This window comes from Arthrobacter sp. 05L44 (assembly GCF_056397605.1).
Genome location: NZ_JBFTNS010000002.1, coordinates 57,377 through 112,670 on the forward strand (window position 1 = coordinate 57,377; position 55,294 = coordinate 112,670).

Genomic DNA, 55,294 nt, shown 5'->3' on the forward strand with positions numbered 1-55,294 from the left:
AGGCGATCGACTCCGCCACATCCACGTGCCACTGCAGCGCCGAAGTCCGTGGATGGTCCGGCATCAGGCCGTGGACGGTGCGTCCGGTCAGCGTCTCGGCAACCTGGCCCACCATGTTGGCAAACATTTCATTGCCGGAACCGGTCAGCAGCAGCGAATGGAACTGGATGTCCAGATCCAGGAATTTTTGCACGTCCCCGGCCATGCCGGCCTCCCGCATGGCATAGGAGGTTTCCACCAGCTGGCTGCGGAGCTCGTCCGGGGCGTTGCCCGCGGCCAGTTCGGCGGCCACCGGCTCGACGGCGGTGCGCAGCTCGGCAAGGGAGCGCAGCTGTGCTCCGCGGCCCTCGCCGGCGAGGCGCCAGCGGATCACGAGCGGGTCGAAGGGGTTCCAGCGGCTGGCGGGCAGCACCCGGATACCCACGCGCTTGATGGTCTCGACCAGGCCGAGGGACTGCAGCACACGGACAGCCTCGCGGACCACCGAACGGGAGACCTTTAGCTCGTCCTCGAGGTGCTCGGCCAGCATTACGTGGCCGGCCGGGAGGTCGCCGGCGATGATACGGGTGCCCAGGTGCTCAATGGCGCGGTGATGGAGGCTGGTCGACATAGTCGTAAGCATAGTGGCGCTGGCCGCTGCTCCCGCGGCTACACCGCACCGGCCGACGTAAACATAGACTGTTTATGACGCGACGTATTCCGCCACGTGGGCGCTGCTTTCCAGCTGTCCGCGGAAATACATATGGTTTATCGACAGCCACCGTTTCCAAGAAGCGTGTTCCGCAGCAAGCGCGGGACGAACTGCACTCGATGCACAGAATGAATTGGAGTTTTGATGTCAGCACACATCGGTGTCACCGGCCTTGCGGTGATGGGGGCCAACCTGGCCCGGAACCTGGCTCGCAATGGCTTCACCGTTGCCCTGCACAACCGATCCGTGGAGAAGACCGACGCGCTCCTGGAGAAGCACGGCAAGGACGGTGATTTCGTCCGCACGGAAACCCTGCAGGAACTCGTCGACTCCCTGGAGAAACCGCGCCGGGTGCTGATCATGGTCAAGGCCGGCAAGCCCGTGGACTCCGTGATTGAGCAGCTCGAACCGCTGCTGGAGCCGGGCGACATCATCATCGACGCCGGCAACTCCCACTACGAGGACACCCGCCGCCGCGAGGCTGCACTGGCCAAGAAGGATCTGCACTTCGTCGGCATCGGTGTGTCCGGCGGCGAAGAGGGCGCCCTCAACGGCCCCTCGATCATGCCCGGCGGCTCCAAGGAGTCCTACGAGGCGCTCGGCCCGCTGCTGGAAAAGATCGCTGCCCACGTCGACGGCCAGCCCTGCTGCGCCTGGATCGGTACCGACGGCGCCGGCCACTTCGTCAAGATGGTCCACAACGGCATCGAATACGCCGACATGCAGGTCATCGGCGAGGCCTTCGACCTGTTGCGCTCCGGCGCGGGCCTCGAACCGGCCGAGCAGTCGAAGATCTTCGCCGAGTGGAACAAGGGCGAGCTCGCCTCGTTCCTGATCGAAATCTCCGCCGAGGTCCTCGGCCATGTGGACGCCAAGACCGGCAAGCCGTTCGTCGACGTCGTGGTGGACGCCGCCGGCCAGAAGGGCACCGGCCGCTGGACGGTCATCTCCGCCCTCGAACTGGGATCCCCGACGTCGGGCATCGCCGAATCTGTCTTCGCTCGCGCCCTGTCCTCCCAGTCGGAGCAGCGCAAGCTGGCCCAGGACCTGCTCGCCGGCGGGGAAGCCGCCGTCGAGGTCCCGGAGACCTTCGTCGAGGACGTCCGGCAGGCGCTGTACGCCTCCAAGCTGGTCTCCTACGCGCAGGGCCTGGACATGCTCACCTCCGCCGCCAAGGAGTACGGCTGGGACCTGAAGCTGGACGAGATCGCCTCGCTGTGGCGCGGCGGCTGCATCATCCGTGCTGAGCTGCTGAAGGAAATCACCAAGGCCTACGCGGCCGACGAGAAGCCCGCCAACCTGCTGTTCGCCCCGGCGTTCACGAAGGCCATTGGCGAGGTCCTGCCGGCGTGGCGCCGCGTGGTGGCCACCGCCGTGCAGCTCGGGATCCCGGTGCCGGTGTTCTCCTCCTCGCTGGCGTACTACGACGGCCTGCGCCGCAAGCGCCTCCCGGCCGCCGTGATCCAGGGACAGCGCGACCTGTTCGGCGCCCACACCTACGGGCGCATCGACACCGAGGGCACGTTCCACACCCTGTGGGGCGAGGACAAGTCCGAAATCGAGGCCGTGGACACGCACTAGACCACGCCGTCAGCGGTCCGGCGGCCGGCGCTTCCCGATACTGTGGGAGCGCCGGCCGTTCGCGTTTCCGGTCCAGGCACCCGCCAGGCGCCCCCACGCTGCCAACTTTCAAGGAGTCCGCTCATGACCCAGCCCGTCGCTTTTGTCACCGGGGCGTCCACCGGCATCGGCTACGAGGCCGCCCGGAAACTCGCCGCCCGCGGGTTCACCGTCTACGCCGGCGCCCGGCGGGTGGAGAAGATGGAGCCGTTGAAAGCCGACGGCGTCCGGACCCTGCCGCTTGACGTGACTGATGAGGCGTCAATGAGTGCCGCCGTCGGCCACGTCCTGGCAGCCCATGGCCGGATTGACGTCCTGGTCAACAACGCCGGCTACGGGTCCTACGGTTCGCTGGAGGAGGTTGCGCTGGAGGAGGGCAGGCGGCAGTTCGATGTCAACGTCTTCGGCCTGGCGCGTATGACGCAGCTGGTGTTGCCGGCGATGCGGGCCGCCGGCCGGGGCAGGATCATCAACATCTCCTCCATCGGCGGAAAGATGTACGAGCCGCTGGGTTCCTGGTATCACGCCACCAAGTTCGCCGTCGAGGGCCTCAGCGATTCCCTGCGGGTGGAGCTCAAACCGCATGGCATCGACGTGTCCATCATCGAACCGGGCGGAACCCAGTCGGAGTGGGGCGGTATCTCCGCCGAGGGGCTCCTGGCCAGCTCGGGGTCGGGACCCTACGCGGCGCAAGCCAGGGTAGTGGCTGCCGCGCTGGGTTCCACGGACGGGTCGGCGCTGTCCTCGCACCCGGCGGTCATCGCGGACGCGATCGTCCATGCCGCCACGTCCCCGCGACCCAGGACACGCTACCCGGTGGGTAAAGGGGCACGGGCGATCCTGCTGCTGCGCAGGCTGCTCCCGGACCGCGTCTTCGACGTCGTGCTCTGGAACATTTACAAGCGGTTCCCGGGGTAGGTGTAGACCTAGCGGGCGCGGGCGCCCGGCCCGGACCTCAAACCGGGCCCGGACCTCAACCCGGGCCCGGGGGAGCCGCCGGGCTCAGATCCGGTATTCGATCAGGTATTCCGCCGGGTCGACGGCGGGCTTGGTCTCGCGCTGGGCGTCCCGGTGCCGCCACGTGGCCGGCACCCCGGTGAGGATGGATTCGGCCGGCGCGTCCTTGACCACCACGGCGTTGGCGCCGATGGCGCTGTCCCGGCCGATTGTGATGGGGCCGAGGACCTTGGCGCCCGCGCCGATGACCACGCGGTCCTCGATGGTGGGGTGGCGTTTGATCTTGGCCAGCGAACGGCCGCCCAGGGTGACGCCGTGGTAGATCATCACGTCCTCGCCGATCTCGGCGGTCTCCCCGATCACCACACCCATGCCGTGATCAATGAAGAAGCGGCGGCCGATGGTGGCGCCGGGGTGGATCTCAATGCCGGTCAGGAAGCGGGCCAGCTGGGAGATCAGCCGCGCAGGGAAGCGCAGCGACGGGTTCTGCCAGAGCCGGTGCGTCACGCGGTGGGCCCAGATCGCGTGCAGGCCCGAGTAGGCAAAGAAGTTCTCAAAAGAACCTCGCGCCGCCGGGTCGTGGGACCGGGCGGCGTCGAGGTCTTCTTTCAGCCTTGCGAAGAAGCTCACAAAGACCTTTCTACGAAATCTGGAAGCGGCTGGACTTAGCCGCGGATGTCGTCGTACAGGACGGTGGAGATGTAGCGCTCCCCGAAGTCGCAGACAACGGCAACAATCAGTTTACCGGCGTTCTCGGGACGCTTGGCGACCTCCAGGGCAGCCCAGACGATCGCGCCGGAGGAGATGCCGCCCAGGATGCCTTCCCGGACGCCGAGGTCGCGGGCCACGCGGACGGAGTCCTCCAGGGCCGCGTCGATGACCTCGTCGTAGACGTTGGTGTCCAGGATGTCCGGGACGAAGTTGGCGCCCAGGCCCTGGATCTTGTGCGGACCGGGAGCGCCGCCGTTGAGGATGGCCGAATCCTTGGGCTCGACGGCGATGACCTGCACGTCCGGGTTGCGCTCCTTGAGCACCTGCCCGACGCCGGTGACCGTGCCGCCGGTGCCGACGCCGGCAACGAAGATGTCCACCTTGCCGTCGGTATCGGCCCAGATTTCCTCAGCGGTGGTCCGGCGGTGCACCTCGGGGTTGGCCTCGTTGGCGAACTGCTGCGCCCAGATGGAGTTCTCCGTGTTGGCGACGATGTCCTGGGCTTTCTCCACGGCTCCGCGCATGCCCTCGGACCCCGGGGTCAGCACAATCTCGGCACCGTAGGCGCGCAGCATAACGCGGCGTTCCGTGGACATGGTCTCCGGCATGGTGAGGATGACCTTGTAGCCGCGGGCTGCGCCCACCATCGCCAGGGCAATGCCGGTGTTGCCCGAGGTTCCCTCGACAATGGTGCCGCCGGGCTTGAGCGCACCGGACTTCTCCGCCGCATCGATGATGGCAACGCCGATCCGGTCCTTGACGCTGTTGGCCGGGTTGTAGAACTCGAGCTTGACCGCCACAGTGGCGTTCAGGCCTTCGCTCAACCGGTTGAGGCGGACCAGCGGAGTGCCGCCGACCAGCTGGGTAACATCGTCATAGATCCGTGCCATGGGTATGTGTGCCTGTCTGTGAGGGGGAAATCTAAGGTCAGCCTAACGAGGGCGCTCTGGCCCTAGCTAAGCATTAAGCCATGCAGAGTAATATTTCCTGGCCTTCGCCAGCTTCGGGTTGATGATCACCTGGCAGTACCCCTGGTCGGGGTATTTCGCGTAGTAGTCCTGGTGGAAATCCTCGGCCACGTGGAAGACCGGAAGCCGGCTCACTTCGGTGACAATCGGGTTCGACCACAGCTCCTGGTTCCGGTCGATCGCTTCCTCGAACAGGATCTTCTCTTCGGTGGTCTCATAGAACATGGAGGACCGGTACTGGGTGCCGACGTCGTAGCCCTGGCGGTTCAAGGTGGTCGGATCGTGCAGGGCGAAGAACATGTCGAGGATGACCTCGGCCGGGATGATGTCCTCGTCAAAGGTCACGGCCACCACCTCGGCGTGGCCGGTGGTGCCCGAGCAGACTGAGTAGTAATCGGGGTTGCGGTCATGGCCTCCGGTGTAGCCAGAAACCACCGAGCTCACACCCTTGGTCTTTTGGTAGACGGCGTCGAGGCACCAGAAGCAGCCCCCGCCGAGGACGAAAGTTCTCATGTCCTGTTCAATGGACGAACCCGCCGGATCATTCCCGAACCCGGCATTTCCCGCGTCCTCGTGACTCCGCGCTGGGACGTCCCGGCCGCCGGATAGGGTAAAAATGAGGTTATGGAACCTGAGAACACCGACGTTTCAGCGCAGCCTTCCGACGCCGAGAGTTCCGGTGCGGCCGCCACGCTGGGCATGATCCTGCTGGCCGTCGAGGAACTCTGGCCCGAATCACTCGCCGAGTCATGGGACGAGGTGGGCCTGGTGGCCGGGCACCCGTCGGCAGAGGTATCCAAGATCCTCTTCGCCGTGGACCCCAGCCTCGAGGTCATCGAGGAAGCCGTCGACTGGGGCGCGGACCTGCTGATCACCCACCACCCCCTGTTACTTAAAGGCGTCACGTCCGTGGCTGCCAACACCCCCAAGGGCAAGGCGGTGCACCGCCTGATCGAGACTGGTACAGCGCTGCTGACCGTCCACACGAACGGTGATTCCGCCGTCGGGGGAGTCTCCGATGTGCTCGCCGACACCCTCGGCCTGCAGGACGTAATGCCACTGACCCCTGCGGCGGACGGTCTTCCCGAGGAAGGGATCGGCCGGGTCGGGGACCTTGCCGACGTCCAGACGCTGGGGGACTTTGCCGCCCGGGTCTTCGGCATCCTGCCGTCCGTGGCCGGCGGGGTTCGGGTGTCCGGTGACCGGGACGGCCTGGTCCGCCGGGTTGCCCTGTGCGGGGGAGCCGGGGACTCGCTGTTCAACGAGGTCCGTGCGAGCAACGCCGATGTTTACCTGACCGCGGACCTGCGCCACCATCCGGCGTCCGAGGCCCGCGAAGCGGCCGTCAATGACCGGCCGTACCTGATCGATGTCTCGCACTTCGCCAGCGAGTGGCTGTGGCTGCCGGCGGCCGCGGATGCGCTCGGGAACGTCCTGGCTGACCAGGGGCACGACATCGAAATCCGGGTCAGCACCACCAACAGCGACCCGTGGGACTTCATCCTGACTCCCGGCTAGGCGATAGAGTCTAGGAAGCGCCAGTACGGTGCCCGGCTCCGGCCGGTAAGTGAACACGCGGAGGAAATAGTGGCCAAGGCAGCACCGGCGGAACAGATGAAGTTGCTCGAACTGCAGGGACTCGACGCCAAGCTCAAGTCTCTGTCGAACCGCCGCCGCAGCCTTGAAAGCGACTCCCGGATCACCGACCTTGAGGCGGCCCTCAGCATCGCCATGGGCGAGCTCGGTGCCGCGAAGGTAGCCGTCCACGACGCCGAACTGGAACTCAAGCGGGCCGAGGCCGACGTCGAACAGGTCGCCTCCCGCATTGAACGCGACGAGGCCCGGCTCAACAGCGGCACCGGGCTGTCCAAAGACCTGGTGGCCCTGCAGCGGGACATCGCCTCGCTGAACAAGCGCCGCTCGGACCTTGAGGACGTCGAGCTCGAAGTCCTGGAGCGGCTGGATGCACTGCGTCTCCGCCAGGCAGCGCAGCAGCAGATCGTCGACGACATCCAGGGCTCGTTCGGCAGCATCCGCGCCGAACTGGACGAGCAGCTGGCCGAGGTCGCGGCCGAAACCACCGTGGTGCGCGGCCAGCGTGCCGAGTTCGCGGACGGACTGGATGCGGCAATGCTCGCGGTCTACGACAAAACCCTCGCCAAGCGCGGAGTCGGCGCCGCCCGGCTCTTCCACGGCACCTCGGAGGGATCCGGCATGCAGCTGAGCCCCGGCGACCTCGCGGAGATCAAGGCCGCTGCCGAGGACGACATTGTTTTCTGCCCCGACTCCGGCTGCATCCTGGTCCGCTCCGCCGAGTGGGCCTAGCCGGCGCAGGTCAGGACTAGCCGGGCAGAATGAGGTTCAGGGTGTGCGGCTTGCGGGCCGTGCCCCCCACCAGCTCCGCGGACCACTTCTCGGCGGCTGCCTGCTGCAGTTGCGCCGGAGTCTGCGGCGCCTTGCCGCGCCGGGCCAGCAAGTGCCGGGCCAGTTCGCCACGGGTGTGCTTGGCGAAGTGGCTAACCACTTTGCGGACCCCGTCCACCTCCGTGAAGACGTTCACGGCCACGGTCTGCTCCGGCGGGGGTGCCCACGCCGCGGTGTAGGTGCTGGAGCGGCAGTCAACAATGAGCTCGTCCGCCGTTTCGGCGGCCAGCGCCGCCGTGAGCTGCGGCTTCCAGAACGAAGCGAGGCGTCCGACGTCGGGGAGGGCAGTGCCCATCGACAGCCGGTAGGCCGGGACCCGGTCCGCGAACCGGATGGCGCCCCAGAGCGCGGAAATCACCACCACCGACTCATCGGCTTTCTGGCGCTGCCGCGGAGTCAGAGAGCGGTAGCCCAGAGCGTCGTACAAAACTCCGGAGTACACCCGGTGCGCCGGGGCCGCCGGCTCGGCGTGCAGCCGGGTGTTGCGTTCGACGTCGGCCGTCAGCGAGGCGCCGACCCCCAGCAGCGCGAGGGCGTCGTGGTGGGCGCTGACCGTACCGAGCGCTTCGAGGACGCGCGCCCGGTGGGCATTCAGGGCGGGGAAGCTGAGCGAGTCCGGGTCGACGGGGGCGCCTCCGGTTGCGGGGGTCTTACCTTCGGACGGGGGCAGCAGAATCAGCACCGTACGATCCTACCGGCGGGCGGGTGCCGGTCAGGCGACCGTGGGCGCGGTCAGGCTACCTTGGGCGGCGCGGCCGGGATAGGGGTTGGTGCGTGCGCCGGGGCGACGGCGGGGGCCTGGAGCTGTGCGGCAGCCCCGGCCGCCCGGGTCTCCCGGGCCAGGAACGCGGAGAGTTCGCCGATGGTGCTCATCAGCGGGGCAGGGAAGACCACCGTGGAGTTCTTGTCGACGGCGATTTCCACGAGGGACTGTAGATTCCGCAGCTGCAGCGCCAGCGGGTGGGCCATCATCATGTCCGAGGCTTCCCCGAGGGCTGCCGCCGCGATTGCCTCGCCCTCGGCGGCGATGATTTTGGCCCGCTTCTCCCGCTCCGCCTCGGCCTGCCGGGCCATGGCGCGCTTCATACTCTCCGGCAGTTGGATGTCCTTGAGCTCCACGAGCGTCACTTCGACGCCCCACTCCAGCGTCAGGGCGTCCAGGATCTCGCGGATATCGCTGTTGATGTGCTCGGTCTCCGAGAGTGTCTGGTCGAGGCTGTGCCGGCCAACAACCTTCCGCAGCGTGGTCTGCGCGATCTGGTTGATGGCGGCGGCCACGTTCTCGATCGCCACGACCGACTTCACGGCATCGATCACGCGGTAATAGGCGACGGCGGAGATGTCCACGCTGACGTTGTCCTGCGTGATGATGCCCTGGGACTGGATCGGCATGGTCACAATCCGGAGGCTGACCAGCTGGAGGCGGTCGATCACCGGAATGATCAGCCGCAGGCCCGGCATACGGACCCCGATGACCCGGCCCAGCCGGAAAAGCACGCCTTGCTCGTACTGGCGGACAATCCGGATCGACATCCGGGCCGCGGCGACCAGCAGCACCGCGATAAGAAGCCATACGACGATTGCGGTCAGACCCATCCGGATCGCTTCCTTTATCTGACGGGATTGCTGCTTCAATTCTCCCACCGGCGGGGCGAAAAGGCGCCGGTCAGGCCGGCCGCCGGGGGACCCGTAGAATGTACTGCGGATGGGTTGACCAGGCGGCCGCGCGCCTTGCAAGTGGCTCGAGGAACGTCCGGGCTCCGCAGGGCAGGGTGGTGGGTAACGCCCACTCGGGGTAACCCGCAGGCCAGTGCCACAGAGAACAGACCGCCTGTACCGCGCCGTGTCCGCACGGCGGGGGAGCAGGTAAGGGTGAAACGGTGGTGTAAGAGACCACCAGCTTCCCGGGTGACCGGGAAGGCTAGGTAAACCCCACCCGGAGCAAGGCCAGACAGGACACGTTTGAGGGCTGCCCGCCCGAGTGTCCGGGTAGGCTGCTGGAGGGCGTCGGCAACGGCGTCCGTAGATGGATGGCCGCTACTCCCGCGCCGGTAACAGCGCGGGAACACAGAACCCGGCGTATCGGTCAACCCATCCCACCCAACGAAAAAGGGCTGGCACCATCTGGTGCCAGCCCTTCTCGTTTAAGGCGTTAGGAGTGGATTAGGCCTTCGCCTTCCGCTTCACCCAGCCCCACGCCGCCGTGGCGACGAACAGGACCAGGCCGATGATGGCCAGCCAGATCAGGCCCTTAACGACGAAGCCCAGGATCGAGAGGATAAGCCAGATGACAAGTAGTGCAACGATGAGTCCCATCTGGACATCCTATGTCATGCGCCGCGCGGTGGCGTGTGAGTGATTTCACGCTTCCCCCGGCCCGCATGGCCACCGTGCCAGCCTAGAATGGAGACTGAACGTAGATGTTCTGCCACCGGGTCTGCGTTCGCAGCCGGTGGCTTTTTCTTTGCGCTCCATAAAGGTGCGCGGGGTGGACCGAATCCCCGCAGCGCCAAGGGTTCCGGAGATCCACCGGCAGCCGACTTCCGCATACGAGGACGTATGTGGTGGATTTTAGGAAGGTAGTTCTGTGAGCCAGACGTCAGATTCTTGTCTTGATACGTGGATGGGCCGGGAGGCGCTCGCCGAGGCCATGATTCCGGTCATCGGCCGGCTGTACCGCGAGAACAACGTGGTGACCTCCATCCACGGTCGGAGCCTGATCAACAAGTCCACCATGAACATCCTGAAGGCGCACCGCTTCGCCCGCCGGATGAGCAAGGAGGAGCTGCGCCTCGAAGAGACGGCCCCGCTCCTTGACGCCCTCACCCAGCTGGACCTCGGCGCCGCAGCGATCGACATCGCCCGCCTGACCGAGAAGTACCGTGCCGAGGGCGACGGCGTCAGCCTCGACGAATTCCTCCGGGCCGAGCTCGCAGACGTCGTCGGTAAGCGCGGCGGCGATGACCGCACCAGCACCGACGTCGTCCTCTACGGCTTCGGCCGTATCGGCCGGCTCCTGGCCCGCCTCCTGATCGAAAAGGCCGGTGGCGGTCACGGGCTGCGCCTGCGCGCGATCGTGGTGCGCCGCGGCTCGGACAACGACCTCACCAAGCGCGCCAGCCTGCTGCGCCGCGACTCGGTCCACGGTTCCTTCGAAGGCACCATCAAGGTGGACCTCGAGAACGACACCATCACGGCCAACGGCGTCCAGATCCAGGTCATCTACTCGGACAACCCGGCCACCGTGGACTACACCGCCTACGGCATCCACGACGCACTGGTGGTTGACAACACCGGCCGCTGGCGCGACGCGGAGGGCCTGTCGCAGCACCTCCAGAGCAAGGGTGCGGCCCGCGTCCTCCTCACGGCGCCCGGCAAGGGCGAACTGAAGAACATCGTGCACGGCATCAACCACGCCACGATTACCGACTCGGACACGATCGTCTCCGCGGCGTCCTGCACCACCAACGCCATCACCCCGGTGCTGAAGGCCATCAACGACCGCTACGGCGTGGTGCACGGGCACGTGGAAACGGTTCACTCGTTCACCAACGACCAGAACCTGATCGACAACTTCCACAAGGGTGACCGCCGCGGCCGCTCCGCCGCGCTGAACATGGTCATCACCGAAACCGGTGCGGCCAAGGCCGTGGCCAAGGCCCTGCCCGAACTCCTCGGCAAGCTCACCGGCAGCTCCATCCGCGTCCCCACCCCGGATGTGTCGCTGGCCATCCTGAACCTGAGCCTCGAAAACGGCACCACCAAGGATGAGGTCAACGACTACCTCCGGGAGATGTCGCTGCACTCCGAGCTGCGCAAGCAGATCGACTACATCGATTCCCCCGAGGTGGTCTCCACCGACTTCGTCGGCTCCCGCCGCGCAGGCATCGTCGACGGCCTGGCCACCATCTCCAACGAAAAGAACCTCGTGCTGTACGTCTGGTACGACAACGAGTTCGGCTACAGCTGCCAGGTTGTCCGCGTGATGGAGGAAATGGCCGGCGTGAACCCGCCGTCGTTCCCGGCCAAGGATGCCGTGGCCACGCTTGAGGCCGCCGGCCTTCCGGTCGAGGTCGGATAACTCCTTTTGGTGACTTTCCCGGCCGGTCGCTGGAATCGGCCGGGAAAGGGAACCACAATGGAGCCATGGAACAGAACTCGGCTGTGGAGCACGAAACCACCCTGGAACACGCACTCGACATTGCGCGGGGCAACGCCAAGGAAGCCAAGCGCCTCCTTGACGACGCCCGCGCCAAGCGCGAGGCGGGAGAGGTCGACGACGCGCGGGTGCACCAACTCGAAGCTCTGCTGAACGTCGCCGAGGAAGACCTCCGCCGGGTCACCAAGGAGCAGTAAGGGCAGTCGGCCCACCGGCCGCGACCGGCGGGGGCCCGCCCCGCGACTTGTCCCGCACACTGTGGACAACCGGGCCGACGTCGGCGCTCCTGCCTAGGCTGGGCGGGTGCAGCAACCCTACCTACAGGCGGTCCGTCGGTGACCGCCACGTGGCTCGGCTACCGGCTGGCCCGGCGCCGGTCCCGGCAGGCCTGGGCGCTGCTCGCCGCTGCCGTGCTGGCCATCCTTGGAACGCTTGCCTGGTTCTTCACCGCCGGGCAGTTCGACCTCGCCGAGCCGCGGTCCGCCGGACCCACCGAGGCGCCCGTGCTTGCACCGGGCTGGATGAAGGCCGTGGCATCCGTTGCGGCAGTGCCCGCCGGCCGCGCCGCGGACGTACTGGAGTCCCTCCCGGTCAGGGACCGGGCCGCCGCCGACAACTACGACAGGACCGCTTTCGGCCAGGCCTGGCTCGACGTCGACCGCAACGGCTGCGATACCCGCAATGACATCCTGCGCCGCGACCTGGCCGGTGCCCGTTTCACCGATGGATCACGCTGCCGGATCGGGACGGGATCCTTCCTGGAGCCCTACACGGGACGCACGGTGGTATTCCAGCGCGGAGCCGCCTCCAGCAAAGCCGTGCAAATCGACCACGTCGTGGCACTCGGGGACGCATGGCAGAAGGGCGCCCAGCTGCTGAGCCCCGAGCAGCGGCAGCATCTTGCGAACGATCCACTGAACCTGATCGCGGTGGACGGCCAGGCCAATCAGGACAAAAGCGCTTCCGATGCCGCCACCTGGCTGCCGCCAAACAGAGCGTTCCGCTGCCACTACGTAGCCCGGCAAATCTCGGTCAAAGCTGCCTACGCCCTGTGGGTGTCACCGGCCGAAAAGGAGGCGATGAAGCGGGTTCTCGATGGCTGTCCGGCCCAGCAAAGCATTGTCCCGCGCTGACCGGAGTCACCCCTGTTCCGCAGCTCATTGACAGCCGTGCTCCGCGGGTCTACGACTGGGAATGTCAGGTGCGGCCCACGATTCGAGGAGCAGGAAATGGCTTACGGAGTTGTGCACTTTTTCCCCGGGGGGACCAAAGAACAGTACGAGGCCTCCATCGCCGCGGTTCACCCGGGCGAAGGCCAGTTGCCCGAAGGGCAGATCTTCCACGCCGGCGGCGAGTCGGCGGGCGGCTGGACAATCATGGCGGTCCACGATTCAAAAGAAAGCTGGGAGAAATTCCGTGACGGCACCCTGATGCCGGCAATGCAGGCAGGCATCCAGGGCGGATTCGCGGCGCCGCCGGAGGAGACCGTGGTTGACCTGTATAAAGTGCTGCCTTAGCCGGCCGCCTCAGCCAAGCACGGAGAATGCGCACCAGGCGGCAACCAGCAGGACCATCACCAGCATCGGGACGTTCCATCCCGAGATCACGGTGGCGTTTGCGGAAGCCGCTCCGGTGTGACCGGCCCCCGGGTCAACGATACCGGACGCCTGCCGTGCGTCGTGCCAGGCACGTACGATCGCGTCCCGGCTTTCCGGGGCCGGGGACTGGCTCATTCGTTCGTTGGATGGGAGCATCCCTGGGGGACGCTCCTTCCAGTCCCGGGCCTGGTTGAATCCGGCGCCGAAGGCGCTGGGCGGCGTTGGGGCACCCCAGCTGACGTATTTCCTGCCGGCCGCTTTCACGGTCACTGTGTAACGGACCTCGACGTCGTCCACGGCGGCGAAGGGGATGCGGTGCCGGCGGAGGCCGTTGAGCAGTTCAAACGCGCCGGCGTCGATGATCAGGCGGGGCTGCCACTGCGTCAGGTAGACCAGCAATGAGGCTGCCGCCAGCCACGGAGCTGCTGCCGCGGCCGGGCCACTCTTCCCGTCGGCCAGGAGCCAGCCGACGGCGAGCACGCTTCCGGCCCACACGGCCAGCGCGACGTACCGTCCGGACGGCTCTTTGAAGCTGCGCCGCACCGGACCTGACAATGTTCTGGTTTCCCCCATGCGCCCATCATGCCAGCGGTGCGGGGATTTCGGACCTAAGCGCCGACGGCTTGGGCGGCGAGTTCACTTTCCAGCCGCTCGACGTCGTCCCGGCGGCAGAGCTCCGTGGCCCGGGTCATGACGGTCGCGCTTCCGGCGGCAACGGCGGAGCGGAACGCCTCGGCCGGTCCGCGGCCCTGGGCCAGACGAGCCGTCGGACACCAGGGCCATGGCCGCATCCAGTTCGCCCTGTTGGCCCTCCAGCTCCGTCCCGAAGTGCAGCCCGAGCTCCCGCCGGCTGGGTTTGACCAGGAATACGCCTTCGGCCAGTGCCGCGGCCAGGGCCGGTCCGGACGCATCCACCACACAGCGCGCTCCCTGCTCGCGGGCCAGCCTCGATATCTCAGCGTAGAAGGTGTGCGGCACCCCGGGTGGAAGGCTCCCGCTGGCCACGACGTAGCCGCCCGGCTGGATCGAGTCGGCCACCAGTGCCAGGCACAGCCGCCATTCGGGTTCGCTCAACTCCGGCCCCTGCAGGACGAAGCGGAACTGTTTCCCGCTGGAGGTCTCATCGACCGTGAAGTCCTGGCGGGTGCTGCCCAGGACGGGGACCACCAGGGACGGCAGCCGTTCCGCCTCGATCAGCCGCCGGTATGCCTCGCCGGTGGGCCCGCCCGCGGTGTAGACCGCCAGCGGCCGGCCGCCGAGGCGTTGGATCACGCGGGCCACGTTGACCCCGCCGCCCCCGGGGTCGAGGCGGCTGGGCCCGCACCGGAGCTTGTGGCCGCTGGAGACTACGTCGGTGGTGGTGCTGACATCGAGGGCCGGGTTGATCGTGACAGTGAGGATAGGCTGCGCCGGCGTGGAGGCTTCCATGGGCCCAGCATAGGAGCAGTCCGACGGCGTGTCCCCGGGCCGGTATCCCCTTGTGGGCACCCGGTCGCTCCGCAAGACTGGGCGCGACGGGGCCCGGGGCGCGACGGGGCCCGAGAGGGACGGTGACCCGTCACGACCGAGGCGGGATGCATGGCACACACCAAAGGCAGCAACGGCAAGACTGGCAACGGCAAGACCGACGCCGGTAAGGCCGGCCCGGATACCGCGCCCGCGCACCCGGGACGGGCGCCGCGGCGTCCGGCCCGCCTGCCGCTGGAAGTCTACGAAGCCGAACTCGCCCGGCTGCAGGCCGAGCTGGTCGCGCTGCAGGAATGGGTCCGCAGCACCGGGGCGCGGGTGCTGGTGATATTCGAGGGCCGGGATGCCGCCGGTAAGGGCAGCGCCATCAAACGGGTCACCGAGTACCTGAACCCCCGCGTCGCGAGGATCGTCGCGCTCCCGGCACCCACCGAAAGGGAGCGCGGCGAATGGTATTTCCAGCGCTACGTGGAGCACCTCCCGGCCGCGGGGGAAATAGTGCTGATGGACCGGTCCTGGTACAACCGCGCCGGCGTCGAGCGCGTTATGGGGTTTTGCACACCGGCGGAGCACAAACGGTTTATGGCCCAGTGCCCTGTGTTCGAGCGCCTGCTGATCCAGGACGGCATCCTGATGTTCAAGTACTGGTTCTCCATCAGCCACGCCGAACAGGAACGGCGCTTTAAATCCCGGCTGGAAGACCCGCTGCGGCAGTGGAAGCTCTCACCCATGGACAGGGAGGCCATCCTGCGCTGGGAGGACTATTCGCGGGCCAAGGACGACATGTTCGTTCAGACTGATACCGCCGAATCACCCTGGTTCGTGGTGGAAGCCGAGGACAAGCGCCGGGCCAGGATCAACATGATCGCGCACCTGCTGGCAAGCATCGACTACGTCGAGGTCCGGTCGGAGCCGGTCACCCTGCCGGCGAGGCCCCGTGCCGTGAACTACACCCGGCCGCCGCGGGACCTCTTCCGCTACGTTCCGGACCATGCCGCAAGCCTGCAGAAGCCGGCCGGCCGGGAATCCACGCCGCCGGGATAAACCCCGCCGGCAGGAACCCCGGCCCGCCGTCAGTGGCCGAAGGGGTCGGGATCCACGCCCGGCATCCAGGTCAAGCCCGGGACACCCCAGCCGCTCTTCTTGGCCTGCTTCATGGCCTTGCGGGAGTAGCGGTCGATCAGCCGGTTGACGTACAGCTTCCCGTCGAGGTGATCGAATTCGTGCTGGATCACGCGCGCGAACCAGCCGGTGGCTTCAAATTCCAGCGGGTTGCCGTCGCCGTCGAAGCCCTGCACCCGCGCCCACTCGGCACGCTTGAGCGGGTAGTGGCCGCCGGGGAAGGACAGGCACCCTTCCTCTTCCTCATCCGGGTCCGGCAGTGCGCCTGAGACCTTGGAGAGCGTCAGCACCGGATTGACGACGACGCCGGCCGGCGGGGCGCCGTCGTCGTTGGCGTATTTGTAAACAAAGAGCCGCTTCCCCACACCGATCTGGGGTGCGGCGAGGCCCACACCGTTGGCGGCGTCGTTGGTTTCGAACATGTCCGCGATCAGGGTGCGGAGTTCGTCGTCGAAGACCTCAACCTCGGCGGCGCGCCGGTGCAGGACGGGCTCGCCCCAGATCGTGATGGGAAGGACTGTCATATCGGGTGGTTCCTTTGGTGCGGTTGGCGGCGCGGGTCAGTCGGCGATGGTGCGGCCGACGACGTCGCGCATGATCTCGTTGGTGCCGCCGAAGATGGGCAGCAGGCGGGCGGCGAGGTATGCCTGCGCCACGGGGTATTCCAGGATGTAGCCGTAGCCGCCGTGCAGCTGCAGGCACCGGTCGGTGACGGACTTGGCCCGTTCCGAGGCCCAGAGCTTGGCACGGGCCGCAGACGCGGCGTCCAGCTCGCCGGCGTTGAACGCCTGGACCGCCCGGTCCACGTACCCCTCGGTCACCTCGACCTCGGTGAGGAGGTCCGCCAGCTCGAAGCGGCTGTTCTGGAAATCGATGATGCGCTCGCCGAAGGCGTTGCGGTCCGTGGTGTAGGTCACCGTTGCCTCGTAAATAGCGCGGGCGACGGCGGAACTGGCGACGGCGATGGCCAGCCGGCCCTGAGGGAGCTGTTCGGCCGCGTACTGCAGGCCCTTGCCCTCCTCACCGACGAGATCCCCGTGCGGCACCCGGACGTTGTCGAAGAACAGTTCGGCGGTGTCGGAGGCTTTCAGCCCCATCTTGTCCAGCTGGCGGCCCGCGGTGTAGCCCTCAGCCTTGCGCACCATAAAGAGCGAGAAGGCGTCGCGGCCACCCCGGCCGGATCCGCCGTCGGTGCGGGCCAGGACCAGGGACGCGTCCCCGGAGACGCCGTTGCCGATGAAGGTCTTCTGGCCGGTGATCAGCCAGTCGTCGCCGTCGCGCAGGGCCTTGGTCCGGATACCCCGCAGGTCCGACCCTGCCCCGGGCTCGGTCCAGGCCACCGACGTGATGGTCTCACCGGAAACCATGCCCGGTAGCCAGCGCGACTTCAGGTCATCCGAGCCGTAGGCCAGCAGGTGGGGGAGGACCATGTCATCGTGCAAGTGGAAGGCCAGCCCGACCGCGAGGTGGTTGCTCTTGGCGAATTCCTCGTCCAAGACCGCGCGAAAGCGGTAGTCGGACATGCCCAGCCCGCCGAACTCCTCGGGAACGGCGAGGCCCAGCAGGCCCTGTTCGCCGGCTGCGGTCCACAGCGAGCGGGGCATGATGTGGTCCTGGTCCCACTGGCTGTAATGCGGGGCCACTGCCCGGGCGTTGAACTCCGCCGCCATCTCACGGAACATCTCGTGGTCTTCTTCAAAGAGCTGGCGCTGCATCGCGGTTCCTTCCGTGCACGGTCAACACTGGACAGATAACAAGTGGCAGGCAGCCCGGCAAACAGCAAAGGCCGCACCGGATAACCGGTGCGGCCTTTGGCAAGGTCGGACAATTCTGCCGTCCTTGGTGAGGGTGAGCGACGGGGGTTGAACCCGCGACCTCCTGGACCACAACCAGGCGCTCTGCCAACTGAGCTACGCCCACCATGTGCCCGTCAAACCTTCCGGCGGACCGGCGTCTGAAAAGGCAACGACAAATAGCTTACCTGCTGTTCGGGGGTGGTTTTGCCACTTTCGGCGAATTTGCCGAAATTTTCCCCAAACGTGGTGGAGATTACTCCGCCGATGCGTTTGCCGGGGTGTCCGCGGGGGTCTCGGCGGGGGCCATGACGGACTTGGCGATCCGCTGCGCTGTCGCGCTGTCCGGCCCGGGAGCCGGGACGAAGACCGCCTCCCGGTAGTAGCGGAGCTCGTCGATCGAGTCCTTGATGTCGCCAAGGGCGCGGTGGCCGCCCATTTTGGCGGGGGACTGGAAGTACGCCCGGGCGTACCAGCGCCGGGAGAGTTCCTTGATGGTGCTGACATCGATCACGCGGTAGTGCAGGTGCTCCACCAGTTCCGGCATGTCGCGGACCAGGAACACCCGGTCTGTGCCCACGGAGTTGCCGCCCAGCGGGGCCTTTTTGGGATCCGGGACCCACTTTTTGATGTACTCCAGCACCAGGTCCTGGGCTTCGGCCATGGTTTTGCCGTGCGGCAGCTCCGCCAGCAGCCCGGAGCGGGTGTGCATGTCGCGCACGAAGTCGTTCATTTGGGCCAGCGCGGCGTCGTCCGGTTTGATCACGACGTCGACGCCGTCGCCGAGGATGTTCAGCTCCGAGTCCGTCACCAGCGCCGCCACCTCGATGAGGGCGTCGTTCTTGGAGTCCAGGCCGGTCATTTCGCAGTCGATCCACACGATGCGTTCATTAGATATAGGCACCCGCCCAGCCTACCGTTCCGCCGCCGCAGAGAGGTCCGGTGCTAGGCTTTCGAATACGCGGCCGTCGAAAAACTTCGTCATCGCGGCTTGCCCCATGGCCGGATTTCCGGACCATCTGCGGGGATCAAAGCAGCCCACAACAGATTGGACGATCCTGAGATGACGGCGCCTGTACCTGCGGCGGGGAAGACAGCCGCCGGTGCATCCCGCACCGCTACCGAGGCGGTGGCCGCGGACGTGGACAACGCCCGGTCGCCGATCCTGGCCGGGTTCGTGGGCTCCGTCTTTATGGCCATTGGTTCCCTCGGCGTCGGCTGGCTCGCGCCGGTCTCCGAGCTGCGCCGCCTGCCGCTGTTCATCTGGATGCGTACCGAGGCTGTCGGCGTCGGGCTCAGCATTGTGCTCCTGGCCGTCGGCGGCATGCTGCTGGTCCGTGCCTGGCTGCGGCTGGGGCAGCGGGTACGCACCTGGGGCACAGGTGCGCGGAAGGCAACGCTGCTGGCCGTGACCGCGTGGGGGCTGCCCATGATGGTTTCCGTTCCTTTGTTCAGCCGGGACGTCTACGCCTACATCGGCCAGGGCCGGCTGATGGTGGAGGGGTTCAACCCGTACGAGAACGGCATCTCGGCGCTGTCCAACTATTTCCAGCTGGGCGCGGACAAGATGTGGACGGAGGCGCCTGTGCCCTACGGGCAGCTGTTCCTCTGGATCGAGCAGTTTGTTGTCTGGTCCACCAACGTGCAGCCCGAGGCGAGCATCATGCTGTTCCGCCTCGCCGCCCTGGTCGGCATTGTCCTGTGCATGATCTACGTGCCCAAACTTGCAGTACTCCACGGCGTGAACCCGCACCGCGCCCTCTGGCTCACCGCGGCCAACCCGCTGTTTCTGACCAACTTCATCGCCAGCGTGCACAACGACGCCCTGATGATCGGACTCGCCCTGGCGGGGCTCTACTACTGCGCGACCAAGCGGGTACCGCTCGGCCTGGTGCTGGTGGTGCTCTCCATCTCCGTCAAGCCCATCACCATTGTCTTCCTGCCGTTCATCGGCCTCCTGTGGGCAGGAAAGAACGCCAGCTGGCCCCGCAAGTTCGTCTTCTGGGCGCTGACTGCCGGGCTCAGCCTCGGCATGCTCTACGCGATGAGCCTGGTGAACGGCTTCGGTTTCGGCTGGATCAACGGGCTCTCCGCCCCGGGCAGCATCTGGATCTGGTATGCGCCAGTGGGCCTGCTCGGGCTGATCGTCGCCTCGATCCTCAACGCCTTCAGCCTCGACGGCTGGGGGATCGCCAAGTGGGTCTACGACGCCGGAAAGCTGCTGGCGCTGGGAATCGTCGGCTGGCAGATCTTCCGCGGCGACTTCGACCGCCTGATGCGCCGCCTGACCCTCGCCTTCGCCGCCGTCGTCTTCCTGGCGCCGATGATCCAGTCCTGGTACGTCGTCTGGCTCATCCCGCTTTTCGCAGTCACCGGCATCCGGGACGACTGGCAGGTCAAAGCGGTGTACTTTATGGTCTCGTTCTTTATGGTCTACGCCATCTCGGACCAGTTGGAGGTCTTCCCCTACCTGCAGACCGACGATCTCGGCCTGGCCTTGGCGCTCGCCCGCAACGCGGCAGCGATCATCGCCCTGCTTTTCGCCCTCTATCTGATCTTCCTCGACCCTAAGACGAAGCAGCTGTTCAGCAAGCCCTCGGAACCTGTCACTACCCGGCCGGTCATCTGATCTTGCGCAGCGCCTCCCTGCGCCACAGCGGGCTCAGGCGTCCACCGTGGTGCTGCACGAAGCCACGCACCGGTCGATCGCCGCATAACGTTCCTCGTGCCGTCGTGCCTGGCGGCATCCTGAGGGCGGTCTCCTGCAGCTCGGCCAATGAACCGGGCGGCAACTGCCTGGCGGCATCCTTGACGGTTCTGCGGAGCGCTGGCACCCGGACGCCGAACCATGGCATCTCTGACTTCAGAAACTGCTGCGCCGCCGCGGCCCGCACCGGATCCGACGCCGCCTGAAGGGCCGAACGGACGGCAGCAACCAGGTCGGCGTTCGCCATGCGTCCGCGCCTGTCATCCTGATGAGCTCAGCGGCCCGAGCTTTGGCCTGCAAGGCGCTTGCGCTGCCGGTGCGTGGCCAACCGGAGCTGGATGATCCGTGCCGCTCCGGCAATAGCCACCAGGATCCCGCCGCCGACCGCGGCGATAAAGAGTGCCACACCCAGCGGGACGGATCCCTCAAGGCCGAAGAACCGCACCTGGACGTAGGCCTGGTTCTGCAGGATAAAGACGATCAGGAGGACCAGCACCACCAGGGCGGCGGCGACGGCGGTCCAGACCATTCCGGCCCGGGTCACCCTGTGCGGCTCCGGGCGGCCGGTGCCGTTTCCCGGCGTGCTGGTGTCCGGCGAGGGCCGTCGGTCGACAGCGAGTGGGTCGGCGGCGAGTGGGTCCGCCGGGGCGCCGACCGCCGGATCGGTGCCCACTGCGGCGCGGTCAGCCGCATCAACCTGCCCCGGCGATCCGCCGGGAGCGACTTGTGTCACCGGTGGAGCGGAGGGCACGTCGTAGGGATCCTGGGAGTCCTGGGAATCAAATCCGCGGGGCGTCTGCGTCATGGTGGCCGTACCTTTCGGTTGCGGGCGGGCCGCGAGGAAATTCACTGCGGCCCCTTCTGTCACCACAATACTAAGCCTGCTTAGGGCTTCGGGGCAGGTCCAGCCAGCCGCGCTGTTTGCCGGTGGCGCCTGCTGGCGGGAATCCAGGCTGTTGGCAGCGCGCCATGGACGGTATAGCGTCACTGCCAAGGGATGCCCGGAGCGTGCGGGTCAGCGGAGGAGGCACTGCCGTGACCATCGTCGATAACGCGGTGTATGTGGACGGATACCGGACCGCTGATCCGGAGGATCTGGATGAGACGTATTTCGTCCTGCGGCAGCGGCAGGGGATGGCGTGGATCGGGCTCTACCGCCCCGATGCTGCGGAACTCCGCTCGGTGGCGGACGAGTTCGACCTGAACCATCTGGCTGTCGAGGACGCCCTGGCCGGCCACCAGCGCGCCAAACTCGAACACTACGGCGACACCAACTTCCTCGTCCTCCGGCCCGCCCGGTACCTGGACGACGTGGAGAAGGTCCAGTTCGGCGAGATCCACGTCTTTACCGGCCCGGACTTCGTCGTTACTGTGCGCCGGGCTGAATCACCGGACCTGGCGCGGGTCCGCCGCCGGATGGAATCCCAGCCGGAGTTCCTGGCGCTCGGTCCGGATGCTGTGCTGTACGCCATCGTGGACCAGGTGGTCGACGAGTATGAACCGGTCGCCGCCGGGCTGGAGAACGACGTCGACGAGATTGAAGACGATCTTTTCGCCGCCGACCCCGGTGTTTCCCGGCGGATCTACGAACTCTCACGGCAGGTCATCATGTTTCAGCGGGCGACGGCGCCGCTGGCCGCGATGCTGCAGTCGCTCCGCGTGGGCAGTCCCGATCGCGTACCTGAGACCGAATTGCAGGATCATTTTCGGGACGTCCTGGACCACGTCCTGCGGTTGGGCGAACGTATCGCCGCGTTCCGTGCCTTGCTGCAGAACGCGCTCGCCGTCAACGCCGCGCTGGTGGCGCAGCGGCAAAACGATGAAATGCGGCTGCTGACCGAATCGAGCATCGCGCAGAACGAACAAACAAAGCGGATCTCCTCCTGGGCAGCAATCCTCTTCGCCCCGACGCTGATTGCCTCCATCTACGGGATGAACTTCCGTCTGATGCCCGAACTGGACTGGTATTTCGGCTATCCGATGGCCCTGGGCCTGATGCTCCTGATGGGCGGAATCCTTTACCTGACGTTCAGGCACAACAAGTGGATCTGACGGCGGCGTAGCCCGGGCCGGCGTCGCGCCCGCACTTTGCTTGGTGCACCGGCGAAAAAATGCGGTCCTGGACCGCGGATGACCGCGACCAGGACCGCACGTTGCGCCCCAGGAGGGAATCGAACCCCCGACCGGCGGATTAGAAGGCCGCTGCTCTATCCCCTGAGCTACTGGGGCACTTACGGCTTGGCCGGCTGCTGCCGGATACGCCTCAAGAAGTTTACAGTGCCGGGCGCACCCCGCCGGCCGGGCCGCGCACGGGCCGCGCACGGGCCGCGCACTGGCCGCCTGTCCGGCTTTGTCCCTGCGCCACGGGTTTTCCACATAGCGGGTGATGACCCTGCCGCCGCCGCTGGCCTGGCGCGAAGCTGGAACTGCCTGCAAGGGCAGGACCATTCCAGACAGGACTATGGGAGAGAGGACAACGTAATGAATGACAGCATCACCGTCCGCGGCTTCGTTGCCACGGAGATCAAGAGTTCGACGACGCCGGGCGGGGTTGCCACCGCCTCCTTCAGGCTGGGCTCCACGGAGCGCCGGTTCGACCGCTCAGCCAACGCCTGGGTGGACGGCAACACCAACTGGTTCACGGTTCAGGGCTATCGCCAGCTCGCCGGAAACATGGGCTGCAGCATCAGGAAAGGCCAACGGGTCATCATCGTGGGACGGCTCAAGATGCGCAGCTGGGAGAAGGAAGGGCGGATCCACCATGTGGCCGAAATCGACGCGGAGTCCGTTGGCCACGACCTGATGTGGGGCTCGGCCAACTTCACCCGCACGGCAGGCGCCGGCCCCATGCCGGGCCAGGACGCGGCAGTCCAGGAACGCCCGGGCGGCGACGACGCCGGTCACGACGACGCCCGGGGCCCGGACGACGCCGCCCACGACGCAGACTCCGATGCCGATTCAGGCGCCGGAGGGAGCGGGGGCGACGACCTGGACTTTGACGCCGAGACGGGCGAAGTGCGGGAGGCCGCCGCCTAAGCAGAACGGGCCTGCACCCGTGGCAGAATTGCCGCGTGAGACGAGCCGGAACAAGCCTGGGACAGCGCTCGCTCCTCCCTGCGTTTGGGGCGTGCCTGCTGTTGCTCGCTGCGGTCCCGGGTTGCTCGCCGGCCATAGGCGGCTCCGGGGCCGGGGAACCAGCCGGCACTGCGCCCGCGGCCCAAGTCCCGTCGCAGCCAGGGCCGTCGTCCCCAACCCCGTCATCGTCCACAACCCCAGGCCCCGCTGTGACCGCGGCCGCGGCGCGAGTCCAGACGGTGCTGGCGCAGCTGGCGTCCGGAAACAGCAGACCCCAAACAGAGCAAATACGGGCTGCCCTCACCGGGGCCGGTTTCCCGGCCGGCGACCTCGAGGTGACGGCGAGCCGTACTCCCACCGGACTCGACGCCGACGCCGTGGAAGCGGCGGTCCGGCGGGGGCGGGAGTGCATTGTTGCGCAGCTTCGAAATGGCGGGGTAACTGTGGCGGTACTCCCGGTCCTCGCCGATGGCCGGTGCTTCGCGGGTTCGCCGGTCTAGGGCCGCTTCCTGCGGCCGGCAGGCCGGTGCCCCGATGACAGGGACGAAATGTGAGTTATCCGCCCGGAGCCATTAGATTTGTAGCCATGGCGGAATTTATCTACACAATGACCAAGGCCCGTAAGGCCGTTGGCGAAAAACTTATCCTCGACGACGTGAGCATGTCCTTCTTCCCGGGGGCCAAGATTGGTGTTGTTGGCCCGAATGGTGCCGGTAAGTCCACCATTCTCAAGATCATGGCCGGTCTGGACACTCCCTCCAACGGCGAGGCGCGCCTGAGCGCCGGCTACACCGTCGGCATCCTGCTCCAGGAGCCGCCGCTGAACGAGGAGAAGACCGTCCTGGGCAACGTCCAGGAAGGCGTTGGCGAGATCTACGGCAAGATCCAGCGCTTCAACGAGATCTCCGAGGAAATGGCCAACCCGGACGCCGATTACGACGCGCTCCTTGAGGAAATGGGCCAGCTTCAGGAGGCCATTGACGCCGCCGACGCCTGGGACCTCGATTCCCAGCTCGAGCAGGCCATGGACGCCCTGCGCTGCCCGCCGGCCGATGCCGACGTCACGCTGCTCTCCGGCGGTGAGCGCCGCCGAGTCGCCCTCTGCAAGCTCCTGCTCCAGAAGCCGGACCTCCTGCTGCTCGACGAGCCCACCAACCACCTCGACGCCGAGAGTGTCCTGTGGCTCGAGCAGCACCTCTCCTCCTACCCGGGCGCCGTCCTGGCAGTCACCCACGACCGGTACTTCCTTGACCACGTGGCCGAATGGATCGCCGAGGTAGACCGCGGCCACCTGTACCCGTATGAAGGCAACTACTCCACGTACCTGGAGAAGAAGCGCGCCCGTTTGGAAGTCCAGGGCAAGAAGGACGCCAAGCAGGCCAAGCGTCTCTCCGAAGAACTTGAGTGGGTGCGCTCGAACGCCAAGGGCCGCCAGACCAAGTCCAAGGCCCGTCTGGCCCGCTACGAGGAAATGGCCGCGGAAGCGGACCGGACCCGCAAGCTCGACTTCGAAGAAATCCAGATCCCGCCGGGACCGCGTCTTGGCGGTGTGGTGCTGGAGGCCAAGAACCTCCAGAAGGGCTTCGAGGACCGGACCCTGATCGACGGTCTGTCCTTCACGCTGCCGCGCAACGGCATCGTTGGCGTCATCGGCCCGAACGGTGTGGGTAAGACCACGCTCTTCAAGACCATCGTCGGGCTCGAACCCCTCGACGGCGGCGAACTGAAGATCGGCGACTCCGTCAAGATCTCCTACGCGGACCAGAGCCGCGGCGGCATCGACCCGAACAAGACCCTCTGGGAGGTCGTCTCCGACGGCCTGGACTTCATCCAGGTGGGCCAGGTCGAGATGCCTTCGCGCGCCTACGTGGCCGCGTTCGGCTTCAAGGGACCGGACCAGCAGAAGAAGGCCGGGGTGCTCTCCGGTGGTGAGCGCAACCGCCTGAACCTGGCGCTGACCCTCAAGCAGGGCGGAAACCTGCTGCTCCTCGACGAACCGACTAACGACCTCGACGTCGAGACCCTCAGCAGCCTCGAGAACGCCCTGCTCGAATTCCCGGGCTGCGCCGTCGTCGTTTCGCACGACCGCTGGTTCCTGGACCGGGTGGCCACCCACATCCTCGCTTACGAAGGTGACGAGGAGAACCCCTCCAAGTGGTACTGGTTCGAGGGCAACTTCGAATCCTACGAGGAGAACAAGGTCGAACGCCTCGGCCCGGACGCGGCCAAGCCGCACCGGGTGACGCACCGCCGCCTGACCCGCGACTAGGACCCCACGCAAAAGGCCGGCCCCCACTGGGAGCCGGCCTTTTGCGTGCCTGAACCGCCGCGGCCCGACGCCGTCGGCGGCCTTCAGTATCTGCTGGTGTCAGCCGCGGTCGGCCTTGCGCATCTGGTGTTCGAGGACCTTCGCCTGGACGGCGCCCTTGACCTTGGCCTTGATGTCCGTCGGGACCCGGATCATGCCCTCCTGGGCCACCGTGGCGACGTGCCTGCCGTCGCGGCTGAAGATCTTGCCCGTTGCCAGCCCGCGGGCACCCTGGGCGCTGGGGGACTCCTGGACGTAGAGCAGCCACTCGTCCACCCGGACGGGCCGGTGCCACCACATGGCGTGGTCCAGGCTCGCGACGGACATTCCCGGGGTAATCCAGCTCATCCCGTGCCGGCGGAGGACGGACTCCAGCAGCGTGTAGTCGCTCGCATAGGCCAAAGCGGCGCGGTGCATCTCCGGATCGTCCGGCATAGGACCGAAAGTGCGCATCCAGACGGCGTTCCGGGCTTCCTTCGGACCAGTGGCCGAGACATACAGGGCGGGGTCAACGTGGCGGATGTCGAAGGGCCGCTCGTAGGCCCAGTGGCGGGCCACCGGGTGGTCGAACTTGCCCAGCAGGTCCGCAGTGCTCGGCAGCGACTCCGGATCCGGAATCCCCGCGGGCATCTGGGACTGGTGCTCAATGCCCTCGTCCTCGTCCTGGAACGAGGCAATCATCGACAGGATGGGCATGCCCTCCTGGTAGGCGTGCACCCGGCGGGCGGAGAAGGAGCGGCCGTCGCGCAGCCGCTGGACACCAAAGGTGATGGGCTTGTTGGCATCGCCCGGACGCAGGAAGTAGCCGTGCATGGAGTGGACGCCGCGGCCGTCGGGAACGGTGCGGCTGCCGGCAATTAGGGACTGGGCCAGCACCTGGCCTCCGAAAACCCGCTGCCGGGGCTGCTTCTGGGAGGGACCCATGAAGATGTCCTCGTCCGTCCGCGCGCCCTCCAGCTCGCCGAGGTTCAGCAGTTGGATGAGCGAGGAGGTGGGGTCCTCAGTGGGAAGTGCCTGCAATCCGGCTTCGGCTTCAGTCATGGTTTGACTTTAGACGGCACCGCGGCACGGCTCAAAAGAGGCACAACCGGTAGAGTCGGGAATGTGTCTGACGTCCTCACCCAGTCCCTGCTTTTCACCGATCCCCGCGACCTCGCCGACCTCCGCACCTTCGCGACCCGCGCCCGCAGCGTGGACGACGGCGCCATCCGGCTGAACGCCGCCGGCCCGGTCCTCGCCGCGTACGTGTGTGTGCTCCGTCCCCGGCTGCTGGGGGAGGCGACCCCGACCATCCTTGGGCTCCGGACCATGGCGCTGGCGGTGCCGGCGGAGCTCGACGCGACCGTTCCGCTTTCCGCCGTGCTGGACCGGCTGGCGCGCGCCGGCGCCGACGACGTCGAACTCCCCGTCCCGCCCATGACGGTTGCGGAGTCCTGGGCCGGCGTCGGCGCTCCCCGCGCAGGCTGGGAGCAGCTCGGAAGCCTGCCGGACGAAACCCTGCGGCAGGCCGCGCAGGCCGGTATCTCCGAGATCGCCGCGATCATTCCGGACAAACCCGGTGCCCTGATTGTCAACAATGCCCGCGCCACCGTCTGGGGGCGGCCGTTGCCCGAGGGCGGCGGCCTTCCCGCCGGGGCGGCGTTCGCCGCACTGACCCTCGGGTTCCTTGCCGACGGCGAGCAAAGCCTCTACCGCTCCGGGCGCTGGTTCCGGCTCAGCAGCCCCCGCGGACACGTTCTGGTCCGGGCAGGTTCCGGGCTCTAGCCGCCACTCCCCGCGTCAGGGACTGGTGAGGCGTGCCAGGGTGACCGGTGCCGTCTGGCCCGCCCAGCTGGCGGTCAGCGAGGGTCCGGCCGCAGCGCTGTCCTGCTGATCGAGCCGCCGCACAAGGAGCATCTGCAACCCGCCTGCGCGGATAAGTGTCCCGTCTGCGGTGTTGCTGGCCTCGACCGGCCCGTCGATTGGTGGCCGCCCGCTCGGAATCGTCGGGCGTTCCGGCCCGGTGCTCTGCACGGAAACGGATTCGGGCAACGGCTCGAATTTGCCGCCGACGTCGAGGAACTGGCCGGCCTGCGGTGTGCCGGCCAGGAGGGCCGAGGCCAGGGCTGCCGCATAGATGGGGTCTCCGCAGGCGTCGTACACCCACCGGGGACCAAGGACCGAATGTTCCATGGTCCCGACCAGGAACGGCTCAGTGCCGGCGAGGGGCGCACCGCGGTAGGTCAGGGGCACTTGGTAAACGGAAGTGCCAGCCTCGACCAGGATCGTCTCCATTCCCACTTCGCCGGCCGGGTCGTCGAACCGGAACGCGCCCAGTTTGCCCGGGTCCGCGGTCTCGGCACCCCGGAACCAGGGCTGCCCGGGCAACCAGGTTTCGAGGAGTTCCATCTTGGTCGGATGCAGTTCAGCTTGATGAATGATTGCCATACGGCTCAGCCTAGCCGGGCCGTCCCCGGATGGTGCGGGGATCAGAACTTGAGGATGTTCAGTTCCTCCGCGGGCCGGAAGCCCAGCCGGGCGTAGAAGCGCCGGGAGTCGGACGACGGCGAAAGGACCATCCGTACCGCGTTGATCCCGCGGGCGAATCCGATCGCCGCCTGCACCAGCCCGGCCCCGATCCCTGCGTTCCGGTGGGCCGGCAGCACGTAGACGTTGCCGAGGTAGACCCAGCAGGATGGTTCCTTGCCGGGTTTGGGCATCCGTTCGAAAACCAGGAGGTTGAGCATGCCGATCAACTCGCCATCGAGCTCGGCCACAAAGAACTTTCGCGGGTTGGCGTCCGCCCAATCACGGTAGACGGCAGCGAACTCGGGATCGTCCGGTCGCCCCGGGTCCTGTTCGGCAGCCCACACGCTCCTCAGCGCGGCCAGGCGGGCCAAGTCATCCGGACGGTCTTCCCTGATCAGTAGCATCAGCCCAGCCTAGCCAGCGCCGGGCCTCTCGCGCGAAAACCGCTTGCCGTGCGCATACCCGGCTGGGTATTATTAGGGCAGAAAGACCCCGGAGGCATTCCCCCAAGTGCCTCCGGGGTCTTTCCACATATTCCTCAGGCTCCGGACGGGCTGTTGACCATGGACAGCGCCGCGCGTTCCATGTAGTCCCACAGCGTTCCTTCATAGAGCGGCGGCAGGTCAAGGGCGTCGACGGCGGTCCGCATGTGCCGCAGCCAGGCCTCCTTGGCCTCCGGCGTGACCCGGAACGGCTGGTGCCGCATCCGGAGCCGCGGGTGGCCGCGCTCCTCGCCATACGTCGTGGGGCCGCCCCAATACTGCTCAAGGAACATGAGGAAGCGCCGCTTCGCCGGCCCGAGGTCCTCTTCCGGGTACATCGGCCGGAGCAGCGGATCCGTCGCGACGCCGTCGTAGAACACATCGATCAGCTTCACAAACGTGTCGTGGCCGCCCACGGCGTCGTAGAAGTTGTCGGTGTAGCCGGGTTGGCTGAAGGGGTCGTTCTGCATGAGCATCCTGGGCTGGCGCGGTTCGCCGCCGGTGGGGATCGTCATATTATTCTCCGGCCTGTTGCTGGGGTGCGGATCCGGCGTCGTCGGCCGGTGTGGTGTCGGGCGAGACGTAGCTTCCCTGCGAGCGGTTGCCCACCCGCAGGATTTCACCGTTGCGCAGGTACCAGACGGTGCCGTCCTCGGCCCGGACGCGGGTGATGCGCAGCCCCATCGACTCCACGGTGCCCACCACCTCGGAGGTCTCGATGACGTCGCCGATGCCGTACTGGTCCTCGATGGTGATGAAGATGCCGGCCAGGAAGTCGCGGATCAGCTGCTGGGCACCGAAGCCGATCGCGACGCCGAGGATGCCGACGCTGGTCAGCAACGGGGCGATGTTCACGTTGAGGTTCTGCAGGACGTACATCACCGTGATCACCACCACCAGCACGCTGCCCACGCTGTTCAGCAGGGACCCGATGGTCTTGGCCCGCTGCTCGCGCCGCTGGTGGTCGAGGGCACGCAGCGCCGGGGCCACCCAGCGGAAATGGGGCTTCTTGAAGAAGGTGGTGCCGGCGGCGACGCGCTTGGTGATCCCTGCGATGACGAACGACGCCACCAGCCACACGGCAATGCCCACGCCGATGCTGATCAGGACGCCGGGCAGGTTGACGGCGGAGATGTCCGGCGGCGCGATGGGCTGGGCAGTCGTCGCGGCAGTTGACGCGGCAGTGGTCAGGCGGTACATCGGCGGGGTCTGCTCCTTCGGTGCGCCGGCGTTCGCCGGTCGCATAACACTCTGTGCAGTTTCAACATTAGCGCCGTAGCGTGGGCGCATGCGCATCCTGGTCCTCGGCGGCACAGCCTTCCTCTCAGCCGAACTCGTCCGGCAGGCCGTCGCGGCCGGGCAGCACGTCGCCTGCCTGGCCAGGGGGACCCGCGCGGCCCCGCCGGAGGGCGCGGCCTGGTTCCGGGCGGACCGTTCGCTGGGCCCGTCCGCGTACGCCGAAGCGGCCGGCAGGGGAGAGTGGGACGCCGTCGTCGATGTCGCCAGGGACCCGGTGATTGCGCGTGAGGCCCTTGACGCGCTCGCCGGCCAAGCCCGGCACTGGACCTTCGTCTCAAGCTGCTCCGTTTACGCGGACCACTCGGTCCCGGGCGCGGCCGAGGACGCCGATGTCCTGGCGCCGCTGCCGGCAGGCACGGAGCCGACCCTGGAGTACTACGGTGAGGCCAAATCGGCCATAGAACAGTCGACGGCGGAACTCGCCGGGGGCCGGGCACACCTGTGCCGGCCCGGGCTGATCGGCGGTCCGGGCGACGGCTCGGACCGGTATGGCTACTGGCCGGCGCGTTTTGCCCGGGACGCCGGACCGGTGCTGGCCCCCGATATTCCGGCCGACGCCACCCAAGTGATCGACGTCCGGGACCTGGCCGCCTGGCTGCTCCTGGCGGCCGAAACCCGCGTCACCGGTGCCCTGAATGCCGTGGGTGACCCGGTGCCCTTTGCCGGCTACCTTGAAGAATCGCGGCAGCTGTCCGGGGGAAGCACGGAGGTGGTGGCCGCCCCGCCGGAGTGGCTCACCGGGCGCGGGGTGAACTTCTGGGCCGGCCCGGAGTCCCTCCCGCTCTGGCTCCCGCCCGGCCACGACGGTTTCGCGACCCGCAGCAATGCAGCGGCCAAGGCTGCCGGGCTCCGCCTGCGGCCCTGGGCGGAGACGCTGCGGGACACACTGGACGATGAGCGCCGTCGCGGACTCGACCGGGAGCGCAAGGCCGGGATCGCCCCGGACACTGAGCGCCGGCTGCTGCGTGAGCTCCAGACCGCGAGTCAGTCCGCCTGAGCCGCCGGGGCGGGGTCCACGCTCGCGGACGCCTCATGCCGGACCGGGAAGTTGACGCTGCGGGCGATGAAGCACACGGCGTTAGCCGCATGGTGCAGTTCTGCGAAGAGTTCGTCGCTGACCGGTGCTGCCGTGGTGACCCGGGGTTTGAGCGTCACGGATTCGAACTGGCCGCTGCCGTCCCGGTTGGTCCGCATCAGGCCCTCGGCCTGGTCCTCGTACCCCGTCACGGTCACCCCGTGCTTTACGGCGACGTGGAGGAAGGACAGCATGTGGCACTGTGACAGGGCGGCCAGCAGGAGCTGTTCCGGGTTGTACCGCTCCCGGTCGCCGTGGAACGTGGGGTCCGCGGAGCCCTTCAGGACCGGCAGTCCGGGGATCTCGACGTCGTGGTCGCGGGAGTAGGCACGGTACGAGGACGTTCCGGTGCCCAGGTTCCCGGTCCAGCGGACCGTCAGGGCATAGCGGTGCTCATCAAGGCTCATGGCGCCAGTCTAGTGGCGCCATGGTGCCCAGCCGGCCCGTCGTACGTAGGGCTGTGAGCCGTCTGAACGGCAGCACGTACGGGCCGGCTGGGCAGGGGCTGGGGCTAGACGTCCGCGGCGCGTGCGCGCAGGGCGCGGGCCACGCCGTCGCGGTTTTCCAGCATCATCCGGCGGAGCGCGGCGCTGTCCTCCGGCAGGGCCGCGAGGAACTGGTCCGTGCGGTCCACCGTTTCCTGCGTGGTCAGCTGCGCCGGGTAGAGCCCGACGACGATCTGCTGGGCCAGCGCGTGGGTGCGGTCCTTGACGATGCCCGGCACGGCCTCGAAGTACTTGCCGGCGTAGGGCTCCAGCAGGGAGGTGTCCAGCACCCGGGTGAAGCCGGCCACCGCCGAGCCCTGCAGGGCATTGGACAGCTCGCCGGTGACCACAATCGAGTTCCACGCCGCGGCCTTGGCCTCGGCGGTGGGGATGGCGGCCTTCGCCAGGGCCGCCGCGTTCTGGCCGGTGGCGGTGTTGTCGTGGGCCAGTTCGACGTCGATCTGCTCCTGTCCGGCGCGGCCGCCCACCACCAGGGAGGTGAGCAGTTCCCACCGCAGGTCCTGGTCCACGGCCAGGCCCGGCAGGTCCTGTGAGCCGTCGAGCAGGCCGGCGACGGTGTCCAGCTGGGATGCGCTGCGGGCCAGCAGTGCGTAGGACTTGATGAACTGCAGCTGGGCGTCGGAGCCACCCGGGACGCGGGACGCGAGCTCCCAGAGCCGGTCGGCGGCGGCGGTGGCCGTGGCCTCCTTGTGCTCGCCGGCCACGTAGAAGTTCAGGGTGGTGGCGAGCTGCCGGAGCTGGACCAGGATCACGGAGGAGTCGGACTCCTCAGCAATGTTGGCCAGGATCAGGTCCACGTAGCCGCGGGCCGGGGTCTCGCCGTCGCGCGCCGCGTCCCAGGCCGAACCCCACACGAGGGTGCGGGGGAGGCTCTGGCTGAAATCCTTCAGGTGGGCCGTGGCGGTGGCGAGCGACTTCGGGTCCAGCCGGACCTTGGCGTAGGCGAGGTCGTCGTCGTTGAGCAGGATCAGGTCCGGCTGCGTGAGGCCCGCCAGGGCGGGAACGTCGGTGCGTTCGCCGTCGACGTCGAGCTCTTCGCGGTGCACCCGCTCCAGTTTTCCGGCGCCGTCGAGGTTGTAGAAGCCGACGGCGAGACGGTGCGGACGTATGGTCGGCTGGGCGTCGGTGGCGGACTGCAGGATGGCGAAGGAGGAAATGGTGCCGTCCTCAGCGACCGAGAGTTCCGGCTTCAGCGTGTTGACGCCCGCCGTCTCCAGCCAGAGCCGTCCCCACTGGTCCAGGTCGCGGCCGCTGGCCTTCTCGAGCTCGACCATCAGGTCGCTGAGTTCGGTGTTCTGCCAGGAATGCTTGCGGAAGTACTCCCGGACGCCGGCCATGAATTCCTCCGGACCAACCCAGGCCACCAGCTGCCGCAGCACGGAGGCGCCCTTGGCGTAGGTGATGCCGTCGAAGTTCACCTCGACGTCCTGGAGGTCGTTGATCTCGGCGAAGATCGGGTGCGTTGTGGGCAGCTGGTCCTGGCGGTAGGCCCAGGACTTCTCCACCGAGGCGAACGTGGTCCAGGCGTGGTCGAACTTCGTGTTCTCGACGGCGGCCAGGTGGGACATGTACTCCGCGAAGGACTCGTTGAGCCACAGGTCGTTCCACCAGCGCATCGTCACGAGGTCGCCGAACCACATGTGTGCCAGTTCGTGTAGCACGGTGATGGCGCGGCGCTCCACCTGGGCATCGGTGACCTTGCTGCGGAAGACGTAGCCTTCGAGGATGGTGACGGCGCCGGCGTTCTCCATGGCCCCGGCGTTGAATTCGGGCACAAAGAGCTGATCGTACTTCTCGAACGGGTACGGGCAGCCGAACTGCGCCTCGAAGAACTCGAAGCCCTGGCGGGTGAGGTCGAAAATGTTGTCCGCGTCCAGGTACTGCATCAGGGACTTGCGGGCGAAGACGCCCAGCGGCGTGACCTTGCCGTCTGCGGACTTCACCTCGCTGCGGACCGACTGGTACGGGCCGGCGATCAGGGCGGTGACGTAGGAGGAGAGCCGCGGGGTGGGCGCAAACTCCCAGACTGAGCGGGCCCCGCCGTCCTCGCCGGGGAGGGTTTCCACCGGCTCGGGCGTGGGGGAGTTGGAGACAACGTCCCAATGCGAGGGGGCGGTGACGGTGAACGTGAAGCTGGCCTTCAGGTCGGGCTGTTCGAAGACGGCGAACATACGGCGGGAATCGGGAACCTCGAACTGGGTGTATAGGTAGACCTCGTTATCCACCGGGTCCACGAACCGGTGCAGTCCTTCGCCGGTGTTCATGTACGGCGCATCGGCGACCACCAGGAGTTCGTTGCTGGCCTCCAGGTCGGGGAGTTGGATGCGGATGCCGTCGGAGACCTCAGCGGGATCCAGCTCACGGCCGTTCAGGGTGACGCTGTGGACCGTGTGGGTAACGGCGTCGATGAAGGTCGAGGACCCCGGCTTCGCCGTGAATGTGACGGCGGTGGTGGATCCGAAGACCTTCTCGCCGCGGGTCAGGTCCAGGCTGACCTCGTAGGACTCGACGGCGATCAGTTCGGCGCGCTCGCGGGCTTCGGCGCGCGTGAGGTTCATACCGGGCAAAGGGTGCCTCCAGGAGTGGTGGGAACGATACTGTGAAATTATTCTTTCACGATGAGGTCGGTTGGCAAGTTGCGCCCGTCACAGCGAGTCCTCACCGGGCGGCCCCGGCAGGGGTAGCGTTGGCTGTATGGGAAAGATCCAGGATTCCGTCGACGCCCGGGCCCTGCGGTTCGCCGTCGGCTTCCCGCTGATGCTGGCAGCGGCCTTTGTGGTGTGCGCTTTCCTGATCCGCCCGGACCTTCCCGAGCCCCTCGCGGTCCGGTGGACCGACGCCGGAGCGGCGGACTTCGCGCCCTTTGGCGCCGTGGTGGGTACCGGCGCCGGCATGATCGTGCTGGTGGGCTGGGCGGTTCTGCTGCAGGCGGCGCCGCTGTCCCGCCCGGCGCTGATGCGCAGGTTCATGATGGGAGCGGGGCTGGCCGTGAGCCTCTTCGTCACCACCGTCCTTGCCGCCGTCCTGGTGGGCCAGCTGGGACTGGCGAACGCCCGGGAGTCCCGCGTCGACGTCGTTGTCCTGGCCATGGGCAGCGGGGCGGCCCTGGGGCTCGGGGTGGTCATGGGCTTTGTGTTCAAAGCGGACGAGCGCTGGTCCACGGATGACGAACGGGCGGTGCGGGCGGCGCTGCAGCACGAGCTCGACCCCGAGCTGGCCGGGGACTCGGTGAGCCTGTGGGTCCACGCGCGCAGCTCGGTGTTTGTGATGCTCGGGATCGCCACGCTGTTTCCCGCGGCCCTGCTTACCGTCGCGGTGCCATGGCTGGCTGCCCTCCTGGTGGCCGTCGCCCTGCTGGCCGCCGTGTTCCTGTTTGCCCGCATCAGGGTTGACCGTAGCGGGCTGCGGGTTTTCGCTGCCGGCTTCGTCCGGGTCATGGATGTTCCCGCCGCCGCCATCGATTCGGCGACGCCGAAGGAGGTCAGGGCCGCCGACTATGGCGGTTGGGGCTACCGCAGCCACGGCACGACGTCGGCGATGCTGGTCAGCAGCGGCCCCGCCGTCGTCGTCGACCGGGCCGATGGCCGGCGCCTGGCGGTGAGCGGCGGAAGCGCCACGACCGCCGAAAACATGGCGCGGACGCTGACCCGGGTGGCGGCCCGGGCACGCCGCAACGGCGGGGCGCCGGCCTCCCGGCCCTAGTAGGCTTGGAGTAGCCCTGATCAGCAGCGCCACGAGACCGCCGGCGCCCCACAGAACGGATCTGCCGTGACCACTGCACCGGACTTCCCGCGCGTTCACATCGCTACCGACCACGCCGGCATGGAGCTCAGCGCCCACCTGGTGGGCCACCTCAGCGCCCTGGGCTACGACGTCGTGGACCACGGCCCGAAGGTCTATGACGCGCTGGATGACTACCCGTCCTTCTGCATCAACGCTGCCCGCGCGGTGGTCGCCGACCAGGAAGCCGGCACCCGCGCCCTGGGCATCGTCCTGGGCGGCTCCGGCAACGGCGAGCAGATCGCGGCGAACAAGGTCAAAGGCGTCCGGGCCGCCCTGGCCTGGAACCTGTCCACCGCGAAGCTGGCCCGCGAACACAACGACGCCAACGTAGTGGCCGTCGGCGGCCGCCAGCACAGCGTCGAGGAAGCCACGGGCATCATCGAGGCGTTCCTGGCCGAACCGTTCAGCCACGACGAGCGGCACGTCCGCCGGATCGGCAAGATCGCCATCTACGAGACCACCGGCGAGGTTGTCGCCTAGTGCCCGAGGGGCACTCGGTCCACCGCCTCGCACGCCAGTTTGGCGATGTGTTCGCGGGGGAGCGGCTCGCTGTGTCGAGCCCGCAGGGACGCTTCAGCCAGGGCGCCGCGCAGTTGGACGGGCACGTCCTGACCAGTTCCGTTGCGCACGGGAAGCATCTCTTCCTCGGCTTTGACCACGGGATGGTCCTGCACGTCCATCTGGGCCTGTACGGGGCCTGGAACTTCGGCGGGGACGACGGGTTCCGCGGTGCGTCCAGCATCGGGGCGCCGCGAAAGGTGGGGGAGCGGGAAACTTACAGCGACGGCGGCGCCGAGCCCGCCTATGCCGGACCTCCCGCCCCGGTGGCCGCCGTCCGGGTGCGGCTGGTGGGAGCCCACGGCTGGGCGGACCTGCGCGGAGCGACCACGTGTGAAACCCTGACCGAGGCCGAGGTAGACGCCGTGCTGGCCCGGCTGGGTCCGGATCCGCTGCGGAACCTTCCGGGGGACCGGGAGGCATTCGTTGCGCGCCTGGCCAGGAGCCGCACTCCGCTGGCCACTCTGCTGATGGACCAGAAATTCATCGCCGGCGTAGGAAACGTTTACCGCGCCGAACTGCTGTTCCGGCAACGGTTGGACCCCTGGCGGCCCGGCAACGCGCTGCCGGCCGAAGCGGCCGCGCAACTGTGGGACGACACCGTTGCCGTGATGTCCGACGGCGTCCGCGACGGCCGGATCATCACCACGCCGCCGCGCTACTGGACATCGACGAGCGCCGGAGGAACCCCCGTCGTCGTCGGCGCAGACGGGAACGGAGCCGGCACCCGCACCCTGCCGGACCCCGAGGACGCGCACTTCGTCTACCGCCGGCACGGCCAGGAGTGCCGGGACTGCGGAACAGCCGTGGCGCTGACCGAACACGGCGCCCGGAAGCTCTACTGGTGCCCGGCCTGCCAGTCGGCCTGAACGCACCGGGAAGCATGAAAAAGCCCCTCCGGCGGGAGGGGCTTTTTCGTCATATATCGGAGGGGACGACGGGAATCGAACCCGCGTAATCAGTTTGGAAGACTGAGGCTTTACCATTAAGCTACGTCCCCGGGAATTTGCTGGAACTTCGGCAAAACTTCCGGGCGGCTGTTGAAGCCGGATACAACTAAACCCAATTCAGGCCCCCAGTGTCAAATGTGCAAATCAGCACAGTATGACCGTAGACTGTTCTGTGCACTTACGGGGTGTAGCTCAGCTTGGCTAGAGCGCCTGCTTTGGGAGCAGGAAGTCGCAGGTTCAAATCCTGTCACCCCGACTCTGCAGCAACTGCCGCACCGTGGCGTTGCAGAACCCCATCCCCCCACACCAGGAGTACTTAGACTGTGAAGAGCGCTGTCGAGAACCTCACCCCCACGCGGGTCAAGCTCAATGTTGAGGTCCCCTTTGAGGAATTGAAGCCCAGCATCGCAGAGGCATACAAGACTGTAGCTTCGCAGATCCAGGTTCCCGGGTTCCGCAAGGGCAAAGTCCCCTCCAAGCTCATTGACCAGCGCGTTGGCCGCGGCTACGTCCTCGAGACGGCCATCAACGAAGGCCTCAACGGCTGGTACCAGGCCGCTGTCCAGGAAACCGGCATCCGCCCGCTGAGCCGTCCCGAGGTTGAGATCACCGAGGTTCCCGACCCGTCCGCAACCGACGGCGAACTGAAGTTCCACGCCGAGGTGGACATCCGCCCGGAGATCGAACTCCCGGATTACTCCGGTATCAAGGTTGAGGTCGCTGCCGCCGAGTCGTCCGACTCCGACGTCGACAAGGCCCTCGATGAGCTGCGCGGCCGCTTCGGCACGCTCAAGTCCGTGGACCGTCCCGCCGCCGACGGCGACTTCCTGACGATCGACATCAACGCCTCGATCGACGGGGCCGAGGTTGACTCCGCTTCCGGCCTCTCCTACCAGGTTGGCGCCGGCACCATGCTCGAAGGCCTCGACGAGGCCGTCACCGGCCTCAGCGCCGACGAGGACGCCATCTTCGACACGACCCTCGTGGGCGGCGACCACGCCGGCGAATCGGCCCAGGTCAAGGTTGCCGTCAAGGCCGTCAAGGAGCGCGAGCTCCCCGAGGCCAATGACGACTTCGCCCAGCTGGCTTCCGAATTCGACACGCTGGCCGAACTCCGCGAGGACCTCGCCAAGCAGGCCGCCGACTCCAAGACGGTCGAGCAGGGCGTCGAGGCCCGCGACAAGGTCCTGGACAAGCTCGTCGAGCTCGTCGAGATCCCGGTTCCGGACTCCGTCGTCGAAGAGCAGCTCGAGCAGCACTTCAGCGCCGAGAACTCCCACGGTGAAGGCGATCACGACACCGAAGAGCACCGCGCCGAGGTCAAGGCCAACACCGAGCGTGCCTTCCAGAACGAGATCATCCTCGACGCCATCGCTGACAAGGAAGACGTCAACGTCACCCAGAACGAGCTGATCGACTACATCGTCACCACGGCCAGCCAGTACGGCATGGACCCGAACCAGTTCGCGCAGATCATCGATCAGAGCGGCCAGGTTCCGATGATGGTTTCCGAGGTTCGTCGCCGCAAGGCACTCGCCGTGGTCCTGGGCCAGGCCGAGGTCACGGACACTGAGGGCAACAAGATCGACCTCAGCGACTTCGTCCGCCCCGGCGGCGAAGAGGCCTCCTTCGAAGCCGAGAGCGCCGACGAGTCCGCCGACGACGCCGCGGCAGCGGAAGCACCGAAGAACGACGACCCCGCGGCCGTGAAGTTCTAGCACCAATAGTTCCCGCAGTATCTGCCCGCACCCCCGGATCATCGATCCGGGGGTGCGGCTTTTTAAGCCTGCAATGAACCCCTCCGGGCAATCGTGCGCCGTCAGCGAACAGCCCTGCGCCGGAGCACAAAGCGGGTCCGAAAACCGTTAGTGTCCATGTAGGAAAGTTCAGTGATGCCGTCCAGTGGTGTCACCGTCGCCAGCGAGAGGTAAGTACACATGTCACAGCAAGCAGGGGCACCCCGGATGGCTACCGTCGATCCGGCCGCCCAGGATAACTACATTTACAACCGCCTGCTGAAAGAGCGCATCATCTGGCTCGGCTCCGAGGTCCGCGACGAGAACGCCAACGCGATCTGCTCGCAGCTGCTGTTGCTCTCGGCAGAGAACCCCGAGAAGGACATCTACCTCTACATCAACTCGCCGGGCGGCTCCGTCACCGCCGGTATGGCCATCTACGACACGATGCAGTTCATCCCGAACGACGTCGTCACCGTCGCCACCGGCCTGGCCGCCTCGATGGGCCAGTTCCTGCTCTCCTCCGGCACGAAGGGCAAGCGCTACGCCACCCCGAATGCCCGCATCCTGATGCACCAGCCCTCCGGCGGGATCGGCGGCACCGCCTCCGACATCAAGATCCAGGCCGAGCTGATCCTGCACATGAAGAAGGTCATGGCCGAGCTGACCGCCGAGCAGACCGGCCAGACCGTGGAGACCATCCTCAAGGACAACGACCGCGACAAGTGGTTCACGGCGCCCGAAGCCCTGGAATACGGCTTCTTCGACAAGATCGCGGCGCACGCCGGGTCCGTGGCCGGCGGCGGCGGAACCAACGCCGACGCCGAAACCGAAAACTAACCGGCACGCAGCCAGAACCGACTTCAGGAGCAACGAACATGAACTACAACTTCGGATCGACTGCCGGCAACCTGCCGACCAGCCGCTACGTGCTGCCGCAGTTTGAAGAGCGGACCCCCTACGGCTTCAAGCGCCAGGATCCTTACACCAAGCTGTTCGAGGACCGCATCATCTTCCTGGGTGTCCAGGTCGACGACGCCTCCGCGGATGACATCATGGCGCAGCTGCTGGTTCTCGAGTCCACGGACCCGGACCGCGACATCACGCTGTACATCAACTCCCCGGGCGGTTCCTTCACGGCCATGACGGCCATCTACGACACCATGCAGTACATCCGCCCGGAGATCCAGACGGTCTGCCTGGGCCAGGCAGCCAGTGCCGCCGCCGTGCTCCTGGCCGCCGGTACCCCGGGCAAGCGCCTGGCCCTGCCGAACGCCCGTGTCCTGATCCACCAGCCCGCCCTCTCCGGCGGACAGGGCGGACAGGCCTCCGACCTGGAGATCCAGGCCGCCGAGGTCATGCGGATGCGCTCCTGGCTGGAGGACACCCTGGCCAAGCACTCCGGCCGCACCTCGGAGCAGGTCAACAACGACATCGAGCGTGACAAGATCCTCACGGCCGCCGAGGCCATGAGCTACGGGCTGATCGACCAGGTGCTTGACTCCCGCAAGATCAAGCCGCAGGCGCTCACGAAGTAACACCACGGCGGTCCGGTAAACGACTGCCACACGGCGCCGGTGCAGCTCAGGAGAAATGGGCCGCACCGGCGTCTTCTTTCCACCCATCAGGCCGAAAGTGACCTAGAGTGGAAGAAGTCACGGCCGCGTCCCGCGTGGGGCGGCCGCGACTCCACTAACGGAGTGCAGCGCTGCACTGGAGCACAACCCAGCCGGCAGCAAGATACTAAGGGGTTCACATATGGCTCGGATTGGCGAGAGCACCGATCTGCTGAAGTGTTCTTTCTGCGGAAAGAGCCAAAAGCAGGTCCGCAAGCTCATTGCCGGGCCCGGCGTCTACATCTGCGACGAATGCATTGAACTCTGCAACGAGATCATTGAAGAAGAACTCGCCGAAGTAGCTGACCTGGGCAGTTTCGAACTGCCCAAGCCCCGCGAAATCTTCGACTTCCTGCAGGAATACGTGATCGGCCAGGAGCCCGCCAAGCGCTCACTCGCCGTCGCGGTCTACAACCACTACAAGCGCATCCAGGCCGGCCACGCGCCGAAGAGCGGTGCGCTGGCCGAGGGCGGCCACCATGATGACGTCGAGATCGCCAAGTCCAATATCCTGCTGATCGGCCCCACGGGCTGCGGCAAAACGTACCTGGCGCAGACCCTCGCCCGCCGCCTCAACGTCCCCTTCGCCGTCGCCGACGCCACCGCGCTCACCGAGGCCGGCTATGTGGGCGAAGACGTCGAGAACATCCTGCTCAAGCTCATCCAGGCCGCTGACTACGACGTCAAGAAGGCCGAGCAGGGCATCATCTACATCGACGAGATCGACAAGATTTCCCGCAAGAGCGAGAACCCCTCCATCACCCGCGATGTCTCCGGCGAAGGTGTGCAGCAGGCGCTCCTGAAGATCCTCGAAGGCACGGTTGCCTCGGTCCCGCCGCAGGGCGGACGCAAGCACCCGCACCAGGAATTCATCCAGATCGACACCACCAACGTTCTCTTCATCGTGGCCGGCGCCTTTGCCGGCCTCGAGGAGATCATCGGATCCCGCTCGGGCCGCAAGGGCATCGGGTTCGGCGCCCCGCTGAACGAGGTCAAGAACACCACGGACTCCTACGGCGAGGTCATGCCGGAGGACCTGTTGAAGTTCGGCCTGATCCCCGAATTCATCGGCCGCCTCCCCGTCATCACCACGGTCTCGAACCTGGACCGGCCGGCGCTGATCCAGATCCTGTCCACACCCAAGAACGCTTTGGTCAAGCAGTACCAGAAGATGTTCCAGCTCGACGGCGTCGAGCTGGTGTTCGAGGACGAGGCCCTGGACATGATCGCGGACCAGGCCCTGGAACGCGGCACCGGTGCCCGCGGGCTCCGGGCCATCATGGAGGAAGTCCTGTTGCCGGTGATGTTCGACCTGCCGAGCCGCGACGACGTCGCCAGCGTGGTCATCACCGAAGACGTGGTGGCCAAGAAAGCCGAGCCCACCATGATCGCCCACGACGTGAAGCGGCGTAAATCCGCCTGACGCCTCGGTAGCCCGCAAGGGCGGCCCGGAATAAATCCGCCCGTCAATCCGCTGTGCATAGCTGATGCGCCCTGCCGTCCGGACCAGCAGCCGGATGCGGTGCAAACCGCCCACACATCCCAAGGAGAGTTTCCGTGCCTGAAACGATTGCGAACAAAGCAGACTTCTGGTTTGACCCCCTGTGCCCCTTCGCCTGGGTCACCTCGCGCTGGATCGGTGAAGTGGAAGAAGTCCGCGACATCAAGACCGAGTGGCACGTGATGAGCCTCGCCGTCCTGAACGAGGGCCGCGACGAGCTGCCCGCCGAGTACAAGGAAATGATGGCCAAGGCCCGGGCGCCGGTACGGGTCATCATCGCCGCCGCCGAGAAGCTCGGCGCCGAATACATCAAGCCGCTCTACGACGCCATGGGCACCAAGATCCACAACGAAGGCAACAAGGACTTCGCCGAGGTGATCGCCAAGTCCCTCGCCGAGACCGGCCTGCCGGCTGAACTTGCCGCCGCCGGACAGAGCGACGAGTTCGACGGCCAGCTCCGCTCCAGCCACGAGGCCGGCATCTCGCTGGTGGGCCAGGACGTCGGAACCCCGGTGGTGGCGGTCAACGGCACGGCGTTCTTCGGGCCCGTCCTGACCCGCATCCCGCGCGGTGAAGAAGCCGGCAAGCTGTGGGACGCCACGGTGACCCTCGCGTCCTTCCCGTCCTTCTTCGAGCTCAAGCGCAGCCGCACCGAGAGCCCCGTTTTCGACTAGGCCGCCGCGCGGCCGGGCGTCCCGTCCGGCCGCTCCAGGGCCCCGGAAGAACTACTGCCATGTAGTTCCTCCGGGGCTCTTGTGCATCCGAAAGGGCGGGAGAACAATAGAACTTACCCACCTCGAAAGAAGCGGGACGCAGGAACCAAAGATTCAGTGACACTCATCCGACGCAGCCTTCGGCAAAGTCAGATGATGGCTACCAGTGACGAGGTAGGAAGACCTGAAATTCCACGGATCCCGCCAGATTACCTAAGACGTCACGTGGTAATCGAAAAGTCGAAGCCCCACCAACCGCAAAAAGCTGATGGGGCTTCCCCTTTGCCCAAAATCGCTGGAGGGTGGAGCGGTGAGCACTGAGCCGATCGCGAACTACGCGCTGCTGTCCGACTGCCGGTCCGCCGCGCTGGTCAGCGCCGCAGGTTCCGTCGAGTGGCTCTGCTTCCCGCGGTTCGATAGCCCCTCCGTCTTCGGAAGGCTCCTCGGCGGGGATGCCGGTCTCTGGTCCATCCGCCCCACCGCCGAGTATTCGACCACCCGGCGGTACGTGGGTCCGTCCATGGTGCTCGAATCAACGCACACCACCTCCGGGGGACAGCTCACCGTCAGCGACGCCCTGGCCCTCGGCGAGGGCCGGCGGGGCCACGAGCTCGGGGATGGCTCGCCCGGGACGCTGCTGCGCTGGTTGACCTGCACCTCAGGGACCGTCGAGGTGGAAGTGGTCTTCGGGCCGCGGCCGGGTTACGGCCTGATCGTCCCGCGGCTGCACCCCGTCGACGGCGGGCTCCTGATCCGGTCCGCGGACGGCGACCTCGCCCTGTCCTCAACCGCACCCTTACGGCCCGACGGCGGCACAGCCCGGGCCGTCCTCCGCCTCACCGCCGGCGACACCGCCGGCTTCGCGCTGCACTGGCAGGAGGCCGCGGACAGTGAGCCTGCACTGTGGAGCCGGCAGCAAATGGCGGAACGCCTCGCCGACACGGTCGAAGGCTGGACCAGCTGGTCCTCGATCCACCAGAACTACCGCGGCCCATGGCAGGACCTGGTCGCGGGCAGCGGCCGGGTGCTGCAGGCACTGAGCTACTACCCGTCCGGCGCCATCGTGGCAGCCCCGACCACATCGCTGCCGGAGGTGGCCGGCGGCACCAGGAACTGGGACTACCGCTACACCTGGGTCCGCGACGCGAGCATGACCCTGCAGGCCCTCTGGGTCGCGGCGTGCCCGGACGAGGCAGGGAAGTTCTTCCAGTTCCTGGCGACGGCCGCGGCCCGCCAACTGGCCCGCGGCGAGGAACTGCAGATCATGTACGGCGTCGGGGGTGAAAGGGAACTGCCGGAACGGGTGCTGCCACACCTTCCCGGCTGGCGGTCCAGCGCCCCCGTGCGGGTGGGGAACGGCGCCTGGAACCAGCGCCAGCTGGACGTCTACGGTGAACTGCTGGACGCCGCGGCCACCATGCCGGAGTTCCTCGACGGGCTGGCCCCGGAGACCCTGCGCTTCCTCGCCGATGCCGCGGACGGGGCCGTGGCCCGCTGGCGGGACCAGGACCAGGGGATCTGGGAGGTCCGCGGCCGGCCCCGGCATTACCTGTACTCCAAGCTGATGTGCTGGGTGGCGGTGGACCGGGCCATCATCCTGGCCCCGGTCCTGCAGGCCACGGACCGGGTCCCTCGCTGGGCCGCCGCGCGGGAGGACATCGCCGAATCCATCCGGTCCCTTGGCTGGAGCGACGCCGCGGGAGCGTACACCCAGGCCTACGGGACCGAACAGCTCGATGCGTCGGCGCTGATGCTGGCGATCGTCGGGTTCCTCCCAGCCGATGACCCGCGTTTCCTGGCCACGGTGGACGCCATCGAGCAGCGGCTCACCGATCCCCGGGGTCTGGTCTACCGGTACCACAGCGACGACGGGCTCCCGGGGGAGGAGGGCACCTTCCTGCTCTGTACCTTCTGGCTCGCCCATGCCCTGGCCCTGGCTGGCCGGACGGAACGGGCCAGGGCGGTCTTCGAGCGCGCGGCGGGATTCGCCACCGGACTGGGCCTTATGGCGGAGGAAGTGGCGCAGGACAGCGCGGAACTGCTCGGGAACTTCCCGCAGGCGTTCAGCCATATCGGCCTGGTCAATGCCGCCTGGGCCATCAGCGAGGCGGAACGGCTGAACAGCGGCTCGGCTGCCTAACCGTGTTCGCAGCACCGGTGGCAGCGGGGCGATGCGACGCCTGAGGAACAAGCCGGGCCGCGCCGCTGTTACCGCCAATGACCCTCTACCCGCACGCGAGCATTGGAGCGCCATGCCCATCACCGCCCACCTTGACCTGACCCTCACAGCGGAGTCCCTGCCCACGGCACCGGCTGTGCTCCGAGACATCCTTGCCGATACCCGGGCCTTCGACGGCTGCCTGGGCGTCGACATCCTGGTCGACAGCACCAACCCGGCGCACGTCCTGGTGGTGGAGCAGTGGGAATCGATGGAGCACGATGCCGCCTACCGTGCCTGGCGTGCCGGCGAGGGGGCCAGCGGTCTGGGAGCGCTGCTCGCGGCCCCGCCGGTGCTGACGCATTTCGAGACCTCGTTCGGGCTCTAAGCCGGACGACCCCACGAAAGAGGGTCCCCGGGCCGGCCGCAGCCGGCCCGGGGACCGTCTTTTTTGTGAAAGGAAGCCGGCCTAAGCCTGTGCGGGCTCCTCGGCGGCCGCCAGGACCACGTCGCTGACCGTCAGTTCGCCGTCGCCGGCCATCAGGGCCAGTTCCCGGGCGTTGGCGGCGGCCTTGAGGTCACCCAGGCCCGCCGTCAGCTGCGCCGTCAGGCTCTCGGACGCCGTGATGGTCGCGGAGAGCACCTCGGTGCGCTGCTTGACCTTGGCCTCGGACTTGGCCTTCCGGATGCCGCCGAGCGCGGCGCCGACGGTCGCGAGCAGGGTAGTGTCACCGTCGATCTCCACGGCCGCCGGCCACTGCGCACGGTGCACCGAGCCGGTCCGCCACCAGCCCCAGACTTCCTCGGTCGCAAACGGCAGGAACGGGGCGAAGAGCCGCAGCAGGGTGTCGAGGCTGGTGGCCAGGGCAGCGAGCACGGATGCCTGCTGGGCGTCGCCGGCGGCACCGTAGGCGCGGTCCTTGATCAGCTCCACGTAGTCGTCCGTGAAGTGCCAGAAGAAGCTCTCGGTGATCTGCAGCGCCCGGGCGTAGTCGTAGTTCTCGAACGCCTTCGTGGCCTGGGTGACCACGTCGGAGAGCTGCGCGAGCACTGCACGGTCCAGGGGGTTGCTCAGCACCGAGAGGTCGGAGGTGACAACGGAATCCTCGGTGGCGCCCAGGTTCAGGACGAACTTGGAGGCATTGAGCAGTTTGATCGCCAGGCGGCGGCCGATCTTCATCTGCGCGATCTCGTAGGCGGTGTCCGCGCCGAGCTTGGCCGAGGCCGCCCAGTACCGGACGGCGTCCGAGCCGTATTCGTTCAGCACATCGGTGGGGACAATCACGTTGCCCTTGGACTTGGACATCTTCTTGCGGTCCGGGTCGAGGATCCAGCCGGAGATCGCGGCGTGCTTCCACGGCGCGACGTCCTGGAGGGCATCGGCGCGGACGGCGGTGGAGAACAGCCAGGTCCGGATGATGTCGTGGGCCTGCGGGCGCACGTCGAACGGGAAGACCGTGGCGAAGAGGTCCTCGTCGGTGCTCCAGCCGCCTACGATCTGCGGGGTCAGCGAGGACGTCGCCCAGGTGTCCAGGACGTCGGCGTCGCCGGTGAAGCCGCCGGGGACGTCGCGCTGGGTTTCCTCGTAGCCGGGGGCCGCGTCCGCGGCGGGATCCACGGGGAGCTGCGCGTCGGCAGGCAGGATGGGCGCGTCGTAATCCGGGTTGCCGTCCGCGTCGAGCGGGTACCAGACCGGCACCGGGACGCCGAAGAACCGCTGGCGGGAGACCAGCCAGTCGCCGTTCAGCCCGGTGATCCAGTTCTCGTAGCGGGACCGCATAAAGGACGGGTGGAAGTCGATCTCGTTGCCGCGGCTGATCAGGCGTTCGCGGCGTTCCTCGTCGCGGCCGCCGTTGCGGATGTACCACTGGCGGGACGTGACGACCTCGAGCGGCTTGTCGCCCTTTTCGAAGAAGTTGACCGGGTGCATGATCTTCTTCGGCTCGCCGTCGAGCAGTTCCGCCGCGGCGAGGAGTTCCACCACGCCTTCCTTGGCGCTGAAGACGGTCTTGCCGGCGATCGCCTCGAAGGCGGCCTTGCCTTCCGCGGACGTGATCCACTCCGGGGTTTCGCCGATGATGCGGCCGTCGCGGCCCACGATCGCGCGGGTGGGCAGCTGCAGTTCGCGCCACCAGGTTACGTCGGTCAGGTCGCCGAAGGTGCAGACCATGGCGATGCCGGAGCCCTTGTCCGCCTTGGCCAGCGGGTGGGCCTTGACCTCCACCTTGACCCCGAAGAGCGGAGAGGTGACCGTCTTGCCGAACAGCGGCTGGTAACGCTCGTCGTCGGGGTTCGCCACCAGGGCGGCGCAGGCGGCGAGCAGCTCCGGGCGGGTGGTCTCGATGTAGATCTTCTCGCCGTCTTCAGTGAAGAACGGGTAGCGGTAGTAGGCGCCGGCGACCTCGCGGTCCTCCAGCTCGGCCTGCGCCACGGCGGTGCGGAACGTGACATCCCACAAGGTGGGGGCCTCAGCCATGTACGCGTCGCCGGCCGTGAGGTTGGCCAGGAACGCCCGCTGCGAGATAGCGCGGGACTTGTCGTCGATGGTGCGGTACGTCAGGTCCCAGTCGACGGACAGGCCCAGGGTCTGGAAGAGGTTCTCGAAGACCTTTTCGTCCTCGACGGCGAGTTCCTCGCAGAGTTCAATGAAGTTCCGCCGCGAAACGACATCGAAGTCGCGCTGGTTCTTGGCCGGCTCGGCCGGCGGCCGGTACCCGGCGTCGTACGGGATGGCCGGATCGCAGCGCACGCCGTAGTAGTTCTGCACGCGCCGTTCGGTGGGAAGGCCATTGTCGTCCCAGCCCATGGGGTAGAAGACGTTCTTTCCGGTCATCCGCTGGTAGCGGGCCAGGACGTCCGTCTGCGTGTAGGAGAACATGTGTCCCACGTGCAGGGAACCGGAGGCCGTGGGCGGGGGAGTGTCGATCGAGTAGACCTGCTCCCGGGTGGTCTCCCGGTTGAACTTGTAGGTCCCTTCGTCAAGCCAGCGCCGGGTGAGGGCGGCTTCCAGCCCCTCGAGGGCGGGCTTGTCCGGAACGTTGATGGGCGCGGTGGTGGGCGTGTCTGTACCCTGAGTGTCTTCAGCCATGGGCCAATTCTTCCATCTTTTTCTGCGGCCTTCTCCGGCAGCGCCGCCGTGCGTCCTGCAGTAGCATGCAGCGCATGGAAGAAAGTGCCGGCCGCTTCGTCATCAAGCGCATCTATGAGGAGCCCGCCGCCGACGACGGATACCGGGTCCTGGTGGACCGGCTCTGGCCGCGCGGCATCAGCAAGGAACGCGCTCAGCTCGGGCTGTGGCTCAAGGAAGTGGCGCCGTCGCCGCCCTTGCGCACCGAATTCGCGCACATGCAGGAACGCTTCGCGGAGTTTAGGGCGGCCTACGAGGCGGAGCTCGAAACCAGCCCCGCGGTCCGGACGCTGCGCGAGCTCGCGGCGGAGCATGGAGCTGTGACGCTGCTCTTCGGCGCGCGGGATCCGGAGACCAACCACGCCCGGGTGCTGCTGGAGTTCCTGCAACGGAAGTAGCAGTAGGAAATGGGGCGGATGTTCCCGTTAGGGTGGTGCCATGACTGAGGGAATCAACAACGCAGGAACTGCCGGCAGCGCACAGGGGAAGGCGGCGGTTGTTACCGGCGCCAGCACCGGGATCGGCGAGGCCACCGTACGCGCGCTCCGGCAGGAGGGCTGGACCGTCTTCGCCGTCGCCCGCCGGGCCGACCGGCTTGAAGCGCTCGCGGCCGCGACCGGCGCCGTTGCCTTCCCCGCCGATGTGACCGACGACGCCGACGTCGCCCGGCTGGTGGAGCAGGTCACCGCAGCCGGCGGGATCGACACCCTGGTCAACGTCGCCGGCGGCGCGCGTGGCGCGGACAAGGTGGCCGAGGCACGCACCGAGGACTGGGCCTGGATGTACGAGGTCAACGTGCTGGGCACCATGAAGCTCACCCGCGCCTTCCTCCCGATGCTGCGCGCCTGCGGCGAGGGCACCGTTCTGAACCTGACCTCAACCGCTGGCCTGTCCGCCTACGAGGGCGGCGGCGGCTACAACGCCGCCAAGTTCGCCCAGCACGCCCTCACCGGTGCCCTGCGCCTGGAAGAGGCCGAACACAACCTCCGCGTCATCGAGGTGGCGCCCGGCATGGTCCAGACCGAGGAGTTCTCGCTGAACCGGCTTGGTGACCAGGGCGCCGCGGAAAAGGTCTACGCCGGTGTCGCGAAGCCGCTCACGGCTGACGACGTCGCCGACGTCGTCCGCTACGCGGTCACCGCGCCGCACCACGTGAACCTGGACCAGATTGTGATCCGTCCGGTAGCCCAGGCCTCCAACTTCAAGGTGATCCGCAAGGGCTAGGCGGGGGCCGCCGGGGTAGGCGGCCGGCCGGCCGACCCCTGACGTTTACCCGCGCGTCGCACGGCGGATGCGCGGGGGTGGGCAGACGTTGGCCGGCGCGGGACACCGTGGGGGTGCAACTGCACACCACCAGAGTGGAGAACTTTTCCCATGCGAACCCCCACGAAGCCCACTGCTTCGATTCTCAGCGCCGCCGCACTAGGCGCCGCCCTGCTCCTCACCTGCTCCATCCCGGCCCAGGCCGCCGACACGCACACCGGCAGCGGCCAGGGCGATGGTGCCGCCAACCACTTCGACCTTCAGGCCCACCGTGGGGGCATCGGCCTGACTGTGGAGTCCACCCTGGCCTCCTTCGCGAAGGGCATGGAGACCGGCGTTTCGACGCTGGAACTTGACCTGCAGATCACCAAGGACGGCCGCGAGGTCATCACGCATGACCGCAAAATCAGCGCCAAGAAATGCCTGGACACTGCTCCTGTCACACCGAACGACCCCCAGTTCCCGTACGTGGGCAAGTACGTCAAGGACCTGACGCTCGCCCAGGTCCGGAGCCTGGACTGCGGCTCGCTGACCCAGCCGGAGTTCCCCGGCCAGCAGGCATCCCCGGGTGCCAAGATGCCCACCCTCGCCGAGGTCTTCGCCCTGGCCGACGCGCACCGTGCCAGCCAGGTGAAGTTCAACATCGAAACCAAGGTAGAGGCCGGCGCCCCGCAGGAGACAGCGCCGCGGGAACAGTTCGTCGACGTCGCCCTCCGTGAAATCAACAAGGCGCACATGCAGCACCGCGTCTCGATCGAGAGCTTCGACTGGGGCTCCCTGCGCCTGGTGCAGCAGCGCCAGCCGCAAATCCCCACGGTGGCCCTGACCAACAAGGACTTCCTGCAGGCCGGCCAGCCCGGGAAGTCGCCGTGGCTCGGCGGCATCGACGCCGACGACTTCGGCGGGGACCTGGTCGCGGCGGCCGCGTCGCTCGGCTTCGACGCCATCTCCCCGGTCCATGGGACCCCGCAGAACGGCAAAGTCACGGACCCGGACTACGTCCCGTACGTCACCGCCGACATGGTCCGCCGGGCCCACGCCGCGGGCATGAAGGTCATCCCGTGGACGGTCGACGACAAGCCCACCATGCGGGCGCAGATCAAGGCCGGCGTCGACGGACTCATCACCGACTACCCGGACCGGCTCCGCGAGGTCATGGCCGAATCGGGCATGAAACTCCCCAAGCCGGCGCCCGCCGTCAAGTAGCCGGGGGCCGTTTGGGCTGGGGGCGAAGCCGGCCCAAACGGCCTGGCTCACGGGCAACGTCGTGCACGGGAATCTGGCCGAGGATGGTGCGGCCGCGGACTAGGCCTGTAGTCTCTGTTCACGGCGATGGATCCCGCCGGAACACCGCACTCATGGTGCGGGGTGTTCGAACCGCCACTTGGCTGATGGTTCCTACCTTTGCTACTTCGAAGGTAGGTGAGCTATGCCTGGCCCTGAACAGCCTGCTGTGACGCCGGCGCCCACCGGGGAGAACAGGCTCGGGCCGATGGGGTTCGTGCTGGGCTTCGGCGTCGTGAGCATGCTGGCCGACGTCGTCTACGAAGGCGCCCGCTCCATTACCGGACCATTCCTGGCCACCCTCGGCGCCTCCGCCGTTATGGTCGGGTTCATCACCGGGGTGGGGGAGGCCGTCGCCCTGGTCCTGCGGCTCGGCACCGGCCCCCTGGCGGACCGCACCCGCAAGTACTGGCCCCTGACCATCGCCGGTTACGCCCTGACTGTCATCGCTGTGCCCGTGCTGTCCTTGGCGGGGTCGCTATGGCAGGCCTCGGCGCTGGTGGTCACGGAACGGTTCGGTAAAGCTGTCCGGACCCCCGCGCGTGACACTATGCTTTCCCACGCGGGGTCGGTTCTGGGGCACGGCCGGGCCTTCGCCGTCCACGAAGCCCTGGACCAGTCTGGGGCTCTGATCGGTCCGCTGCTCGTCGGCCTTATGGTCGCAATCTCCGGCTACCAGCTTGGATTCGGCGTGCTCGCCGTGCCCGGCGCGGCCGCCCTCGTGGCCGTGTTGCTGCTCCGGCGCGCTGTCCCGGATCCCGGAAGATTCGACTCGCAGGCCGTGGACGGTGGCGGCGGCACACCGCACGTCGACGGCGGCACCCCGGCCGGGCGCCGCCCGCTCCCGGCCAAGTTCTGGTGGTACAGCGCGTTCACCGCAGTCTCAATGTTCGGCTTTTCCACCTTCGGCGTGATTTCCTACCATCTCGAAGTCCAAAAAGTGCTGCCGTCTGCACTGATTCCGGTCACCTATGCCGTTTCCATGGGAGCTGCCGCCCTCGCTGCGCTGGCCTCCGGGGCGCTCTATGACCGAATCGGTCTGCGCGGGCTACTCATCGCCCTGCCACTGACTGCCGCCGTCCCGTTCCTGTCCTTCACCGCAGCTCCGGGGCTGGTCTGGGCAGGCGCCGTCGTTTGGGGAGCAGCATTGGGAATCCATGAATCCACCCTCCGTGCGGCGGTCGCGGACCTGGTTCCCGCGGCCCGCCGCGGGACCGGATACGGGATCTTCACGGCCATCTACGGGGTTGCCTGGCTTGCCGGGTCAACCATCATCGGGGCGCTATATTCGGCCTCCGTCGCCGGCCTTATTATCTTCACTGTGGCCACCCAGCTTGCGGCGCTGCTCGTTTTCATCCCGCTCCTCAAACGCGAGCCTTCCAAACGGGTTGAACCGTAGGCGTCCGCGCTGACGGGCGGTGAAAGCCGGGGGCAGTTTCCGGTACGATCGAGGTATCAGCTTTGACCCGGCTATCACCGGTGAGCTTCCGGAAGAACGCCCCGGCGCGCGGAGACGACGCGGCAGGGCTGGTAGACCCGGACGGGTAAGCCCGTCACAGCAGTCAACGAGCGGCCGATGCCGGTGCAGCCTCTTTCCCGGATTCCCGGGGGGGCGGGCGGACCGGTGCCGGTAAGTGAGGTGGTACCGCGGTGCCGGTGTTGTTCCGACAGCACAGGAGCCGTCCTCGCATCCTGAATGAATCCCGTTGTTCAAGCTCAACCCAGGATGTCGAGATGACCCAATACCCCAAGGCCTCAGCAGCACCGTCGGATCCCAGCGCCACCGCTTCCGCCACCTCCGGCGTGTCCGCCTCCGTGAAGTTCCCGGAGATCGAAGAGCGCATCCTCAAGTACTGGGACCAGGACGGGACCTTCCAGGCGAGCATCGACCAGCGGGACTCCGGCGTTGACGGATCCAACGAGTTCGTCTTCTACGACGGCCCTCCCTTCGCCAACGGGCTGCCGCACTACGGCCACCTGCTCACCGGCTACGCCAAGGACCTGGTGGGCCGCTACCAGACCCAGCGCGGACGCCGCGTCGAGCGCCGCTTCGGCTGGGACACCCACGGCCTGCCCGCCGAGCTGGAGGCCATGAAGCAGCTCGGCATGACGGACAAGACCCAGATCGAAGCCATGGGCATCGACAAGTTCAACGACGCCTGCCGCGCGTCCGTCATGAAGTACGCCGACGAATGGAAGAGCTACGTCACCCGCCAGGCCCGCTGGGTGGACTTCGAGAACGACTACAAGACACTCAACGTCGAGTACATGGAGTCAGTGCTGTGGGCGTTCAAGCAGCTGCACGAAAAGGGCCTGACCTACAACGGCTACCGGGTCCTGCCGTACTGCTGGAAGGACGAGACGCCGCTGTCCAACCATGAGCTGCGCATGGACGACGACGTTTACAAGAACCGGCAGGACCAGACGGTCACGGTCACGTTCCCGATCACGGCAGGGGAGTCGGAGCTTTCGAAGCAGCTCGCCGGGGTGCAGGCAATGGCCTGGACCACGACGCCGTGGACGCTGCCCACCAACGCAGCGCTCGCCGTCGGGCCCGCCATCAACTACGTTGTGCTGCCCGCCGGCCCGCACGGAATCAAGGCCGCCGCAGCGGAGGCCCCCGTCACGGGCAGCTTCCTGCTCGCCGCTGACTTGCTGGGCGCCTACGCCAAGGACCTTGGCTACGGCGACGGCGCCGAGGGTGCTGCCGCGGCCGACGCCGCCGTCACCTCACGCCACACCGGCGCCGAACTGGAGGGGCTGACGTACGAGCCGCTGTGGGATTACTTCCACGACGCCGAGAAGTACGGTACCGAGAACGCCTGGCGCTTCCTGGTGGCGGACTACGTCACTACCACCGACGGCACCGGCATTGTCCACCAGGCGCCCGCGTATGGTGAAGACGACCAGAAGGTCTGCGAGGAGGCCGGCATCCCGGTTGTCCTCTCCGTGGATGAGGGCGCGAAGTTCCTGCCGCTGTTCGGCCATGGCCCCCTCGCGGGGATCGCCGGACTCCAGGTCTTCGAGGCCAACAAGCCCATCACACAGGCTCTCCGTGCCCAGGGCCGCCTGGTCCGCCAGGCCAGCTACGAGCACTCCTACCCGCACTGCTGGCGCTGCCGCAACCCGCTGATCTACCGCGCGGTGTCCTCCTGGTACGTCGAGGTCACCAAGTTCAAAGACCGGATGTCCGAACTGAACCAGGAGATCAACTGGATCCCGGGCAACGTCAAGGACGGCCAGTTCGGCAAATGGCTCGCCAACGCCCGCGACTGGTCCATCAGCCGCAACCGCTACTGGGGCAGCCCCATTCCGGTCTGGCAGTCCAGCGACCCGGACTACCCCCGGACGGACGTCTACGGTTCGCTGGCTGAGATCGAGGCGGACTTCGGCCGCCTGCCGCTGAATAAGGCCGGCCAGGTTGACCTGCACCGGCCGTTCATCGACGAACTCACCCGCCCGAACCCGGACGACCCCCGCACCCCGGAAGAGGGACAGTCCGTCATGCGCCGCGTCGAGGACGTCCTGGACGTCTGGTTCGACTCCGGCTCCATGCCCTACGGCCAGGTGCACTACCCGTTCGAAAACGGGGAATGGTTCGACACGCACAACCCGGCCGACTTCATCGTCGAATACATCGGACAGACGCGCGGCTGGTTCTACATGCTGCACATCCTCTCCACCGCGCTGTTCGACCGGCCGGCCTTCCGCAACGTCATCAGCCACGGCATCGTCCTGGGCTCGGACGGGCAGAAGATGTCCAAGAGCCTGCGCAACTACCCGGATGTCTCCGAGGTCCTGGACCGCGACGGTTCCGACGCGATGCGCTGGTTCCTCATGTCCAGCCCGATCCTGCGCGGCGGCAACTTGGTGGTCACCGAACAGGGCATCCGCGACGGCGTCCGCCAGGTCATCCTGCCGCTGTGGAACGTGTACAGCTTCTTCACCCTGTACACCAACGCCGCCGATGGCGGCGCGGGCTACGACGCCAAGCTGCGCTACGACGGCTACGCCGACACCCTCGACACGTACCTGATGGCGAACACCGGCGACCTGGTCCGGAACATGACCGAAAAGCTGGACAGCTACGACATCTCCGGGGCCTGCGACGAACTCCGCAGTTACCTGGACATGCTCACCAACTGGTACGTGCGCCGCAGCCGCCAGCGCTTCTTCGACGAGAACGTGGACGCCTTCGACGCCCTCTATACGGCGCTGGAGACGGTCTGCCGGGCTGCTGCGTCCCTGCTCCCGCTGGTTACCGAGGAGATCTGGCGCGGACTGACCGGCGGGCGCTCCGTGCACCTGGCCGACTGGCCGGACGCCGGGCTGTTCGCCGCCAACCCGGGCCTCGTTGAGGCCATGGACCGCGTGCAGCAGATCTGCTCCACCGGGTCCTCACTCCGCAAGGCCGCCAACCTCCGTGTCCGCCTGCCGCTGCAGGAACTCACCGTAGTGGCACCCGGCGCGGACGCGCTGGACGGCTTCGCCGCCGTCGTCGCCGATGAACTGAACCTGCGTTCCGTGCGGCTGCTGGACGCCGGAAGCGCCTCCCCGGAGGAGTTCGGTATTGAGCAGAAACTGGTGGTGAACGCCCGGGCCGCCGGCCCGCGGCTCGGCAAGAGCGTGCAGCAGGCCATCAAGGGCTCCAAGTCCGGCGACTGGTTCGTTGACGACGCCGGGGTGGTCACCGCGGGCGGGCTGCAGCTCGAACCGCAGGAGTACACCCTGGAGACAGTGGTGGCCGAGGCAGCCGAAGGGGAGGGTTCGCGCGCTGCGGCGGTACTGCCCGGCGGCGGGTTCGTGGTGCTCAACACCGAGGTCACCCCCGAACTCGAGGCCGAGGGCATTGCCCGTGACATGGTCCGGGCCATCCAGCAGGCCCGCAAGGACGCCGGGCTGAACGTCAGCGACCGGATCCGGACCAACGTCAGCGCCCCGATGGACGTTGTGGACGCGGTGAAGGCCCACGAAAACCTCGTGGTCACCGAGACCCTCACGATGGAACTCGGCTTGTCCTCCAACGCTGACACCACGGAGTTGCAGATCACCGTCGAGAAGATTGGGGCCTAGTCCATGACCGACGAATTTTCCGTAGAGAGCGTCTACGCCGAGCTGCTGGGCCGGGCGCCGGA

At 67.2% G+C, this 55,294-nt stretch carries 54 protein-coding genes, 4 tRNA genes, 1 other RNA gene and 1 riboswitch (2 of these 60 cut by a window edge); of the genes, 34 read left to right on the plus strand and 25 right to left on the minus strand.

Annotated elements, in window-relative coordinates; genetic code table 11:
* Positions 1 to 610 carry the 5' portion of a FadR/GntR family transcriptional regulator gene (locus AC1DHY_RS05510; RefSeq protein WP_476880405.1) on the minus strand. 128 nt of this gene lie to the left of the window's left edge, so only the first 610 of its 738 coding nucleotides appear in the window; the start codon lies at positions 608 to 610; the stop codon falls past the left edge of the window.
* Between the two features lie 225 nt (positions 611 to 835).
* Between AC1DHY_RS05510 and gndA the strand changes: the two genes are divergently transcribed.
* On the plus strand, positions 836 to 2,272 hold the full coding sequence (gndA, locus tag AC1DHY_RS05515) for an NADP-dependent phosphogluconate dehydrogenase (RefSeq protein WP_476903287.1): 1,437 nt from the start codon (positions 836 to 838) through the stop codon (positions 2,270 to 2,272).
* A gap of 123 nt (positions 2,273 to 2,395) precedes the next feature.
* Positions 2,396 to 3,229, plus strand: coding sequence for an oxidoreductase (locus AC1DHY_RS05520; protein ID WP_476880407.1), 834 nt, complete (start codon positions 2,396 to 2,398; stop codon positions 3,227 to 3,229).
* Positions 3,230 to 3,313: 84 nt separating this feature from the next.
* On the opposite strand, the gene epsC is transcribed toward AC1DHY_RS05520, so the two are convergent.
* The 3 genes from epsC to msrA all read right to left on the minus strand — a co-directional run bounded on the left by epsC (position 3,314) and on the right by msrA (position 5,460).
* On the minus strand, positions 3,314 to 3,898 hold the full coding sequence (epsC, locus tag AC1DHY_RS05525; RefSeq protein ID WP_476903288.1) for a serine O-acetyltransferase EpsC: 585 nt from the start codon (positions 3,896 to 3,898) through the stop codon (positions 3,314 to 3,316).
* A gap of 35 nt (positions 3,899 to 3,933) precedes the next feature.
* Positions 3,934 to 4,869 (minus strand): cysteine synthase A, encoded by a 936-nt coding sequence (cysK, locus tag AC1DHY_RS05530; protein WP_476903289.1) that lies wholly within the window; start codon positions 4,867 to 4,869, stop codon positions 3,934 to 3,936.
* Between the two features lie 66 nt (positions 4,870 to 4,935).
* Entirely contained in the window at positions 4,936 to 5,460 is a 525-nt protein-coding gene (gene msrA / locus AC1DHY_RS05535; protein ID WP_476903290.1) for a peptide-methionine (S)-S-oxide reductase MsrA, read from the minus strand.
* 111 nt (positions 5,461 to 5,571) lie between these two features.
* On the opposite strand from msrA, the gene AC1DHY_RS05540 reads away from it, so the two are divergent.
* Complete coding sequence (locus tag AC1DHY_RS05540; RefSeq protein WP_476879912.1) at positions 5,572 to 6,465, plus strand: Nif3-like dinuclear metal center hexameric protein; 894 nt, start codon at positions 5,572 to 5,574, stop codon at positions 6,463 to 6,465.
* A gap of 69 nt (positions 6,466 to 6,534) precedes the next feature.
* Positions 6,535 to 7,272 (plus strand): zinc ribbon domain-containing protein, encoded by a 738-nt coding sequence (locus tag AC1DHY_RS05545; RefSeq protein ID WP_476879911.1) that lies wholly within the window; start codon positions 6,535 to 6,537, stop codon positions 7,270 to 7,272.
* A 16-nt stretch (positions 7,273 to 7,288) separates the two neighbouring features.
* On the opposite strand, the gene AC1DHY_RS05550 is transcribed toward AC1DHY_RS05545, so the two are convergent.
* Together AC1DHY_RS05550 and AC1DHY_RS05555 are read right to left on the minus strand one after the other, a co-directional pair.
* Positions 7,289 to 8,053 carry a YaaA family protein gene (locus AC1DHY_RS05550; protein ID WP_476879910.1) on the minus strand — a complete coding sequence of 255 codons (765 nt, stop codon included), beginning with the start codon at positions 8,051 to 8,053 and terminating at the stop codon, positions 7,289 to 7,291.
* 50 nt (positions 8,054 to 8,103) lie between these two features.
* Positions 8,104 to 8,967, minus strand: coding sequence for an SPFH domain-containing protein (locus AC1DHY_RS05555; protein WP_476879909.1), 864 nt, complete (start codon positions 8,965 to 8,967; stop codon positions 8,104 to 8,106).
* Positions 8,968 to 9,077: 110 nt separating this feature from the next.
* Here AC1DHY_RS05555 and rnpB point away from each other — a divergent pair.
* Positions 9,078 to 9,469: RNase P RNA component class A (gene rnpB, locus AC1DHY_RS05560), an RNA gene on the plus strand.
* Between the two features lie 65 nt (positions 9,470 to 9,534).
* On the opposite strand, the gene AC1DHY_RS05565 is transcribed toward rnpB, so the two are convergent.
* The gene (locus AC1DHY_RS05565) at positions 9,535 to 9,687 is read right to left on the minus strand and encodes an LPXTG cell wall anchor domain-containing protein (RefSeq protein WP_138769055.1); all 153 of its coding nucleotides are present in this window, start codon (positions 9,685 to 9,687) and stop codon (positions 9,535 to 9,537) included.
* A 271-nt stretch (positions 9,688 to 9,958) separates the two neighbouring features.
* Here AC1DHY_RS05565 and AC1DHY_RS05570 point away from each other — a divergent pair, with 271 nt between their 5' ends.
* The 4 genes from AC1DHY_RS05570 to AC1DHY_RS05585 all read left to right on the plus strand — a co-directional run bounded on the left by AC1DHY_RS05570 (position 9,959) and on the right by AC1DHY_RS05585 (position 13,047).
* A complete protein-coding gene (locus AC1DHY_RS05570) occupies positions 9,959 to 11,452 on the plus strand; it encodes a glyceraldehyde-3-phosphate dehydrogenase (protein ID WP_476903291.1) in 1,494 nt (497 codons plus the stop codon).
* Between the two features lie 65 nt (positions 11,453 to 11,517).
* A complete protein-coding gene (locus AC1DHY_RS05575) occupies positions 11,518 to 11,727 on the plus strand; it encodes a hypothetical protein (RefSeq protein ID WP_476878766.1) in 210 nt (69 codons plus the stop codon).
* A 138-nt stretch (positions 11,728 to 11,865) separates the two neighbouring features.
* Positions 11,866 to 12,663, plus strand: a complete 798-nt coding sequence (locus AC1DHY_RS05580; protein WP_476878765.1) for an HNH endonuclease family protein — start codon at positions 11,866 to 11,868, stop codon at positions 12,661 to 12,663.
* 96 nt (positions 12,664 to 12,759) lie between these two features.
* A complete protein-coding gene (locus AC1DHY_RS05585) occupies positions 12,760 to 13,047 on the plus strand; it encodes a hypothetical protein (RefSeq protein ID WP_476903292.1) in 288 nt (95 codons plus the stop codon).
* A 9-nt stretch (positions 13,048 to 13,056) separates the two neighbouring features.
* Here the strand turns inward: AC1DHY_RS05585 and AC1DHY_RS05590 are convergent, their stop codons facing one another.
* Both AC1DHY_RS05590 and AC1DHY_RS05595 read right to left on the minus strand, forming a co-directional pair.
* The gene (locus AC1DHY_RS05590; RefSeq protein WP_476878763.1) at positions 13,057 to 13,701 is read right to left on the minus strand and encodes a hypothetical protein; all 645 of its coding nucleotides are present in this window, start codon (positions 13,699 to 13,701) and stop codon (positions 13,057 to 13,059) included.
* A 63-nt stretch (positions 13,702 to 13,764) separates the two neighbouring features.
* A complete protein-coding gene (locus AC1DHY_RS05595) occupies positions 13,765 to 14,556 on the minus strand; it encodes a 1-phosphofructokinase family hexose kinase (RefSeq protein WP_476878762.1) in 792 nt (263 codons plus the stop codon).
* 150 nt (positions 14,557 to 14,706) lie between these two features.
* On the opposite strand from AC1DHY_RS05595, the gene ppk2 reads away from it, so the two are divergent.
* Positions 14,707 to 15,639: a polyphosphate kinase 2 gene (gene ppk2 / locus AC1DHY_RS05600; RefSeq protein ID WP_476903293.1), complete on the plus strand. Its 933-nt coding sequence runs from the start codon at positions 14,707 to 14,709 to the stop codon at positions 15,637 to 15,639.
* A 29-nt stretch (positions 15,640 to 15,668) separates the two neighbouring features.
* Here ppk2 and def read toward each other — a convergent pair whose 3' ends face one another.
* The 4 genes from def to orn all read right to left on the minus strand — a co-directional run bounded on the left by def (position 15,669) and on the right by orn (position 18,414).
* Positions 15,669 to 16,241: a peptide deformylase gene (gene def / locus AC1DHY_RS05605; RefSeq protein ID WP_476878760.1), complete on the minus strand. Its 573-nt coding sequence runs from the start codon at positions 16,239 to 16,241 to the stop codon at positions 15,669 to 15,671.
* 36 nt (positions 16,242 to 16,277) lie between these two features.
* Positions 16,278 to 17,432 (minus strand): acyl-CoA dehydrogenase family protein, encoded by a 1,155-nt coding sequence (locus tag AC1DHY_RS05610; RefSeq protein ID WP_476878759.1) that lies wholly within the window; start codon positions 17,430 to 17,432, stop codon positions 16,278 to 16,280.
* Positions 17,433 to 17,564: 132 nt separating this feature from the next.
* Positions 17,565 to 17,637 (minus strand) — tRNA-His (locus tag AC1DHY_RS05615).
* A 129-nt stretch (positions 17,638 to 17,766) separates the two neighbouring features.
* Entirely contained in the window at positions 17,767 to 18,414 is a 648-nt protein-coding gene (gene orn / locus AC1DHY_RS05620) for an oligoribonuclease (RefSeq protein ID WP_476878758.1), read from the minus strand.
* A gap of 159 nt (positions 18,415 to 18,573) precedes the next feature.
* Here orn and mptB point away from each other — a divergent pair, with 159 nt between their 5' ends.
* Positions 18,574 to 20,139: a polyprenol phosphomannose-dependent alpha 1,6 mannosyltransferase MptB gene (mptB, locus tag AC1DHY_RS05625; protein WP_476878757.1), complete on the plus strand. Its 1,566-nt coding sequence runs from the start codon at positions 18,574 to 18,576 to the stop codon at positions 20,137 to 20,139.
* Here the strand turns inward: mptB and AC1DHY_RS05630 are convergent.
* Together AC1DHY_RS05630 and AC1DHY_RS05635 are read right to left on the minus strand one after the other, a co-directional pair.
* On the minus strand, positions 20,132 to 20,464 hold the full coding sequence (locus tag AC1DHY_RS05630; RefSeq protein WP_476878756.1) for a DNA alkylation repair protein: 333 nt from the start codon (positions 20,462 to 20,464) through the stop codon (positions 20,132 to 20,134). The genes mptB and AC1DHY_RS05630 overlap by 8 nt on opposite strands.
* Before the next feature lie 27 nt (positions 20,465 to 20,491).
* The gene (locus tag AC1DHY_RS05635) at positions 20,492 to 21,022 is read right to left on the minus strand and encodes a LapA family protein (protein ID WP_476878755.1); all 531 of its coding nucleotides are present in this window, start codon (positions 21,020 to 21,022) and stop codon (positions 20,492 to 20,494) included.
* Between the two features lie 230 nt (positions 21,023 to 21,252).
* Between AC1DHY_RS05635 and AC1DHY_RS05640 the strand changes: the two genes are divergently transcribed.
* Positions 21,253 to 22,269, plus strand: a complete 1,017-nt coding sequence (locus AC1DHY_RS05640) for a magnesium and cobalt transport protein CorA (RefSeq protein ID WP_476878754.1) — start codon at positions 21,253 to 21,255, stop codon at positions 22,267 to 22,269.
* Positions 22,270 to 22,373: 104 nt separating this feature from the next.
* Here the strand turns inward: AC1DHY_RS05640 and AC1DHY_RS05645 are convergent.
* Positions 22,374 to 22,446, minus strand: a tRNA-Arg gene (locus AC1DHY_RS05645).
* Positions 22,447 to 22,698: 252 nt separating this feature from the next.
* Between AC1DHY_RS05645 and AC1DHY_RS05650 the strand changes: the two genes are divergently transcribed.
* The 3 genes from AC1DHY_RS05650 (at position 22,699) to ettA (ending at position 25,561) form a co-directional block, all read left to right on the plus strand.
* Positions 22,699 to 23,253 carry a single-stranded DNA-binding protein gene (locus AC1DHY_RS05650; protein WP_476878753.1) on the plus strand — a complete coding sequence of 185 codons (555 nt, stop codon included), beginning with the start codon at positions 22,699 to 22,701 and terminating at the stop codon, positions 23,251 to 23,253.
* A 278-nt stretch (positions 23,254 to 23,531) separates the two neighbouring features.
* The gene (locus AC1DHY_RS05655; protein WP_476903475.1) at positions 23,532 to 23,792 is read left to right on the plus strand and encodes a DUF6993 domain-containing protein; all 261 of its coding nucleotides are present in this window, start codon (positions 23,532 to 23,534) and stop codon (positions 23,790 to 23,792) included.
* An 86-nt stretch (positions 23,793 to 23,878) separates the two neighbouring features.
* A complete protein-coding gene (ettA, locus tag AC1DHY_RS05660) occupies positions 23,879 to 25,561 on the plus strand; it encodes an energy-dependent translational throttle protein EttA (RefSeq protein ID WP_476878751.1) in 1,683 nt (560 codons plus the stop codon).
* 99 nt (positions 25,562 to 25,660) lie between these two features.
* Here the strand turns inward: ettA and AC1DHY_RS05665 are convergent, their stop codons facing one another.
* Complete coding sequence (locus tag AC1DHY_RS05665; RefSeq protein ID WP_476878750.1) at positions 25,661 to 26,641, minus strand: acyl-CoA thioesterase; 981 nt, start codon at positions 26,639 to 26,641, stop codon at positions 25,661 to 25,663.
* A gap of 63 nt (positions 26,642 to 26,704) precedes the next feature.
* Between AC1DHY_RS05665 and AC1DHY_RS05670 the strand changes: the two genes are divergently transcribed.
* Positions 26,705 to 27,364, plus strand: a complete 660-nt coding sequence (locus AC1DHY_RS05670; RefSeq protein WP_476903294.1) for a DUF8185 domain-containing protein — start codon at positions 26,705 to 26,707, stop codon at positions 27,362 to 27,364.
* Between the two features lie 15 nt (positions 27,365 to 27,379).
* Here the strand turns inward: AC1DHY_RS05670 and AC1DHY_RS05675 are convergent, their stop codons facing one another.
* From AC1DHY_RS05675 to AC1DHY_RS05690, 4 genes are all read right to left on the minus strand, one after another.
* Entirely contained in the window at positions 27,380 to 28,027 is a 648-nt protein-coding gene (locus tag AC1DHY_RS05675; protein ID WP_476878748.1) for a CG0192-related protein, read from the minus strand.
* 41 nt (positions 28,028 to 28,068) lie between these two features.
* A complete protein-coding gene (locus tag AC1DHY_RS05680; protein WP_476903295.1) occupies positions 28,069 to 28,512 on the minus strand; it encodes a GNAT family N-acetyltransferase in 444 nt (147 codons plus the stop codon).
* A gap of 134 nt (positions 28,513 to 28,646) precedes the next feature.
* Entirely contained in the window at positions 28,647 to 29,105 is a 459-nt protein-coding gene (locus tag AC1DHY_RS05685) for a globin (protein WP_476880685.1), read from the minus strand.
* A 1-nt stretch (position 29,106) separates the two neighbouring features.
* Positions 29,107 to 29,790 (minus strand): mechanosensitive ion channel family protein, encoded by a 684-nt coding sequence (locus AC1DHY_RS05690; protein ID WP_476880686.1) that lies wholly within the window; start codon positions 29,788 to 29,790, stop codon positions 29,107 to 29,109.
* Between the two features lie 88 nt (positions 29,791 to 29,878).
* Here AC1DHY_RS05690 and AC1DHY_RS05695 point away from each other — a divergent pair, with 88 nt between their 5' ends.
* A complete protein-coding gene (locus tag AC1DHY_RS05695; RefSeq protein ID WP_476903296.1) occupies positions 29,879 to 30,886 on the plus strand; it encodes an NAD-dependent epimerase/dehydratase family protein in 1,008 nt (335 codons plus the stop codon).
* Here AC1DHY_RS05695 and AC1DHY_RS05700 read toward each other — a convergent pair.
* Together AC1DHY_RS05700 and pepN are read right to left on the minus strand one after the other, a co-directional pair.
* Positions 30,874 to 31,371 (minus strand): OsmC family protein, encoded by a 498-nt coding sequence (locus tag AC1DHY_RS05700; RefSeq protein WP_476880601.1) that lies wholly within the window; start codon positions 31,369 to 31,371, stop codon positions 30,874 to 30,876. The genes AC1DHY_RS05695 and AC1DHY_RS05700 overlap by 13 nt on opposite strands.
* A 104-nt stretch (positions 31,372 to 31,475) precedes the next feature.
* Positions 31,476 to 34,028 (minus strand): aminopeptidase N, encoded by a 2,553-nt coding sequence (gene pepN, locus AC1DHY_RS05705; protein WP_476903297.1) that lies wholly within the window; start codon positions 34,026 to 34,028, stop codon positions 31,476 to 31,478.
* 136 nt (positions 34,029 to 34,164) lie between these two features.
* On the opposite strand from pepN, the gene AC1DHY_RS05710 reads away from it, so the two are divergent.
* The 3 genes from AC1DHY_RS05710 to AC1DHY_RS05720 all read left to right on the plus strand — a co-directional run bounded on the left by AC1DHY_RS05710 (position 34,165) and on the right by AC1DHY_RS05720 (position 36,680).
* Complete coding sequence (locus tag AC1DHY_RS05710) at positions 34,165 to 35,172, plus strand: hypothetical protein (RefSeq protein WP_476903298.1); 1,008 nt, start codon at positions 34,165 to 34,167, stop codon at positions 35,170 to 35,172.
* Positions 35,173 to 35,238: 66 nt separating this feature from the next.
* Positions 35,239 to 35,733 (plus strand): ribose-5-phosphate isomerase, encoded by a 495-nt coding sequence (locus AC1DHY_RS05715; protein ID WP_476903299.1) that lies wholly within the window; start codon positions 35,239 to 35,241, stop codon positions 35,731 to 35,733.
* Complete coding sequence (locus tag AC1DHY_RS05720; RefSeq protein WP_476879925.1) at positions 35,733 to 36,680, plus strand: Fpg/Nei family DNA glycosylase; 948 nt, start codon at positions 35,733 to 35,735, stop codon at positions 36,678 to 36,680. The genes AC1DHY_RS05715 and AC1DHY_RS05720 overlap by 1 nt, the downstream gene beginning before the upstream one ends.
* A 60-nt stretch (positions 36,681 to 36,740) precedes the next feature.
* Here the strand turns inward: AC1DHY_RS05720 and AC1DHY_RS05725 are convergent.
* Positions 36,741 to 36,811 (minus strand) — tRNA-Gly (locus tag AC1DHY_RS05725).
* Between the two features lie 131 nt (positions 36,812 to 36,942).
* Between AC1DHY_RS05725 and AC1DHY_RS05730 the strand changes: the two genes are divergently transcribed.
* The 8 genes from AC1DHY_RS05730 to AC1DHY_RS05765 all read left to right on the plus strand — a co-directional run bounded on the left by AC1DHY_RS05730 (position 36,943) and on the right by AC1DHY_RS05765 (position 44,873).
* Positions 36,943 to 37,017: transfer RNA gene (locus tag AC1DHY_RS05730), tRNA-Pro, on the plus strand.
* A gap of 67 nt (positions 37,018 to 37,084) precedes the next feature.
* Positions 37,085 to 38,479, plus strand: a complete 1,395-nt coding sequence (gene tig / locus AC1DHY_RS05735; RefSeq protein WP_476903300.1) for a trigger factor — start codon at positions 37,085 to 37,087, stop codon at positions 38,477 to 38,479.
* Between the two features lie 246 nt (positions 38,480 to 38,725).
* A complete protein-coding gene (locus AC1DHY_RS05740; RefSeq protein ID WP_476903476.1) occupies positions 38,726 to 39,337 on the plus strand; it encodes an ATP-dependent Clp protease proteolytic subunit in 612 nt (203 codons plus the stop codon).
* 38 nt (positions 39,338 to 39,375) lie between these two features.
* Positions 39,376 to 40,035: an ATP-dependent Clp protease proteolytic subunit gene (locus tag AC1DHY_RS05745; RefSeq protein ID WP_476879923.1), complete on the plus strand. Its 660-nt coding sequence runs from the start codon at positions 39,376 to 39,378 to the stop codon at positions 40,033 to 40,035.
* 220 nt (positions 40,036 to 40,255) lie between these two features.
* The gene (clpX, locus tag AC1DHY_RS05750) at positions 40,256 to 41,536 is read left to right on the plus strand and encodes an ATP-dependent Clp protease ATP-binding subunit ClpX (RefSeq protein WP_476879694.1); all 1,281 of its coding nucleotides are present in this window, start codon (positions 40,256 to 40,258) and stop codon (positions 41,534 to 41,536) included.
* Between the two features lie 134 nt (positions 41,537 to 41,670).
* A complete protein-coding gene (locus AC1DHY_RS05755) occupies positions 41,671 to 42,288 on the plus strand; it encodes a mycothiol-dependent nitroreductase Rv2466c family protein (RefSeq protein WP_476879695.1) in 618 nt (205 codons plus the stop codon).
* Between the two features lie 349 nt (positions 42,289 to 42,637).
* The gene (locus AC1DHY_RS05760) at positions 42,638 to 44,467 is read left to right on the plus strand and encodes a glycoside hydrolase family 15 protein (protein ID WP_476903301.1); all 1,830 of its coding nucleotides are present in this window, start codon (positions 42,638 to 42,640) and stop codon (positions 44,465 to 44,467) included.
* A 112-nt stretch (positions 44,468 to 44,579) separates the two neighbouring features.
* Positions 44,580 to 44,873 carry a putative quinol monooxygenase gene (locus AC1DHY_RS05765; protein ID WP_476879697.1) on the plus strand — a complete coding sequence of 98 codons (294 nt, stop codon included), beginning with the start codon at positions 44,580 to 44,582 and terminating at the stop codon, positions 44,871 to 44,873.
* A gap of 81 nt (positions 44,874 to 44,954) precedes the next feature.
* Here AC1DHY_RS05765 and valS read toward each other — a convergent pair whose 3' ends face one another.
* Complete coding sequence (gene valS / locus AC1DHY_RS05770) at positions 44,955 to 47,573, minus strand: valine--tRNA ligase (RefSeq protein ID WP_476879698.1); 2,619 nt, start codon at positions 47,571 to 47,573, stop codon at positions 44,955 to 44,957.
* A 74-nt stretch (positions 47,574 to 47,647) separates the two neighbouring features.
* Between valS and AC1DHY_RS05775 the strand changes: the two genes are divergently transcribed.
* From AC1DHY_RS05775 to AC1DHY_RS05800, 6 genes are all read left to right on the plus strand, one after another.
* Positions 47,648 to 48,010, plus strand: coding sequence for a DUF488 domain-containing protein (locus AC1DHY_RS05775; protein ID WP_476879699.1), 363 nt, complete (start codon positions 47,648 to 47,650; stop codon positions 48,008 to 48,010).
* Between the two features lie 40 nt (positions 48,011 to 48,050).
* The gene (locus tag AC1DHY_RS05780; RefSeq protein WP_476879700.1) at positions 48,051 to 48,836 is read left to right on the plus strand and encodes an SDR family oxidoreductase; all 786 of its coding nucleotides are present in this window, start codon (positions 48,051 to 48,053) and stop codon (positions 48,834 to 48,836) included.
* A 150-nt stretch (positions 48,837 to 48,986) separates the two neighbouring features.
* Complete coding sequence (locus AC1DHY_RS05785) at positions 48,987 to 50,081, plus strand: glycerophosphodiester phosphodiesterase (protein ID WP_476903302.1); 1,095 nt, start codon at positions 48,987 to 48,989, stop codon at positions 50,079 to 50,081.
* Positions 50,082 to 50,194: 113 nt separating this feature from the next.
* Positions 50,195 to 50,283: riboswitch (Fluoride riboswitch) on the plus strand.
* A gap of 21 nt (positions 50,284 to 50,304) precedes the next feature.
* A complete protein-coding gene (locus AC1DHY_RS05790) occupies positions 50,305 to 51,558 on the plus strand; it encodes an MFS transporter (RefSeq protein ID WP_476879678.1) in 1,254 nt (417 codons plus the stop codon).
* A gap of 335 nt (positions 51,559 to 51,893) precedes the next feature.
* Positions 51,894 to 55,232 carry an isoleucine--tRNA ligase gene (ileS, locus tag AC1DHY_RS05795; RefSeq protein ID WP_476903303.1) on the plus strand — a complete coding sequence of 1,113 codons (3,339 nt, stop codon included), beginning with the start codon at positions 51,894 to 51,896 and terminating at the stop codon, positions 55,230 to 55,232.
* Positions 55,233 to 55,235: 3 nt separating this feature from the next.
* Positions 55,236 to 55,294, plus strand: partial view of a bifunctional folylpolyglutamate synthase/dihydrofolate synthase gene (locus tag AC1DHY_RS05800; protein ID WP_476879676.1) — the 5' end (the start) only. It continues 1,300 nt past the right edge of the window; only the first 59 of its 1,359 coding nucleotides appear in the window; its start codon is at positions 55,236 to 55,238; the stop codon falls past the right edge of the window.

Bases quoted from the DNA above. Each gene is read 5' to 3' on its own strand.
- AC1DHY_RS05785 (WP_476903302.1), top strand. From the start codon at position 48,987: ATGCGAACCCCCACGAAGCCCACTGCTTCGATTCTCAGCGCCGCCGCA.
- AC1DHY_RS05700 (WP_476880601.1), bottom strand. From the start codon at position 31,371: ATGAGCCTTGATGAGCACCGCTATGCCCTGACGGTCCGCTGGACCGGG.
- AC1DHY_RS05565 (WP_138769055.1), bottom strand. From the start codon at position 9,687: ATGGGACTCATCGTTGCACTACTTGTCATCTGGCTTATCCTCTCGATC.
- gndA (WP_476903287.1), top strand. From the start codon at position 836: ATGTCAGCACACATCGGTGTCACCGGCCTTGCGGTGATGGGGGCCAAC.
- AC1DHY_RS05635 (WP_476878755.1), bottom strand. From the start codon at position 21,022: ATGACGCAGACGCCCCGCGGATTTGATTCCCAGGACTCCCAGGATCCC.
- pepN (WP_476903297.1), bottom strand. From the start codon at position 34,028: ATGAACCTCACGCGCGCCGAAGCCCGCGAGCGCGCCGAACTGATCGCC.
- AC1DHY_RS05610 (WP_476878759.1), bottom strand. From the start codon at position 17,432: ATGCAGCGCCAGCTCTTTGAAGAAGACCACGAGATGTTCCGTGAGATG.
- AC1DHY_RS05540 (WP_476879912.1), top strand. From the start codon at position 5,572: ATGGAACCTGAGAACACCGACGTTTCAGCGCAGCCTTCCGACGCCGAG.
- AC1DHY_RS05590 (WP_476878763.1), bottom strand. From the start codon at position 13,701: ATGGGGGAAACCAGAACATTGTCAGGTCCGGTGCGGCGCAGCTTCAAA.
- AC1DHY_RS05595 (WP_476878762.1), bottom strand. From the start codon at position 14,556: ATGGAAGCCTCCACGCCGGCGCAGCCTATCCTCACTGTCACGATCAAC.
- clpX (WP_476879694.1), top strand. From the start codon at position 40,256: ATGGCTCGGATTGGCGAGAGCACCGATCTGCTGAAGTGTTCTTTCTGC.
- mptB (WP_476878757.1), top strand. From the start codon at position 18,574: ATGACGGCGCCTGTACCTGCGGCGGGGAAGACAGCCGCCGGTGCATCC.
- AC1DHY_RS05780 (WP_476879700.1), top strand. From the start codon at position 48,051: ATGACTGAGGGAATCAACAACGCAGGAACTGCCGGCAGCGCACAGGGG.
- AC1DHY_RS05745 (WP_476879923.1), top strand. From the start codon at position 39,376: ATGAACTACAACTTCGGATCGACTGCCGGCAACCTGCCGACCAGCCGC.
- AC1DHY_RS05630 (WP_476878756.1), bottom strand. From the start codon at position 20,464: ATGGCGAACGCCGACCTGGTTGCTGCCGTCCGTTCGGCCCTTCAGGCG.
- AC1DHY_RS05585 (WP_476903292.1), top strand. From the start codon at position 12,760: ATGGCTTACGGAGTTGTGCACTTTTTCCCCGGGGGGACCAAAGAACAG.
- ileS (WP_476903303.1), top strand. From the start codon at position 51,894: ATGACCCAATACCCCAAGGCCTCAGCAGCACCGTCGGATCCCAGCGCC.
- AC1DHY_RS05685 (WP_476880685.1), bottom strand. From the start codon at position 29,105: ATGACGATCCCCACCGGCGGCGAACCGCGCCAGCCCAGGATGCTCATG.
- valS (WP_476879698.1), bottom strand. From the start codon at position 47,573: ATGGCTGAAGACACTCAGGGTACAGACACGCCCACCACCGCGCCCATC.
- def (WP_476878760.1), bottom strand. From the start codon at position 16,241: ATGACAGTCCTTCCCATCACGATCTGGGGCGAGCCCGTCCTGCACCGG.
- AC1DHY_RS05520 (WP_476880407.1), top strand. From the start codon at position 2,396: ATGACCCAGCCCGTCGCTTTTGTCACCGGGGCGTCCACCGGCATCGGC.
- AC1DHY_RS05775 (WP_476879699.1), top strand. From the start codon at position 47,648: ATGGAAGAAAGTGCCGGCCGCTTCGTCATCAAGCGCATCTATGAGGAG.
- AC1DHY_RS05675 (WP_476878748.1), bottom strand. From the start codon at position 28,027: ATGGCAATCATTCATCAAGCTGAACTGCATCCGACCAAGATGGAACTC.
- ettA (WP_476878751.1), top strand. From the start codon at position 23,879: ATGGCGGAATTTATCTACACAATGACCAAGGCCCGTAAGGCCGTTGGC.
- AC1DHY_RS05690 (WP_476880686.1), bottom strand. From the start codon at position 29,790: ATGTACCGCCTGACCACTGCCGCGTCAACTGCCGCGACGACTGCCCAG.
- AC1DHY_RS05665 (WP_476878750.1), bottom strand. From the start codon at position 26,641: ATGACTGAAGCCGAAGCCGGATTGCAGGCACTTCCCACTGAGGACCCC.
- AC1DHY_RS05650 (WP_476878753.1), top strand. From the start codon at position 22,699: ATGAATGACAGCATCACCGTCCGCGGCTTCGTTGCCACGGAGATCAAG.
- AC1DHY_RS05765 (WP_476879697.1), top strand. From the start codon at position 44,580: ATGCCCATCACCGCCCACCTTGACCTGACCCTCACAGCGGAGTCCCTG.
- msrA (WP_476903290.1), bottom strand. From the start codon at position 5,460: ATGAGAACTTTCGTCCTCGGCGGGGGCTGCTTCTGGTGCCTCGACGCC.
- AC1DHY_RS05790 (WP_476879678.1), top strand. From the start codon at position 50,305: ATGCCTGGCCCTGAACAGCCTGCTGTGACGCCGGCGCCCACCGGGGAG.
- AC1DHY_RS05710 (WP_476903298.1), top strand. From the start codon at position 34,165: ATGGGAAAGATCCAGGATTCCGTCGACGCCCGGGCCCTGCGGTTCGCC.
- AC1DHY_RS05740 (WP_476903476.1), top strand. From the start codon at position 38,726: ATGGCTACCGTCGATCCGGCCGCCCAGGATAACTACATTTACAACCGC.
- AC1DHY_RS05555 (WP_476879909.1), bottom strand. From the start codon at position 8,967: ATGGGTCTGACCGCAATCGTCGTATGGCTTCTTATCGCGGTGCTGCTG.
- ppk2 (WP_476903293.1), top strand. From the start codon at position 14,707: ATGGCACACACCAAAGGCAGCAACGGCAAGACTGGCAACGGCAAGACC.
- AC1DHY_RS05575 (WP_476878766.1), top strand. From the start codon at position 11,518: ATGGAACAGAACTCGGCTGTGGAGCACGAAACCACCCTGGAACACGCA.
- AC1DHY_RS05695 (WP_476903296.1), top strand. From the start codon at position 29,879: ATGCGCATCCTGGTCCTCGGCGGCACAGCCTTCCTCTCAGCCGAACTC.
- cysK (WP_476903289.1), bottom strand. From the start codon at position 4,869: ATGGCACGGATCTATGACGATGTTACCCAGCTGGTCGGCGGCACTCCG.
- AC1DHY_RS05680 (WP_476903295.1), bottom strand. From the start codon at position 28,512: ATGCTACTGATCAGGGAAGACCGTCCGGATGACTTGGCCCGCCTGGCC.